Raw genomic sequence first — 57,671 nt, 5'->3', positions numbered from 1 at the left:
GTTTCCAGAGCATTGAATGATAATCCGAGAATCAGCCAGGCAACGAAAGATTTGGTGGTTAAAACTGCAAAGGAAATGAACTATAAGCAGAATAACCTTGCCAAAGCTCTAAAAAGTGGGGAAACCAAAAACGTGGGAATCATCGTTCCCTACATTAATACCAACTTTTTCTCATCGGTTATCCGTGGAATTGAAGAAGAACTTTCTCTTCACGGTTATCACGTGATTATCTGCCAAAGTCATGAAGATGTTTTAACGGAAAAAAAACATTTGAACACTTTATTAAATGCTCAGGTTGACGGAATTTTTATGTCTGTTTCCCGTACCACAGTAGACACGGAACATATTCAACAAATTTTAAATACATCCAATACGCCTATTATATTTTTCGATAGAAAGAAAGATATTCCGGGAATTAGTACCGTTACCATTGATGACTATAAAGGCGGTTATATGGCGACAGAACATCTCATTTCCGAAGGGTATAAAAACATCTGTCACTTTGCCGGAGATTTGAATCTTGAGATTTATCAAAACCGTCTAAGTGGTTATAAACAAGCTTTAATTGATCACAAATTTCAGGTAAAAGAAGAAAATATCATTTCTACCGGAAGTTCGATTGAAGCAGGAATTGATGCCATCAAAACTTTATGGAGCAGACCATCCATTCCGGATGCTATATTTTCTTCCAGTGATTTTGCGGCGTTAGGAGCTTGTCAGGAATTAAAGAAGCGTAAGATCAAAATTCCTCAGGAAGTTGCTGTTATCGGCTTCTCCAATGAACCTTTTACCCAGTTTATGGAACTTCCGATGAGCTCAATGGATCAGACTCCTTTGATTATGGGGAATATGGCTGGACAGGTTTTCCTTGATCATATTAAAGATAATTCTTCCGGAGTTTCTATTGAGAAGAAGGTTGTTCTTGCACCGAAGATTTGTGTAAGGAAGTCTTCAAAAAGGAAGTAATTTTTCTTTTATTAATTTTCTTTTGTCTTAAAACAAAAGAAACAAAAGTTCAAGACTTGGAACTGAAAGGCTAAAAATAATCGATACTCTCTAAAAATTCTAAAACTTGCGCGAGTTCATAATTGTTTCTTCAATTCACAATTGATGTCGCGCTTCAAACAGAAGAATTTTCTTAACGTTCGCATCGCTTATTTTCTTAACGCTTTCATTTCCTATGTCGTTTTTACAGTTTAACTAAACAGCATCTTTGGCGTCTCCCGATTTTGTATAATTGCAACGAATTCTTAGAATATAATAAGATTGGGCAGTGACTTATTTTTTTAAATTTCTTTTGTCTTAAAACAAAAATTCAAGACTTGAAACTGAAAGGCTAAAAATAACCGATACTCTCTAAAAATTCTAAAACTTGCGCGAGTTCATAATTGTTTCTTCAATTCACTATTAATGTCGCGCTTCAAACAGAAGAATTTTCTTAACGTTCGCATCGCTTATTTTCTTAACGCTTTCATTTCCCATGTCGTTTTTACAATTAGCAATACAGATCTTTGCCGTCTCCCGATTTTGTATAATTGCAATGAATTCTTAGAATATAATAAGATTGGGGCAGTGACTTATTTTTTTAAATTTCTTTTGTCTTAAAACAAAAATTCAAGACTTGGAACTGAAAGGCTAAAAATAACCGATACTCTCTAAAAATTCTAAAACTTGCGCGAGTTCATAATTGTTTCTTCAATTCACAATTGATGTCGCGCTTCGAACAGAAGAATTTTCTTAACGTTCGCATCGCTTATTTTCTTAACGCTTTCATTTCCTATGTCGCTTTTACAGTTAACTAAACAGCATCTTTGTCATTCTGACGAAGGAAGAATCTCAGCTTTAATTTTATTTTGCTATTAAATACAAATTCAAACAATAGAAATAAAAAGTTGAAAAATTCCCCTCCTCTGGAGGGGTGGCGAAAATTCGTAAGAATTTTTGACGGGGTGGTTTGTTTTTACAAGTAGATTGAAAAATTCTGTTGTAAGTATTTAACCACCCCGTCTTTTTCCTTTCGGAAAAATCCACCCCTCCAAGGGAGGGGAATTTCTGCGGTGAATAAAATTGGTAACTATTTCAGGCATTTAAAATTTTTATTTTCATTTTATTTTTTTTCCCACCTTAGTGATTCCTCAAAATAAAAACACACGATTTTATATACATAGTATTAACCTTTAAAATCAAAAATGATGGGATTAACAAATTTGAACTCCACCCATTTGAGCAGTGCAAAGATCACTGCTGCACAGGATGCCATCGCGGCATTGGAAACAGCTCTTGCTGAAATCACAATCAACCTTTCACCTGAAGACCGCAGACGTTACGGAAGCATCAATGAGCAAAACAAACTGTTTGTAAACAAAGTCTACGACTACAATCAGAACCAGTCTAACCTGAGTTCTCCCGAAGTAGATTGGGACGAATTCAACAAAGACCACAGCTCCCGAAATAGTATGGAGGGAATGATTAACAGACTTGAAAGCCTGATCACAAGACTGAATAATGCCAAAACGTTACATGATTACGACAATTATCAGTCGGCGTTGGCTGATTATTCATACACCACCTACAAAGCAGGTACAGCATCACCGGGATTTGAAAACAAATACATAGATCTGAAACAGTTTTTTGTGAAAAATTCGACTTCTACAGCTCCAACCGAGGAGACAAAGTAAAACAACGATAACTAACCACCCCTTCAATGATATGGAGGGGTATTTTTATGCTTTTAACTGGTCTTTTAAATATTTTGACAGGTTCTTTAATGATCGGAACACGTTGTTTATTATTCTCAATACGTTTAACATAGCTTCGGACAGCTTATTTAATCATCTTGGGAGGTTCTTTGATGGTCGCTCGGTATGATGTACCGCTTCAGATACGTTCATGAAATCTCCGGAGCGGTTGTTTATCTATTCCTACTTATCTTTTACTTGTCGGGATAGGTTGCATGACTTAGACAGATGGTTACATTACGCCATCGGAGATATCAACAACCTCGCAGGACTTCTGATGAACGTATCCGGATAGGTTGTGCAACGTATCTAAAACAATACAAAACGTATTAGGACTTTTCAGGAACGTATCAAAATAGCTTTAGAACGTGTCGGTTGAGGGTTTGAAATACGTAGAGATGATTTTTATTTTTAATAAAAATTAAAATTTGCTATCGCTGTTTATTTCATTATTTTTAACAAAATTATAGTTTGGATTGGCGCAATGCGTAAAGCCAAATGTTTGCTGCAATTTTATGAAAATCCTTGTAAACAATAAAGAACTTGAATTTAATCAAGAAAGCTCAAAAAATTGGAGCGCAACATATACACTGAATGAATTAACATTGTATTTTTCATTTGATGAAAATATTTTTAATGATTCCTTTGAAAATGAAATTAAAATAGAGTGGAAACTAATTGAAAAATTTGTTAGTCATATATTTGAAAATATTGATTTAATCCAAATTCAAGGTTCGGAATTATTACAAGTATTAAGATCTACAACACTATTTCAAGATGAGCAATCAACAAATAACGGATATTTTGAAGTTGATAGTTTTTATTTAAGAGATTTCGTGAAAAATATTATTAGAAATAATATAAATGATGATAATTATATTAAATACAATTTTATTTATGATGTTGATTTTTTTTATGAACATATTGATACATATTTATCACAAAATCACTATTCATACACTGCAAAATTCAGTAATCATCAAGGTATTTGTATAATTGGAGTATCAAATGATATTTGGAGTTATTATAAAAAAGATGAATAAAACTGCAGCTAACAAGGGTTTTGCAATAGTGGGGCGAAACTGCAAAGCTCAATGGTAGTTCTTCGATTGGATTTTTGTACAAAATTGAACATTTGTGCTTCGATTGCCCCACCATCACAAAGCCCCGAAACGTTAGCTGCAAGGCTAAACAGACCTTACGTCAATTAAGACACGAACTAAAATGAATAATTCAAGACTGTATGTAGACTTTAACGAACTTATCGAAAGTGATTTAGTTCTTCTTTCTCAGCAAGACATTAAACTGGACTATGAGGGAAAGGAAGTTTTACTTTTTCAAGGTAAACACGTCGATATTTACATGGACGATACTGACGAAAATGGTATTAATGACAATTTAGTTGCTAGCGGAACAGTAGAGTTAAACGAAACAGGATTATTTCCAATATGCAAATGGAATTGTAGAATAAATGCAAATGGTATTCAACACGAAAGCGAATTGTCAGATAATGAAAAATAAGTTGAGAAGAATAACTATTGAAGATTTAGTGTACCTGTATTCAGTTACAGATAAATATCATTTAGGAACTGAGACCAATACGCTGACTGTAAAAGTATTTTTAGAAGGACGAAAACAGACACCATTAATAATAGAATTTCTAACGCTTGACCACTACCATATGGGACAAATTTTAAAATCAGGCGTAGAATTGACAAACACAATAAAGAATACAAATGACAAAATTAACATTAATGAACCAAAATATATTAAAGAATTGATTTTGCAAGGACGAAAAAACGGATGGGTAGGAACAAACAAAATGGAAAACCAAAATGGATTGAAATATTTAACGGAGCTAGGCTATGAAACAGACATTTTGTTGCCGAAGAATTAGAGATAAAAATAAGCATCTAAAAAACTTACCTACAAAAGACCATCAATTAACAAAGGTTTTGCAATAGTGGGGGCGAAACTGCAAAGTTCAAAAGTATTTCTTCAGTTGAACTTTTGTGCAAAATTGAAGGTTTGTGCTTCAATTTCCCCGCCATCACAAAGCCACAAAACGTTAGCTATAATTTTACCAATAACCATCTGCTAAAAGGCGACAAATCATTTATTGAACTTAAACGAAATGAAAATTTTAAATAACTGTAACAAATTATTCTACTTAAAATCAGCTAATGTAATTGGTGGACAAAACATTTTTCTCTTTTTTAGACAAGCAGATAAATATAGTTTACGAAATACCATAGAAAATCAATATGATTACATCAATGTATCATTGATTTTATGGATGGAAAACTCTAATGATGCAAACAAAGAATGCTTGAAGATCAAAGAATATTTTTTGGACAAAACAATATCAATAGACACAATAAATGAGAAAGAAATTGAATTTATTGGAGACTATGATTATCGAATTAAAGTAAAAAAATATGATGAGGATTCTATAGACCAATTTACAGAAGATTGGATTGACAGATATTTATTTGCAACAAAGTTTGCTTATGAGCAAATAGCAATAGGTGGAAATTATTACAACCTGCTTAAAGAAATAGTAGATATTACAAAATCTTCTAAAGACCAAATAGCAAAAAATATTATGGACAAAGTGAGTTATTTTGAGCAAGAACATAAAATTAAATTTGAATAAAAACTACCGCTAACAAGGGTTTGTAATAGTTGGGCGAAACAGCAAAGGTCAACATTTGCACTTCGATTGCCGTCACGTCGCCAAACCGTAAACCGTTATCTGAAATTTCACAAAAACTCTCGACAAATGAAATATTTTTTATTTTTATTCACCAGCATTACATCATATTCTCAAGAAAAAGCAGATATTTTCATAAAAAACTTAAAAAATGATTACTTAGAAATCACAATTAAAAACTTTAATTTAAATTCAGAATTTTTCTGGGAAAACGAATTTAAACACAATTATGACTTCTATCTTTATGAAGATTATGAAAAAACAGAAGAATTAAATAAGTTTAATGAAAATAAATTTTATATATTGATCCAATACTATAAGAAAAAACCAAAATTAAATTTCTATTCAATTTCAAATGAAGTTTTTGAATATACCAATGCTTATCAAAATATTGAATCTTTTTCCAATAATACTTTTAAACTTCCATTAGAACAATATACAGCATCTTATAATTATGAAAATTATCATAAAATAGGGACTAGATTTTTCAATTATATTGAATTACAAAAAAATGCAAATTATAATGTTAAAGTTTATTATAAATATAGAGTAAACAATAAGCAAAAAATTCTTATATCCAATTCAATAAATATTGAAACTTGATATCGTTCAAATAAGAACGGCAGCTAACATAGGTTTTGCAAAATACGGAACTGAACGGCTTCGATTGTGTATTTGTGCAAGTTTCAACTTTCGTACTTCAAAACCAAACTAAGAGTAACCGCAACAACAAGCAATTAGAAAACTACAAATAAAACTTTAAAATTAACCACAAATTAACATGGCAAACCAATATTTACTTCACGGAAAATTAACAGCAAAAGCAGGACAAAGAAATGAACTTGCAAATATCTTATTGAAAGCATCTGAATTGGTATCAACTGCAAAAGGCTGTAAATTATATGCTATCAGTAAGGACGAAAATGATACAAATGCTGTTTACGTTACAGAAATTTGGGATAGCAAAGAAGACCACGACAACTCATTAAAAGTTGAAGAAGTAAGAGAATTAATAATGTCTGCAATGCCAATATTAGACGGACAACCAACAAAAGGGCAAGAACTTGAAATTTTAGGAGGAGCCAAAATATAAAAACCTTCCAGCCGCTAAAGATCCAATGATAAAAAGGGATGAGATTCAATTTCTTGAAAAATATAATACCGCACCTTTAAAATTTCACTTTTCAAGAATTTAAAAATCATCTTTTCAATAACAATTTTTTTTAACTTCTATAAATTTAGGCTGAAGCCAATTCTCATACTTCACAGAAAAACGGGCTAAAGCCCGTTTCTGTTGATACCATCATTCTGCTTATTCGTGAAAACATTTGTGTCATTAGTGTTTAAAAAAACTATAAATAAACCAAAAAAAAGAAAATGCTCTCTACACGATGTAGAAAGCATTTTCAACCCTAATATTTAATATAATTAACCCATTACAGAGAGACACCTCGTCTCCATGGAATGAAATCATTCTGATTAAGAACGTCCGCTTTGGTTTTTACTTCACCGCTGGCTACGTTGATGATGAGTTCCAGAAGTTCGTCTGCAGCTTCGGGAATTGTTTTATCTCCGCTAATCACCGTTCCTGCATTAAAATCGATAATATCTGACATTTTTTCAGCCAAAACAGTGTTTGAAGAGATCTTTACTACCGGAGAAATAGGATTTCCCATCGGTGTTCCAAGACCTGTTGTGAAAAGAACTACTGTTGCACCTGAACCGACTAAAGCGGTTGTACATTCGGCATCATTTCCTGGTGTACACAAAAGGTTTAATCCCGGTTTTGTAGCATATTCTGTAAAGTCGAGAACTTCTACAATTGGTGCAGCTCCACCTTTTTTTGCAGCTCCTGCAGATTTCATTGCATCGGTAATTAAACCGTCTTTGATGTTTCCGGGAGATGGATTCATATCAAAACCTGATCCTGCTGCAACCACAGAGGCTTCAAAATCTTTCATCAGTTTCAGGAACTTTACACCGTCTTCATCGTTGATGCAACGGTTGACCAATTCTTGCTCTACTCCACACAATTCAGGAAATTCTGCAAGCATCGTTGTTCCGCCAACTGCTGCCATAATATCAGAAACTTCGCCCAAAACAGGGTTTGCAGAAATTCCCGAAAAACCGTCTGAACCACCACATTCCAAACCGATGTTCAGTTTGGTGATGGAGGCTGGTTTTCTTTCGATATTATTAGCTTGTTTAATGCCTTCGTATGAATCTTTGATAACGCCAGTCAGCATTTCATCGATAGTTCCTGATTTTTGTTGCTCGTAAACGACGATTGGTTTTTTATTATTCGGAGCTAAAGCGTGCAGTTCATCCATAAAAATCTGCACCTGAAGATTTTGACAACCTAAACTGAGAACCGTAGCTCCTGCAACATTCGGGTTGTTGACATATCCTGCGAACAGTCTTCCCAATGCTTCAGCATCCTGACGAATTCCGCCACAACCACCTTGATGTGTGATGAATCTTACATCGATATTTTTAAATATTCTTGTATCATCTTCTTTTTCTTCCTCAACAATATCAGTCGCTCCGCCATTTAATAATGATCTTAATAACAATTGATGTTTGCTGGCTTTGTCATGAAGTAATTCTTTTTCAAAAATATCTTTTAGTGTTTCAATATTTTTGTTTTCACAGAATACCAATGGGAAAAATAACCAAACGTTTTCTGTTCCTACTTGTCCGTCTTCACGGTGATATCCGTTGAAAGTACGGTCTTTCCATTTGTCTACATTGGGTGGATTCCAGCCCAGAGTTTCTGTTTTACCAATCACTTTTGCACTTTGGTGCTTTACGTTTTCGGTGGTAATGACTTCGCCCTGTCTGATTGATTGGTTGGCTTTTCCAACGATTACGCCATACATCAAAATATGGTCGCCATCCTCAAAATCTACGGCAGCGAATTTATGTTTTGCTTTAATATCTTTAAGAATCGTATAATCTGTACCGTCTAGATGCACCGATTCTCCGGCAGGCAAATCCATCAACGCTACAATAACGTTGTCTTTGGGATTTACTTTCAGTACTTTCTTTTGCATGATTTTTAAGAATAAAATTGAATAAAGTTTTTGTACGCAGTTTCCATGTCATTGTGGTCGATTTCGTACAATGCTTTTGCTACTGCAGTTTTCAGACCTTCAACTTGTGTAAGGTCGGTATCCCAGAACAGTTTTTCGCTCAACGAAAGTTCTGAAACTACTTCGTAATCTTCGTTTTTCCAGATTTCCTTGAATCTGTTTATGATTGCTTCTTCGTCATTCAGAGGAAGAGACTTTTCACCAAAACTTCCCTGATAGAATCTGATTAAACTTGCCAGAGAGAACGTTAAGTTCAACGGAAGTTTGTTATTTCTTTCAACATAAGTCAACAAACTCGGAACCACTCTTACTTTAAATTTAGAAACAAAATATAAAGCAATACTCGCCAAATGATGCTTGATGAAAGGATTTCTGAATCTGTCAGACACTTCTTCCGCAAATTCTTTCAACTCAGTTTCATCTAAACCTAAAGTTTGATTCACTTCATTAAAAATAGATTCGCTTAAAAAAGTTCCGATAAACTGGTCGTCGATTGCTTCTTTTACGATTTCTTTTCCTGCTAAAATTGCCGGAGCCAACATCAATGTGTGTCCGCCATTGAGAATTCTTACTTTTCTTAAACGGTACGGTTGAATATCATCTACGACCAAAATCTGTTCATTGATTTTGTTGAAAGGAATTCTCTGTTTTAAATCTTCACCTCCCTGAATCACCCATAAAAGGAATGTTTCAGAAACCACCATCATCGGATCTTCATAATCCAACTGGTCTTCATAAGTTGCCGCATCATCTTTCGGATATCCCGGAACGATTCTGTCTACCAACGTATTGTGGAAATGATTGCTTTGTTCAATCCATTGCGCAAAACCCTCTTCTAAATTCCAAAGTTGGGCATATTTTAAGATAATTCCTTTTAAAACAATTGCATTTTCTTCGATCAGTTCGCAAGGAATAATTCTTAATCCTTTGTCTGCTGCTCCATTGAAATGCTTGTATCTTTCGTGCAGTAAAACCGCTACTTTCGCAGGGAAATTTTTATGCGGACCTTCGTAAGAAGTTTCTGTTTCATCATAAGCGATTCCTGTTTCGGTCGTATTAGAAAATACAAATTCAAGCTCTTCTTCTTTCGCTAATTCTAAAAAACTGTTGTAATCTGCATAAGGATTAATCGACTTTTGAATCGATGAAATCACGCATTTTTCATCGATGATTTCTCCTTTTTTAATTCCTCTTGAAAATAAAGTGTACAAATTCCCCTGTTCTTCAAGCTTGTGAACCGAACCATTTGGTGTAGGCTGAATGTTGACAATTCCTGCATTGAAATCTGCCTCTTTATTTAATTTATCAATTACATAGTCTGTAAATCCGCGCATGAAGTTTCCTCCACCGAATTGAACTATTTTAATAGGAAGTTTTGTATCTATTCCGCTGTTTTGGCGGTTTAATTTTTGTTTTGTCTGATTTTCCATTTTTCTAATTTGAATTAAATGATGTTTTTAATTCTTTTTAATCTCCAAGCTGAATGCTTTTTTAACGCAAAGTCCGCAAAGATTTTTTTAATGCTTGATGTATATTTTTAAGTTCGCAAAGGCGTTTGACTAGGTCGAATCTTCGATTTCACTTAGCTAAGAACTCAAAGTTTTTATTTGAACCATTAAGATTTATTAAGGAGTTAAGGTTATTTAAGAGAAATAAATTTCTTAAGCTTGCACTTCAATTTGCCTGCTGATTCTTAACTTCTTAATTCTACTTAATGATTTAAATTTTATTTCTATTTACTGATCACTTTATACTTAGGAACCAACATTTTCATAACTGTCCATGCGATTAGATAAGCAACTGCACAAACTGAGAAAATAATCATGTATCCTTTATCAATTCCATCTGAAACAACTGCGCCTGATTTTTCTAATTGTTCGAAGAATCCATCAGGTAATCTTTCATTGATATATTGAGGATATTTTTCCAATAAAGGTACTCCATCAACGGTTGACCAAGCTTTATGTGCATGATCGAACAATAATCCTGAAGATTTATTAATGATGAATGAACCGATTCCGCCTGCCATTCCACCAATTCCTGTGATGGTTGCGATGGCTTTTTTCGGGAACATATCGCCGACTGTAGAGAAAATATTTGCCGACCAAGCTTGGTGCGCTGCTCCTGCAACACCGATAATTAATACCGGAATCCAATATGTTGCTGAACCTAAAGGTTGTGCTAAAAGCGCTAACAAAGGGAAAAATGCGAAAATTAACATCGCTTTCATTCTTCCATTATACGCATTCATTCCTTTCTTTTCAACAAAATATTTTGGAAGCCATCCTCCGATAATTGACAGTAAAGTAATCATATACAATACAAATAACGGCAATGCACTTTGTGTAGAATCCATTCCATACACAGAACTTAAATATGCCGGAGTCCAGAATAAAAAGAACCACCAAACACCGTCTGTCATGAATTTCCCGAATGCAAAAGCCCAAGTCTGTCTGTAGCTGAAACATTCTCTGAACGTGAATACTTTTTCCGGAACTGAAGTGTCTTCATTAGGAAGATCATCCTGATCCTGATTGATATAAGTAAGCTCATGTTCGTTAACTCTCTTGTGTAAATGAGGCTTTTTATAAACAAATACCCACAGTCCCATCCAAACAAAACCTAAAGCTCCGATGATGATAAACGCCCATTCCCAACCCATCGATTTTGCAATAAAGGGAATCGTAACCGGTGCTGCCAAAGCTCCCACCGTTGCTCCTGCATTCCAGATACTTGTAGAAAATGCTCTGTCTTTTTTAGGAAAATATTCTGCTGTCGTCTTAATCGCTGCCGGAAAATTCCCTGCTTCACCAATTGCCAAAACGAAACGTGCAAAAATGAATAAAGTAACACTTGTACTGATTACCGCAGAAACGCTTCCTACATTTCCGATGATTTCTTTAGATTCGTAAAAACCTACAAACCAGCTTCCGGTAAGGATTCCTGAAGTTGCAATTCCACAGAATGCATGTAATACTGCACCAATAGACCAAACTCCGATTGCCCAAAGGAAACCTTTTTTGGTATCCATCCAATCGACAAACTTTCCTGCGAAAAGCATTCCTACAGCATAAAATATTGAAAATAATGCCGTGATGTTTCCGTAATCGTTGTTATTCCAATGAAATTCCGGTGCGATAAAATCTTTCCACGTCAATGATAAAACCTGACGATCCAAATAATTAATCGTGGTTGCAAGAAATAACAGCAAACATATTGTCCACCTGTATTGTGTCGGTTTAAGAGATTTAACTGAACTCATATTAGTTTTTAGAATTTAGTTATTATTTTAAAGTTTGGATGATATCCAATACTTTCTTAGTTTCACTTTCTATCGTTGCATAGTCTTTCGCAAGCATCAATTCTTTGCTTACGAGTTTGCTTCCCATTCCTACAGCAGAAACTCCAGCTTTAAACCAGGTTTCGATACTTTCTTTTGTGGTATCTACTCCACCTGTCGGCATAAATTTTAGATTTGGGAACACGTCTTTAATTGCACTCATAAATCCTGCACCTAACGCGTTTCCGGGAAATAATTTAATAAAAGTTACGCCTGCAGTTTCGGCTGCGATAATTTCTGTCGGAGTCATACAACCCGGGCTATACAGCAAAACTTTTGGAATTAAAAATGCTGCAACTTCCGCCACAAAACCTGGACTGATAAAGAAATCTGCACCCGCTTTATAATATTCTTCGGCCTGCTTTACATTCTTAATAGTACCGATTCCCAGAAGCATTTCAGGCATTTCTGCATTACGAACTTCTACCATTTTTGTGAAATTACTCAACGCAGCTTCTCCACGACTCGTATATTCTACCGCACGAATTCCTGCTTTGTAAAGTGATCTCAATATTTCTAAAGTTACCGTTTCATCAGCATTATAATACAAAGGCAAAGCTCCCTGATTAATGATGGTGTTTGTAACTAATTGAATTTTTGTCATTTTGTTTAATTATTTTGTTTGAAAATAATCTTTGATGGCGGTTTATCCATCCTTTAGTATGCTGTATTTGCCAGACTTTCGTTTTTAATGCAAAGGGCGCAAAGATTTTCTTTTTAAAACTTGATGTATATTTTTAAGTTCGCAAAGGCGTTTCACTTAAATAAGATAATAAAGGTTTTTAATTTTAAGCAAGTTGTTATAAACTATCAACTAACAACGATCTATCTCTTAATTCTTCCTCCGGAATTTCCGTTCATTACTTCTTCAATATTTTCTGCGCTGCAATAATTGATATCGCCTAAAATAGTGTGTTTTATAGCACAAGCTGCGTTGGCAAATTTCAATGCTTTTTCGTCATCGAAATTTAATAATCCATAAATTAAACCTGCTGCAAAAGCGTCTCCCGTTCCGATTCTATCAACTACAGGATTTACTTCTAAAAGTTCCGTTTCAAAATAATTTCCATTGACTAAAGCTCTCCCCTGCGTTTGCTGAGAACTTGCTGTAACCCCAATTCTTATTTTGTCGAAAATTTTATGAATAGAAGGACATTGTTTTTTTAATTCTTCACAAGCTTCCATAAACCCTTGTTGGTCTGATGAAAATTGAGTTGCAAGAATTTCATTAATTTCATTGACTCCACCGATGAAAATCGTTGAGTAAGAAACTAATTCTTTTAAAACTTCGTTTCCGTTTTTACCATATTTCCAAAGATTGGAACGGTAAGCAGGATCTGTAGTCACTTCAATTCCCATTTCAAGAGCCGTCAACAAACCTTCTTTCAAAGTTTCGTAAGCACCTTCTGAAATTCCGGGACTGATGCCCGTCCAGTGAAAATATTTACAACCTTCTAAAGCTTTTTTCCAGTCAACCTGTTCTGGTTTGATGTTGGCAAAAGAACCGTTCAACCTGTTGTAAGCAATTCTGCTCGCACGAACCGATGAACCAACTTCAAGAAAATATAATCCCAAAGGATGTTCATTTTTATTAATGAAAGATGTATTGATCCCAAAACTTTTGATGAAAGACAATGCAGATTCTCCCACAAAATCGTCAGAAACATTGCTGATGTGCGTTACTTCGCACCCCATTGTTGCCAATGAAGAAGCTACGTTGAGCTCGGTTCCGCCGAAGAAAAATTCCATTTCGTGGCTCTGTCTCATCGTTTTGTTTCCGGGGGGTGAAAGTCTCATGATGATTTCACCGAAAGTAAGTATTTTGCCCATAAGTTTTAATTAACTTCTTTATTTAACCACAAAAGGCACAAAAGATTTTGATACTTAAGTAATTTGAAGTTTAAATTATTGAAAATAAAAAGAACACGTAAGTTAAAAATCAGAGATTTTTTTAATGTTAATCTTTTAAAATTCTAATTAAATATTGAGCCATTAAGATTTATTTAAGGAGTTTAGAATAGTTAAGACAAGCGTGGCTTTAAATAGTCTGCTTAATAAAATCTAAGATTTCAAGCTTAAAAGAACTTAACTTCTTAATTCTACTTAATGGTTTAAAAAATATTTTTTATTTCTCGCAGATTGAGCAAATTTTGCAGATTTAAAAATGATCTGCGTAATCAGCTCAATCTGCGAGAGATTTAATTTTATTTGAATTTAAAAATCGAAATAATTTTTAGCATTATGATAACAGATATCGGAAATAGTTTTTCCAATCAGTTCCATATCATCCGGCAATTCTCCGTTTTTCATTTCTTCACCGAATAAGTTACAAAGAACTCTTCTGAAATATTCATGTCTTGGGAAAGAAAGAAAACTTCTTGAATCCGTTAACATTCCAACGAAACAGCTAATTAATCCCATGTTTGAAAGGGCATTTATCTGCTTAATCATCCCGTCTTTCTGATCCAAAAACCACCATCCTGAACCGAACTGTACTTTTCCTTTAATACTGCCGTCATTAAAATTTCCGATCATTGTTGCGAAAATCTCGTTGTCGGCAGGATTTAAGTTATATAGAATAGTTTTGGTGAGTTTATCTTTTCCGTCTAAAGTGTTTAATAATTTAGATAAAGTTTCAGCCTGAACGAAATCGCCAATAGAATCCCATCCTGTATCAGGACCCAAAATTCTGTGCATTCTTTCATTATTGTTTCTCAAAGCTCCCAAGTGGAACTGCTGAACCCATCCAAATTTGTGATACGTTTCGCCCAAAAACAACAAAATGGCGGTTTTGAACTGATTTACCTGCTTTTCAGCAATTACTTTTCCTGAAATTTTATCATTAAAAATAGCACTTATTTCTGCATCTGAAGCTTCTTCGAAAGAAATATTGTTCAATCCGTGGTCGCACAATCTGCATCCGTTTTCATGGAAATATTCGATTCTTTTTGTTAAAGCATCGCACAAAGTCTGGTAAGAATTGATTTCAATTCCTGCCGATTCGCCTAATTTAGAAATATAATCTGCGAAATTGTGGTTTTCAATAAGAATAGCTTTATCTGGACGGAAAGCTGTACTTACTTTAATGGAGAAATCGCTTTTCGCCAGATCCTGATGATAATTTAAAATATCAGTCGGATCTTCCGTTGTACAAAGAGATTCTACATTCATCATTTTCAACAAACCTCTTGTCGATTTTTCAGGAGTCTGAAGCTGAGAAGTGATATTTTCATAAATTTCTGAAGCATTGTTTTCATTCAACAATTCATCAATTCCGAAATAACGCTTTAATTCTAAATGCGTCCAGTGATACAAAGGGTTTCTTAAAGTATAAGGAACAGTTTTTGCCCAAGCTTCAAACTTTTCTTTGTCTGAAGCGTCACCTGTGATAAACTTTTCGTTTACCCCCATGGTACGCATCGCTCTCCATTTGTAATGGTCACCTGCAATCCAAACCTTTGAAATATTTTCGAAAACTGTATCTTCTGCAATATCTTTAGGAATTAAATGGTTGTGATAATCAATAATAGGCTGTTTTTCAGCAAAATTGAAGTATAGCTCTTCAGCGTATTTATTTTGTAATAAAAAGTTATCTGTAATAAAAGATTTCATTTCTGTAAAATTCTTGTGTTACTCATTAGCAGGTTTCCCGATGGTCGCCAAAATTCCTCCATCAACGTAAATAATTTGTCCGTTGATAAATTTGCTTGCGTCAGAAGCTAAGAAAATAGCTGTTCCTGCAAGATCTTCCGGATTTCCCCATCTTCCTTCTGGAGTTCTGCTGATGATAAAATCGTTAAACGGATGACCGTCTACTCTGATTGGTTCTGTTTGAGATGTTGCAAAATATCCGGGTCCGATTCCGTTTACCTGAATGTTGTGTTTTGCCCATTCTGTTGCTAAATTTTTGGTAAGCATTTTCAGTCCGCCTTTTGCAGAAGCGTACGCTACTACATTGTCACGACCAAGCTCACTCATCATAGAGCAAATATTAATGATTTTACCAGATTTTCTTTTGATCATATGTTTTCCAACTAATTTGGACATGATGAAAGGGCCGGTAAGATCTACATCGATTACTTTTCTAAAGTCTTCAACATCCATCTCAATTGCGGGAATACGCTTGATGATTCCTGCATTGTTGACCAAGATGTCTATTTTCCCATGAGTAGCTTCCATAAGAGCTACCTTCTGAGCTGCCTCACGTTCGTCTGTTACATCAAAAAGATAGCCTGTAGCGCTATACCCTTTACTGTGGTAATAATCTAAAGCTTCATCTAATTTTGATGGAGTTGTACTTGTGATTGCCAGTTCAGCACCTGCAGCAGCAAGACCTTCGGCCATTGCCATTCCTAATCCGTGAGTTCCGCCTGTAACAACGGCAACTTTACCGGATAAATCGAATAAATTCATGTAGAAAAAATTACTTTAGTTCGTTAGTTTTAACAGCGTCCATATCGCCATAATCCATATTTTCTCCTGCCATTCCCCAGATAAATGTATAGTTGGAAGTACCAACTCCTGAGTGAATAGACCATTCCGGAGACAAGACCGCTTCATTGTTTTTCATAAAAATATGACGCGTCTCATTCGGCTGACCAAGAAAATGACTTACCGCCTGACCTTCTTCCAAATCAAAATAAAAATAAGCTTCCATTCTACGGGTATGCGTGTGAGAAGGCATGGTGTTCCAAACACTTCCTTCGTGTAGCTCGGTCATTCCCATTTGCAGTTGGCAAGTTTCTAATACGCTGTTTACAATCAGTTTATTAATTGTACGTCTGTTTGCGTATTTTGTTTCCCCCAATTCTACAATTTCAGCTTCGTTTTTAGTGATTTTCTTTGTAGGAAAAGTGTGATGCGCCGGAGCTGAGTTGAAATAAAATAAAGTTTGACCCTCATTTCCGTTTTCAAAAACAACATCTTTTGCGCCTTTTCCAATGTATAAAGCTTCTTTGTTTCCAAGCTCAAAAACCTCTCCGTCGACCGTTACCTTTCCGGCAGCGCCCACGTTGATGATTCCCAATTCTCTTCTGTCTAAGAAGTTTTGCGCTTTCAGATCATCGGTTGGCTCCAATTTCAATGCGCTTTTTACAGGCATTACACCACCTACAATCATTCTGTCGTACATAGAATACACTACATTGATCTGATCTTCATTAAATAAATCATTCATCAAAAACTCCCTTCTCAGGTCTTCAGTTGTATATTTTTTTACATCTTCAGGATGATGGGCGTAACGAAATTCTGATTTTGTCATACTCTAGATTTTAAACTTAAATTATGGTTTTTAAAAACCTGTTAAACATTGCGTAATCGATTGCATTAAATTACACTAAAATTCCACAAAAATACTTGTCGATAAATATATAGATTATATGTATTCGGTTAACAAAAAATTAATTTTAATTTATATTTAATTGAAAATCAATTAAATAAATTTTAAATTAATAACAAAAAACTGAAAATAAAGAAGTAAAAGTATCTGATTTTTTTACAGAAATGCAATGTAACGACTGTAAAAAATAAAAATCATGCCAAATATTTTAACACAACTCCACTAAATATATTATATATAAGGATAAGATTAAATTTATACATATTGTTTGTTAATTTAAGTGAAAAATTATCATTTATAAAATACACAAGTTTTTGTGAATGAAAAAGATGATAAAAATCAGATGTAATTATAAAAATTACAGTTTGGATATGCTTTTTGGGAGTTTTTGGAAGCTTGAAACACTCTTATTTGCGCTGATTTCTTATCATTATAATCGTTAAACATCAAATTATTTTCACATTTTCAAACTTTAAAACAAATAATAAAACTAGTCACAAAGAACTGAAAATCAAAACAATAAAGCAATAAACAATCTTAACATTTTATGTTTATTAACAAATTAAACAGTCAAATTAATAGAAAAATAACATTTTTTTCTTTGCGTAATGAAAAATAATATTAGTTTAGGAGCCAAGATATTTTATTAAGAATAATTACGCAATCGATTGCACTCAGAAAAGCGTACATCATTAAAATATTCCTAGAAACAGAATACTTAAAAATCCACAAAAAAATTAGGGAAGTTATTGGCTTCTCAAACCACACATTAAACTATATAAGGATACAATAAATGGATAAAAAGGTACAATCAATAAAGTGGTTATATTTAACTGTTTTCCTGCTTCCCGTCCTTGCTATGGCTCAGGAAAAAGAAACCAAGATTGACGAAGTTGTCTTGGTAGGATATACTAAAGTTTCTAAAAAAGATGTTACTAACTCCGTATCTTCTGTAAAGGCTGAAGCAATCAAAGATATGCCATCAACCAATGCTGCCGAAGCAATTCAGGGAAGAATGGCCGGAGTACAGGTTTCATTAAGTGAAGGCTCACCCGGAGCCGATGTAGACATTGTTATCAGAGGTGGTAATTCTATTACAGGAAGTAATGCTCCCCTTTACATTGTAGATGGAGTTCAAATGGATAATGCACTATCTATTTTATCCCCAAAAGAAATTGAATCTATTGAAGTTTTAAAAGACGCGTCTTCTACCAATATCTACGGAGCCAGAGGAGCCAACGGTGTTGTTATGATCACCACAAAAGGAGGCCGTAAAAGAGCAAAAACATCAATTAATTATAATGGATTTTTAGGGGTAAGGAAAATTCAAAATACGATCGATGTATTAGATCCGTATCAATATGTGCTGTATCAATATGAAGTGTATAATAAAGGTGGAGTTCAGACGGATATTGATGCTTTCAAAGCAAGATATGGAACTTACGACCAGTTAAGCAAATACAAAGACGTACAAAAAAGAGACTGGCAAGACGAGGTTTTTGGAAGAGAAGCATTTAACTTTACTCATAACCTTGCTGTCACCGGAGGGTCTGACAATTCATCTTTCGCATTATCTTTAAATAATGTAGAGGAAGATGGGATTATGATCGGATCTGGTTTTAAAAGAAGCATGCTCAACTTCAAATATGATTATGATATTTCGAAGAAATTAAACTTTACTTTAAATACAAGATACAGCAGACAAACCATCTTTGGAACAGGAACCTCATCTACAGGTTCACAAAGTACCAACCGACTAAGGAATGCAGTAAGGTATCAACCATTTGAAGGAGGATCTAACGTAAACGTTGATGATTTTGATCCTTTATTTGCAAATGAAACCAACCTTGTAAATCCTATTCTTTTAGCAAACAATGAGATTAAAGAAAATGGAAGAAATGATCTATTACTCAATGGAACGCTGGAATACAAAATAAGTAAAGACTTCACTTTCAGGAGTGTTATCGGATATTTGCAGAGGGATGAATATCTTAATCAGTTCTCTGGAACCATAACTTCTGTGGCAAGACAGAATAATGATCAACCTGTGGTTGTTTTAAACAAATCTCAAACGAGAAGAATCACCAATACCAATACTTTAAATTATAGAAAGACATTTGGAAGTCACAAATTAGATCTATTAGTAGGACAGGAAATCGTAAAAACAGATGGAGAATCATTAGGAATGACTATCAAATGGTTTCCAAAATCTATAAGTGCTGAAGAAGCATTTGCTAACATTCAGTCGGCTTCTCCTCCAGGTGGATTGGTACAAGATGCTCCTAAAGCAGGAAGAAACCCTGACCGATTGGCATCATTTTTTGGTAGAGCCAACTATATCTTCAAAAATAAATACATCCTTACTGCTTCCATGAGAGCCGATGGTTCAAGTGTTTTTGGAGCCGGAAATCAATGGGGCTATTTCCCTGCAGCTTCTGCCGCTTGGAAAATTACTGAAGAAAATTTCTTAAAAGAAAGCCAAACCATCAGTGAATTAAAACTTCGTTTAGGATATGGTCTTTCTGGAAATAACAGAATCGGATCTTTCTTATATGATACTTTCTTCACAACGTCATCTGATTATGGATATGCTTTTGGCACCAATGTTACTCCAGGTGCTACAACAGGAAATATCTTAGCAAACAAAAATGTTACTTGGGAAAAATCAGCTTCTAAAAACCTAGGTTTAGATTTTGGCTTATTTAAAGGAAAAGTATACGGTACTTTAGATGTTTATCAAACGGATACCAAAGACTTATTACTTTTAGCTCAAATTCCTAAAGACAGAGGTTACGAATATCAATATCAAAACTCTGGAAGTACAACGAATAAAGGTATTGAATTCTCCATCGGAAGTGCAATCATTAACAAGGAAAATTTCACTTGGAAAATGGATGCGAATATCTCTTCTAACAGAAACACCATTAAAAGTTTAGGAAATAATGCATCTCCAAGTTCTTTTTCTTACCTGTACCCTTCAGGTTGGCAAAACAGCTTGAATGACTTCTTAGTACAAGTTGGTAAGCCAGTAGGTACTTTTTGGGGATATCAAACAGCGGGAAGATATGAAGTTAGTGATTTCGATTATAATCCAGCAACGCAGGTTTATACACTAAAAGCAGGTATTCCTAGCTCTGCTGCCGCTGCAAACGGAGCAAAACTAATACAACCTGGAGATCTTAAACTTCAAGATTTAAACGGTGACGGTATTATTGATAATAAAGATATGACCGATCTAGGAAATGCCCAACCAAAATTCTATGGTGGTTTTAGCCAGAATTTCCGTTACAAGAACTGGGATATGAGCTTAATGTTCAACTTCTCTGTTGGAAATAAAGTGTATAATGCTAACAAAATAGAATATTCAACACAATATTTATACAAAGACAATAACATGCTAGCTGAAGTGGCCGATAGATGGAGATGGTTCGATGATGCAGGTGTAAAAGTAAATGACCCAACAGCTTTAGCTGCATTAAATGCCAATACAACAGGATGGACTCCACCTGCAGGTGCTTATTTCTTACATTCGTATGCTATTGAAGATGGATCTTTCCTAAGACTAAACAACGTAACTTTAGGGTATTCTCTTGGAAAAGAATTTACTAAACAATTAGGACTTTCAAACTTCAGACTGTATTTCACAATGAATAATGTCTTTACCATTACTGGTTATTCAGGATATGATCCAGAAGCTAATACCAGAAGAAATCCTTTAACACCTGGTGTAGATTATGCCGCTTATCCAAGAAGCAGATTTATCTTATCAGGAGTTGACATCACTTTTTAAACCTAATATTATGAAGAAGAATAAATTTTTAACAATACTATTTGCTGTTGCAGGAGTAATATCTTTAAACTCTTGTGATGATTACCTGGATGTAGAAAGCTTATCTAATACAGCCGAAAAACAACAATTTGACTCTGCTCCAGATACTTTTTCCGCTTTGGTAGGTGTTTATAACGCTACTATGGGTGACAATACTTATGGTCAGAGAATGAACTTAATCCTTACTCAATCAGGTGACGATTTAAGAACTTCTGGCGATTATAATGCGAATGACAGAAGAGGAATTAGTTGCTTCGGCGCAATTCCTACGAATACTGAGCTATTAAGACCTTTCTTAGATACTTATGCCGGAATTGAAAGAGCCAATCTTGTCATTAAAAACATCCCGCTTTCACCAGTGATGCAAACTGGTTCAGCAGCAGATAAGACGTTAATGAATAGGTATTTGGGTGAGGCTTTAACATTGAGAGCCCAATTCTACTATGATCTTATAAAAAACTGGGGCGATGTACCTTTCCAAGATGTACCTTCAGCCGATCTTCCTGATTTGTATCTTGCAAAAACAGATAGAGATGTTATTTATGATAAAATTCTTGACGATTTACTTAAAGCAGAAAGTCTTGTCCCTTGGAGATCTGAAGGAGGAACTACTGCACAAAGAATTTCAAAAGGTGCTGTTAAAGGTTTAAGAGCGAGAATAGCTTTAGCAAGAGCAGGATATTCTTTAAGAAGAAATCCTCAACAAATGATGCAGGGTTCTAATCCTCAGAAATATTACCAGATCGCTTATGATGAGTGTAAAGATATTATCAATTCTGCTCAACATCAGCTTAATCCTAGCTATGAAGGATTATTCAGATCATTGCATACCAATTCTCAGGATGCTACGAATGAAGTAATCTATGCTATCGGAGCTTTCGGAGGAAACTCAAGAACAGATAGTAAAATCGGTTACTATAACGGTTTAAGACATGATGATACCGATTGGAAATCTTCAGGTGGAATCAGCGCAATTCCTGTTTATTTTTATGAATTTACAAAATATGATTTAAGAAGAGATGTTAACATCGCCATCTATAGAGTAAATACTACAAAACAGGAAGAGCTTCAAACCTCTATCAACTGGAATGACGGTAAATTCAGAAAATCTTGGACCTCAATTACAGGAACTTCTCAAAACTTAGGAATCGACTGGCCAATGCTTAGATATTCAGATATTTTATTAATGTTTGCTGAAGCAGATAACGAATTACACGGTGGCCCATCTGCAGATGCTGTAAATGCAGTGATGGCAGTAAGACAAAGAGCGTATGCAGGTAATTTAGGTCAGGTAGGAACGATTCCGACTGGTAAAGCAGCTTTCTTTGATTATATCGTGAAAGAAAGACAGCTTGAATTTGGTGGTGAAGGATTAAGAAAATACGATCTTATCCGTTGGAATTTATTAGAAACTAAAATTAATGAAACAAGAGCTAAGCTTACCCAATTTATGAATGGTACGGGAGCTTATGCAAACGTTCCTGAATATATTTTCTACAAAAAGCCAACCTATGTGCCAACAAAAACAGCTCAGCAAAATGTATTAGACATTGATTTCTATACAACTGCAGGAGTTGCAAAAGCAGATATTTTCTACAGTCCAAATCAATCTGTTGCCACACCATCTGGTTATACAAAAGTAAACTGGAGATTAGCAATGACTCAGCCTTACATCAGTGGAGATCCTATCAAGAGCTATGCTTATTATTTCCAGCCTAACAGGAAAGAGCTATTACCTTTAGCATTAGACGTTGTAAACTCTAATTATAATCTTACCCAAGATTATGGTTATTAGTGAAAATATACATTCATATTAATTAATTTTCAGTACAGACTTCCTCCTTTTTCGGGAGAAGGTCTGTACTTTTCTTCAAAGAAAAATTCAGAAAAGATTTTTAAAAGTTGAAATTTCAGCCCATCAACTGACAATTAAAAACGATCAACAACTTATGCAGGTTTTAGGTTTAAAAAATAGTCCGTTCTTCTTTATTTTTTCAATGGTCATGATCAGTCTTCTTTCTTTCAAGGCTAGTGATGAGAAAACCATCATCGTTTCGAAAGACGGAAAAGGAAATTTCACGACCATTCAACAGGCAATTGACGCTGTTGAAGAAGGAAAATCGATAAGAACAAAAATTATTATAAAACCCGGAACGTACAGAGAAAAAGTTACTGTATCTGCAGCAAAAAGCCCGATAATTTTAATCGGTGAAAAAGCAGAAAACACCATTTTAGTTTACGGCGATCATGCTTCAAAACAAAGCGCAGAAGGTAAAAACATCGGAACTACAGGTTCGTCTACCCTATTTATTTTTTCAGATAATTTTTCAGCAAAAAATATCACCTTTCAAAATGACGCAGGACCCGTGGGACAAGCGGTTGCCGTTCTTACCACAGGAGACAAAATGGCGTTTGAAAATTGCAGATTTTTAGGATTTCAGGATACTTTATATACTAAAGGAACTCAGGATAACCCAGATAAAAGTAAAACTTCCCGAAACTATTTTAAAAACTGCTACATCGAAGGAACTACAGACTATATTTTCGGAGCCGGAACTGCAGTTTTTGAAGATTGTACAATATATTCCAAAAAAAATGCATCTTACGTTACCGCTGCCTCTACTCCGGAAGGAGCTGAATTTGGTTACGTATTTATTAACTGTAATTTAACAGGTGATGCATCAGCAAATTCTGTATATTTGGGAAGACCTTGGAGACCTTTTGCTAAAACAGTTTACATCAATTGTGCAATCGATTCCACAATAAAAAAAGAAGGTTGGCATAACTGGGCTAAACCTGATGCTGAAAAGACCACTTTCTATGCAGAATATAATTCAAAAGGAGCCGGAGCAGATCCTTCAAAAAGAGTTTCCTGGTCTCATCAGCTAACGAAAGATCAGGCTAAAAAATATTCAGCAAAAAATATTCTGAAAGGAAAAGACAACTGGAACTTTAATAAAAGTTTTAAATAAATTATTTTTTTCGAGAAAAATTAAAAGTTCTCTTCTTTTAAAGCTGTAATTGATCCCATCGGGATTTGCTGTTAATAGAAAAAATAAATGTAAAAAAACGAAGCTCGGTAAGAGCGACCAGTCAATTTATCATATTTAAAAAATTCAATGAAATAAAATTTTAATTATTTTAAATGAAATTCAGTCTAAAACATAAAATCTTTACCACAGGCATTCTCATAATGCTTGCTTTATCTGTTTCGGCTCAGGAGAAAACTTTGAGTTTCCCTGGTGCAGAAGGTTTCGGAAGATACACAACTGGAGGAAGAGGCGGAAAAGTTTTATTTGTAACAAAATTGACAGACGACGGTTCAGAAGGAACTTTAAGATATGTTTTAGACCAAAAAGGAGCAAGATATATTGTTTTCAAAACAGCAGGAACGATCTACTTGGAATCTCCATTAAAAATAAAAGAAGGCAATGTCACCATTGCCGGACAAACTGCTCCAGGCGACGGAATTACCATTGCCAACTACGAAACTTTTGTTGCGGCAGATAACGTAATTATTCGTTTTTTACGTTTCAGAATGGGAGATCAGAAAAAATTTGAAGGTGATGCATTAGGGGCAAGATTTATAAAAAATTTAATCGTCGATCATTGCTCAATGAGTTGGTCTACCGACGAGACGGTTTCTATTTATGTGAATGAAAATACCACGCTTCAATGGTGCATAATTTCAGAAAGTTTAAGAAATTCTGCCCATCAAAAAGGCGCTCACGGATACGGCGGAATTGCAGGTGGAAAATTCGCTTCTTTTCATCATAACATGTATGCTCATCACGACAGCAGAAATCCCAGATTGGGTGAGTACGCAGGAAGTAAATTTGCATTGACCGATTTAACTGATTTTAGAAATAATGTCATTTACAATTGGGGACACAACAATGTCTACGGCGGTGAAGGAATGAATGTAAATATGGTTAATAATTACTATAAACCAGGTCCCGCATCGATGAACAAAAAAAGAATTGTAGCCATCGATAAAAACGAAAAACCTGAAACCGAAGTTTACAACATTTGGGGTAAATATTATATCAACGGAAATGTCTCTGAAGAAAATCCTGATGTAACAGCAGACAACTGGAATTTAGGAGTTTTTAATCAAATGAAGCCTTCTTACAATTTAACAGATGCTGATAAAAATTCAATAAAAATCAATCAACCTCACGACATTCAGAATAATGTAAAAACACATACCGCAAAAGAAGCGTATGAAAAAATATTGCAGATCGGCGGTGCAAGTTTGGTGAGAGATGCGGTAGATCTACGTGTTTTAAAAGAGGTGAAAAATGGTACTTTCACGTACAACGGTTCGCTTGGAAGTAAAAACGGGATCATCGATTCACAAAATGATGTCGGTGGATTTCCAGATTTAAAACCGGGAAAAGCGCTACTCGATTCAGATAACGACGGAATGCCCGATGAATGGGAAACAAAGCACAATCTCGATCCTAAAAAAGCCAATGCAAACGGAAGAGATTTAGATAAAAATTATGATAATATCGAGGTCTACATAAATGACCTTGTTAAAAAAATAACCGATAAACAGTAGAAAGTCACTGAACTTTTTAAGTAAATGGTTATCTAAAACGAAAGTATTATGTCAATAAAATTAAACATATTCAAAATCATATTAACTGGAGCAGTTTTTGCGACCAATATGTCATTTGCTCAGCAAAATGTAATTGAAAAAATACGCAAAAATCCTAAAGCACCATTTTCGTATGCCGAATTATCTATAAAAGACGGCGGAAAATGGCAGGGAAACGAATACATTGGCGGAACTTTTAAAAACGTAAATGAGTTAACACTTCCTGCAGAGCACACCGACCATTCTTATTACATCAGATACGAAGGAATTGGTTTGGAAAACAATCAAATTGGTTACAGACTGTATTTGGATTGGAGAAATGCCACCGATATTTTTGGTAAAAAAATAAATACTTTAGTGTTACCAGAAGTCGGGCAAGACGGTTTTGAAACGTATCACCACGACGCACCTTGGGGACAGGATATTTTGAAATCAGGTCGCACCATCGGAATCGGTTCTTACGGAAGATATGATGACCAAAATGATTTTGTGGAAACTTTTAAGACCGTAAAAAGCACGACCGCAAAAGTTTTTAATGAAAATGATAGATCTTTCGCAACCATCGACTACAAAGGTTGGAAAACCTGGGGAAAAGCGGTTGATCTCCAATCGAAACTGACCATTTTCAACAAAGACCGTTTTGTGAAAGTTGATTTAAGTTTAGACCAAACTATTTCAGGTTTATGTACCGGAATTGTTGCATTTAAAGACATCCCGATGAAACAGGGAATCAGCAAAAACAAAAAATGGGGCTACATCGCTACTTACGGAATGCAGACTTTAGCCAAAAAAGAAGACAATCTTGGGATGGTGGTATTCTACCCTATCGAAAGTTTTGATAAATATGTGAAAGCAAAATCTACACATATCATCGTTTTCAAGAAGACAAAAAATGTTTCATATTACTTTATGGGAGCCTGGTCGCAAGAGCCGAATGGTTTAAAGACTGAAGAAGAATTCTATAAAGATTTAGATAAAAAATTAGAAATTTTAGATAATAACAATCAACTTTAAAATTGAATGACAATGAGTTTTATTAATCAAAAATTAAAAATATATGCAGTTGCAGTTTTAGGATCGGGAATGTTCTTAGCTTGCGCTCAAACAAAAACAACAGTTGCTTCAAAAGCCTCAAAAGAAACTTCACAGTCAGGAAAAGTAGTTCCTACTAATCTGAAATGGTCAGAAAGAATGATGCTTTCAGAAATGCAGAGATTTCCTGAAGCATGGATGCTCGATTTCAGTAAAAGCCCAAAGTGGACATATCCTTCAGCAATCGTTTTGGATGGAGCCGAGCAACTTTATATTAAAACAGGTAAAAAACAATATTACGATTACATCAGTGATTTTGGTGCAAAACTAATCAAAGAAGACGGTACAATTCTTACCTACGATATCGAAAAATACAATATCGATATGTTGAATAGCGGAAACGTATTGCTTTATCTTTATGAAAAAGAAAAAAAAGAAAAATACCTGAAAGCACTGCAAACCCTTCGTTTACAAATTGACGGACAACCAAGAACGAATGAAGGTTCTTTCTGGCATAAAAAAATATATCCTTATCAGGTTTGGTTAGATGGATTATATATGGGAATGCCTTTCTACACGCATTATACAAAAGATTTCACCAAAGGTGCAGATGCAGCAAAAGCGTATGATGATATTGTTTTCCAGTTTGATTCTGTTCAGAAAAATCTTTTAGATAAAAAAACAGGATTGCTTTATCACGCTTGGGATGAAAGTAAAAAAGAAGCCTGGGCAAACAAAGAAACCGGGCTTTCACCCAATTTTTGGGGAAGAGCAATGGGTTGGTACGGCATGGCAATGGTAGATGTTCTAGATTATTTACCTGAAAACCATCCTGGAAGAGCAAGAATTATTTCTTACATAAAATCTTACTCTGACGCTGTTATTAAATATCAGGATAAAAAATCTGGACTTTGGTATCAAGTTTTAGATAAACCATTAACTAACGGAAATTACGAAGAAGCAACGGCTTCAGCGATGTTTGTTTACACAATGATTAAATCGGTAAACAAAGGATATTTGCCTAAATCTTACAAAACTGCAGCTAAAAAAGGCTATGACGGGATCATCAAAAACCTGATTACAGTTGATGAAAATGGTGTTGTAAATTTAAATAAATGTTGTGCTGTTGCAGGTTTAGGTGGTAAACCTTACAGAGACGGTTCTTATGAATATTATGTAAATGAAGAGATTCGTTCTAATGACGGAAAAGGAACAGGACCATTCATTTTGGCAAGTTTAGAATTTGAAAAATAAAATTTTAAAACATTAAGTGAGAATTAAGAAGTTAAGATTTTTATTAAGCTAATTGCTTAAAGCGAAGCTAAACTTAACTATTCTAAACTCCTTAATAAAAAACTTAATGGTAAAAATTTGCTTACATTTTTAAATGATTAGCCTTTGCTGAGTAAAACGCCTTTGCGACCGAAAAAATACGCAGTAAGCCAATAAAATTTTTTTTGCGCTCTTTGCGTTAAAACAGAATCAAATTTTATGACAATCAAATTTTTAAATATACTTTCAATAACCGCCTTTTCTATTGCATCAACTTACTTGAATGCACAGGAAAAACCATACGTTTCAGAAGTCTGGACTGCCGATCAGGGAAAAACTTATAAAAACCCGATTTTGTATGCAGATTATTCAGATCCTGATGTTACCCGTGTTGGGGATGATTATTATATGACCGCTTCAAGTTTTAACGAAGCTCCGGGATTACCTATTCTTCATTCAAAAGATATGATCAACTGGAAATTGGTCAACTATGCTTTGCCAGATGTTTTACCTGCAAAAAATTTCAGCACACCCAAAAGAGGGGACGGAGTTTGGGCCCCTGCAATCCGTTTTCACAAAGGTGAATTCTACATTTATTGGGGCGATCCCGATTTCGGAATTTATATGGTGAAAACTAAAGATCCGTTGGGAAAGTGGGAAGAGCCTGTTTTGGTAATGGAAGGAAAAGGTTTGATCGATTCTTGCCCTTTCTGGGATGAAGACGGAAATGCTTACTTAGTTCATGGTTGGGCTGGAAGCCGCGCAGGAGTTAAAAGTTTGCTTTCCATCAATAAAATGAATGCTGACGGAACAAAAGTTTTAGATAAAGGCGTTCACGTTTTTGATGGACATGATGCTCATCCAACCGTTGAAGGTCCGAAAATGTACAAAAGAAATGGTTATTACTATATTTTCGCTCCGGCAGGTGGCGTTGCTACAGGTTGGCAATTGGTTTTAAGATCAAAAAACATTTACGGTCCTTACGAAGAAAAAATCGTTCTTGAGCAGGGAAAAACAAAAATCAATGGACCTCATCAAGGAGCGTGGGTAGATACACCTTCAGGTGAAGATTGGTTCTATCATTTTCAGGATGTGGATGCAGGAGGAAGGATCGTGCATCTTCAGCCTATGAAATGGGAAAAAGACTGGCCTGTAATGGGAATCGACAATGACAAAAACGGAATTGGCGAACCGGTTTTAACGTATAAAAAACCTAATGTTGGTAAAACTTATCCAATCGTTACTCCACCGGAAACTGATGAATTTGATGGTGAAAAATTAGGTTTACAATGGCAATGGAGCGCTAACGAAAACATCGTTTGGTCATCAAAACTTCCAGGACAGAAATTTCTGAGATTGTTCTCCATGAAAATGGGTGAAAATGATAAAAACCTTTGGAATGTTCCGAATCTTTTGACTCAAAAATTTCCAGCTCCGAATTTTGTGGCTTCAACTAAAGTTAAATTAACTCCGGAAGATGCTAAAGAAGGAAAAACTGCCGGACTTTTAGTAATGGGAATGGATCATGCATCGATTGTTATTACGAATAAAACTGACGGATATTATGTTCAGTTAAGAAAAGCCGAAAAGGCTGAAAAAGGTGGTGAAGAAAAAGTTTTATTTGAAACAAAATTAAAATCAAACGAAGCTTATTTAAAAGTAAATGTCAACGAACCGAACGGAATTTGCACATTCAGTTACAGTGAAAACGGTAAGAATTTCATAAAAGTTGGCGAGCCATTTCAGGCAAAACCAGGAAAATGGATTGGCGCTAAAGTAGGTTTATATTCTGTAAGCACACAGAAAGCAAACCGTGGTGGCTACGCAGATTTTGAATATTTCAGAGTAACAAAAAATTAATTTAATCTCTCGCAAATTTTGCTGATTTCACAGATAATTTTAAAATGGCTAAAATCTGTTTAATCTGCGAGAACTTAAAATACGAAATCTAACGTTTTTTGAATTCCGTTAGGTTTGATAAAATCATCAACAGAAAATTAAAGAATAAATATAATGAAGAAGTCGTTTAAAATCATCAGTCTTGCTGCAGTAATGCTGTTTTCAGGACAGATTAATGCTCAAAATAAAGATATTTACACAGGAATAGAGTTTAAAATGCCGCAGGTGAAAGAAACTTCTTTTCCAGCAAATACAGTTTCCATTAAAGATTTTGGAGGTGTTGCAGGAGGTAAAGTAAAAAATACAGAAGCTTTCAAAAAAGCAATCGATGCTTTGGTAAAAAAAGGAGGTGGTAAACTTGTCGTTCCAAGAGGAATGTGGTTAACCGGACCAATTGTTTTGCAAAGCAACATTAATCTACATATTGAAGAAGGGGCTTTTGTGGTTTTCAGTAAAGATAAAAACGACTATCCTTTGGTAGATGTAAGTTTTGAAGGTTTGGAAACGATTCGTTGTCAGTCTCCTATTTCTGCAAAAAATGCTAAAAATATTGCGATTACAGGAAAAGGAGTGATCGATGGAAGTGGCGATGCATGGAGAGCCATTAAAAAAAGTAAAATGGCAGAATCTCAATGGAAAGAAATCGTAAAATCTGGTGGAATTCTTTCTGCAGACGGAAAAAACTGGTATCCTTCAGAAAGTTATAAAAAAGGATTCGAAAGCAGCTCAAGCTTTAATGTTCCTGATAAAATTTCAAAATCTGAACTGGAATCTGTAAAAGATTTTCTTCGTCCGGTAATGGTAAGTATCGTTGGTTGTGACCAAGTTTTATTGGATGGACCAACTTTCCAAAACTCTCCGGCTTGGAATCTACACCCATTAATGACATCAAACTTGATTTTAAGAAATCTTACGGTAAGAAATCCTTGGTATTCTCAAAACGGTGACGGTGTAGATTTAGAATCTTGCAAAAATGTTTTGATTTACGACAATACTTTTGATGTAGGTGATGATGCAATCTGCATTAAATCAGGAAAAAATGAAGATGGAAGAAAAAGAGGAATGCCTACTGAAAATGTAATCATTAAAAATAATGTGGTTTATCACGGTCATGGAGGTTTCGTTATCGGAAGCGAAATGTCTGGTGGAGCCAGAAATATTCACGTTTCAGATTGTACATTTATTGGAACTGACATTGGTCTTCGTTTCAAAACAACTCGTGGAAGAGGGGGCGTTGTTGAAAATATTTATGTAAAAAACATTGATATGATCAATATTCCAACTCAGACGATTGGTTTTAACATGTTCTACGAAGGTGCTTCTCCTGTTTTAGAGGACGGACAAAAAGAAGAAGGCAACAAAGCTCCTGAAAAAGTATTTCCGGTAACTGAGGAAACTCCAATTTTCAGAAATATCTATTTCAAAAATATCAATGCGGTAAATTCTGATGAAGCAATTACCATCAATGGTTTGGCTGAAATGAATATTAAAAACATCGTGATTGAAGATTCTCAGTTTGATACTAAAAAAGCATTAACGATTGTAGATGCAGACGGAATTACATTGAAAAACGTAAAGCTTACCTACAGTGAAGGAACCGGAGCCGTTGTTTACAACAGTAAAAATGTAGATTTATCTACCCTTCAGTTACAATCTTCTCAAAAACCAACAATTAAGGTTTTAGGAAGTAAAACTTCTGCGGTAAAACTTCCAAAGGAGATAAAAGGTGAGCAATTAAGTATTTCGAAAGAAGTTGCTAAAAACGCAGTAAAGTAAGTTTCGAGATTCATGTTGCGAGTTTTGTAACTCAGAATTTTAGTTTCGAGATTCGAGAATTTAACCACAAAAAAAATCTTTGATTTTTAAACTTATGTGTTCTTTAATATTTTCAAAATGTTAAGCTTAAAAGTTACTAATATGTTAAAAAACTTTTTTGACTTTTGTGGTTAAACAAAACACCAAATTAATTTTAAAAATGAGTTTTCACAAATTATATTTTCTTTTTGTTTTTTTTGTAGGAGCAAAAGCATTCGGTCAGACAAAGCCGAATGCTACTCCTTACACAAACGAGGCAACATATGAAAAGCTTAAAAAGAAGTATCCGTTTATTACTCCTTTGAACAGACCAGTTCCATCAAATATTATAATTGATAAGGATGTAGAATATGCCAACGTCAATGGATTATCTTTAAAAGCAGATATTTATTATCCGAAAGACCAATCTAAAAAATACCCCGGAATTGCTTTGGTTCATGGTGGCGGTTGGATTTCCGGTTCTAAGGAAAACGAAAAATATATGGCTCAGGAATTGGCATCAAAAGGTTACGTTGCCATTGCAGTTGGTTATCGTTTAAGTGAAGTGGCAAAATATCCTGCAGCAATTGATGATGTTGAAAATGCGATTAAATTTTTAAAGAAAAACAAAAAAAAGTACTCTTTAAATACAAAAAAAATGGCAGTTTTAGGAGAATCTGCAGGTGCACAAATCGCTACTTTAGCAGGTGTAAAAGCTAAAAATAAAATCCAGGCAATCGTTAATGTAGACGGAATTGTTTCTTTCATTCATCCTGAAGCCGAAGAAAGCACTTACGCAGCTTATTGGTTAGATGGCGACAGAAATGTGAATTTAAAAAACTGGACAGAAGCTTCACCTCTAGAGTTTGTTGGTAAAAACACACCTCCTACTCTATTCATCAATTCTTCGCAACCGCGTTTTCATGCAGGAAGAGACGACATGATGAAGATTTTAAAAAGTCATAATATCTTTACCGAGTATCATGAAATAAAAGACACACCGCATTCCTTTTGGTCTGCAGAACCCTGGTTCACAGAAACGTTGAATCTGACGGTAGATTTTTTAGATAAAACGATGAAATAGGTTTAGGTTTAGGTTTAGGTTTAGGTTTAGGTTTAGGTTTAGGCAAAATTAAAACGCAAAGATTTATTATTTATTGAAAATATTTTAGGAGCAAAGAATAATCAATAAATTGATTTTAAGCGAACGTATATTTTCAAGCTTTATCAGCGACTTGTCGCAATCTTTGCTCCTTAAATTTGTAAGATTTAAATTAAACCTTTGCGTTTAAAAAATATAGAATCAGTCATAAAAATTATTTATGAAAAAACTATTTTTAATTCTCTTCATTTCAATAACCAATTTTTTATTGGCAAAAAATGAACCTTATATAACAATCACCGTTGCACAAGACGGAAGCGGGCAATTCACCTCCATTCAAAAAGCCATCACTTCAATCAGAGATTTAGGCCCGGGTGAAGCTTTAGTAAAAATAAAAGCAGGAACGTATCACGAAAAAATCGTCATTCCTTCGTCAAAACATAAAATAACTTTACAAGGCGAAAACAAAGAAAACACCATTATTACCAACGATGATTATTCAGGAAAAATTGATGCTTTGAATGAGAAAATGACAACCTTCAATTCGTACACGTTTTTAATTATGTCAGATGATATTAGAATTTCTGATGTAACGATACAAAATACTTGGTGCAACAAAGGACAAGCTGTTGCTCTTCATGTGGAAGGTGACCGTTTCAGCATTAAAAATTCTAAAATTTTAGGTTGTCAGGATACTGTTTATACGGGAGGAAATCACAGCAGACAATTTTATGAAAACTGTTATATTGAAGGAACAACCGACTTTCTTTTTGGCTCGGCAACTGTAATTTTTAAAAACTGTACGATTAAAAGTTTAGCCAATTCTTACATCACTGCGGCATCAACAGACCAAAGTAAAGAATTTGGATATGTATTTTTCGACTGCACATTAATTGCGAAAGAAGGCATCAATAAAGTATTCTTGGGAAGACCTTGGAGACCGTACGCAAAAACAGTTTTCATCAATACAGAAATGGGAAATCACATCGTTCCCGAAGGCTGGAATCCTTGGAAAGGTGACAAAATGTTTCCAGACAAAGACAAAACCGCTTATTACGCAGAATTTGGAAGCAAAGGTGAAGGCGGAAAAATTGAAAATCGTATAGCGTGGTCTCATCAACTGACAAAAAAAGAAGCTAAAAAATATACCATCAAAAATATTTTCGGAGACTGGAATCCAAATATGAGTAATAAATAATTGGTAATGAATAATTGTTACCACAATAAAATGACATAGGAAAATGAAGCGTTAAGAAAATTAATTTTGTGAACGTTAAAAAAATTCTATTGTTTGAAGCGCGACGAAAGTTTTAAATCAAAGAACTAATACCAAATTCGCGCGAGTTTAGAATTTTAGAGAACAGAATTAATTTTTAGCGGAAGTTTCCAAGTCTTGAACTTTTGGTTCTTTTGTTTCAAGACAAAAGAACTTAAATAAAAAATAATTAAAATGAAAAAAATACTTTTAATCCTAAGCGTTGTAATTTCAACAATAGTTTTCGCTCAGAAAAAACCAACCCTATTTCTGATTGGTGATTCTACAATGGCAAACAAAGACAATCCTGATAAAAACCCTGAACATGGATGGGGACAGGTTTTAGGACAATTTATGACCACCGGAATTGAAATTCAGAATCATGCGATGAATGGAAGAAGTTCAAAAAGTTTCAGAACAGAAGGAAGATGGGATAAAGTTGAAAAACAATTGAAAAAAGGTGATTTTGTAATTATTCAATTTGGGCATAACGACCAGAAAATAAAAGATTCTACAAAGTTTACCAATCCTTATACTCAGTACAGAGCCAATTTGGAAAGGTACGTTAATGAAGCAAGGGCAAAAGGCGCAACACCAATTTTGATGACATCAATTACAAGAAGAAATTTTAATGAAAATGGAGTTTTAATTGATACGCACAAAGAATATCCTTTGGTAGTAAGAATGGTTGCCAATGATATGAAAGTTCCTTTTGTCGATATGCAATTACTGACCGAGCAAATGGAAATTTCAGCCGGTCCTGAAAAATCAAAACTTTTACATTTACACTTTAAGGCGGGCGAAAATGCATATTATGATAAAGATAAAGCAGACGACACCCATTTATCAAAATTGGGTGCAGAAACGGTAGCGAAACTAGCTGTAAAATCTTTGAAAGATTTAAAAACCGGTTTAGAAAAGTATATAAAATAATTAAAACGACATAGGAAAATGGAGCGTTAAGAAAATTTAAATTCAATCCGTTAAAAAATTTCCACTGTTTGAGCGGCAAAATTATCAAAACAAATATTGAATTCGCGTGAGTTTTGGAAATTTTAGGATTTAGTTTAAATTTTTAGCGGAAGTTTCCAAGTCTTGAATTTTTGATTCTTTTGTTTCAAGACAAAAGAATATAGTAAAAAATAAAATTATGAATTTCAAAAAAGAACCATTTTTCGACGGTAATTCCGAATGGGAAGATTTGGGAGGCGGAGTTTCCAGACAATTTGTAGGATACAATTCCCAAGTAATGATGGTCATTGTAAAATTTGAAAAAGATGCAATTGGAGCTTTACACCAGCATTTTCATTCCCAAATTACATATGTTGCTTCTGGAAAATTTGAAGTAACCGTTGATGGTGAAACTAAAATCCTACAACAAGGTGACGGATTTTTTGCCCAACCGAATATTTTTCATGGTGTAAAATGTTTGGAAGCCGGACAATTGATTGATTCTTTCACTCCATTCAGAGAGGACTTTCTGAAAGATTAAATTAAAAATAATCAAACCTCGCAGGTTTTTAAAACCTGTGAGGTTTTTTCTAAATACACTTTAAAGTAAAAAATTAAAGTCATGAAAAAAACCTTTTTTCTCTTCATTATTTTTCTTTTTACTCAAATTCCCGCGCAGGAAAAAATATTATTCTGGCCAAAAGGAGAAATGCCCAATTCGAAGATTTTAGCATCTAAAACCAAGAAGAAAAAAGTTTTAGCAGAACTGAAAGAGTCTGAACTTTTTGCTTTTTTACCTCCAATAAAAGAGAGAAATCGAAAGTCGGTCATCATTATTCCCGGTGGTGGTTATTCAAAACTCACTTATGACGAAGGTGCTTTTCAAATCGCAAAATGGATGAATACTTTGGGAATTTCTGCTTTTGTTTTGAACTACAGATTACCAACTTCTACAGATTTAATTCAAAGAGAAATTGCTCCGCTTCAGGATGCTCAAGCTGCTATAAAATATATTAGAAAAAATGCTGAACAATGGAAGATTTCACCCAATCTTATCGGTGTTATCGGAACTTCTGCAGGTGGACATTTAGCAACTTCGGTAAGTAACATCAGTATAGATTACACCGGATTAAAAGGCGATTTAGCAAATATTTCTACTATTCCTGACTTTGCCGTTTTGTTTTGCCCGGTCATTGATTTAGGAGAATTTGCACACAAAGGAAGCCGAAACAGTTTACTTGGCGAAAATGCTTCAGAGGAAAAAATCATAGAATATTCCATGCAAAATCGTGTGACTGAAAAAACACCGCCAACAATTTTATTTCATAATCAGGATGATACCGCAGTTCCACCAATGAACAGTATTTTATATTACAAAGCCATGACAAAATATAAAGTGAAAGGCTCTTTATTTATTTTTCCTAAAGGTGGTCATCGTTTTTTTGTTACCGATAAAAATACGCTGAGCGAGAATTGGAAAAAATTGTGCGCCGACTGGCTTGCGGACATTGGTAATAAGTAATGGGTGATAAAAAGATTTGGAAGGAACTGATTTGGGCAGCTGTTCCGCCTTCCACTCCCGCTTTTTTGTTCGTCACATCCCAAGCTAAATCCAATGGCTCCTCGCAAAAAGAGCTCCGTTCAAGTCGGGCTGCAGATTTGTCTTCAAAACAAAATTTATCATCAATTAAAAGAGTATCAATCATTCAGATTTAAAAAAATTACCAATGAAAAAATTCATCCTTGTATTCAGCATTTTTCTTGGAATTCAAATTTCAGCTCAACAGAAAATTACGGTTTGGCAAAAAGGTGAAATGCCCAATTCTAAAGGTTTAAAATTAAATAATATTGAAGAAAAAGAAGGGCGAATTACACAAATTCAGGAAGTCGAATTGTTTGCTTTTTTGCCTGCGAAAGAAGAAAGAAAACCAATGGCAATCATCGTAATTCCTGGTGGTGGTTACAGACATTTAACCTATGATTTGGGTGGATATTCTTACGCAAAATGGCTCAATACTTTAGGAATCTCGGCTTTTGTTTTGAATTACCGTTTGCCAACTTCTCCAGATTTAAAGCAAAGAGAACTTGGTCCGTTACAGGATATTCAGGCTGCGATAAAATTAATCAGAAAAAACGCTGCTCAATACGGAATTTCACCCGACCAGATTGGAGTTCTAGGAACTTCTGCAGGCGGCCATCTCGCTGCAATGGTAAGCAATATTTCTACAGATTACACCGAACTGAAAGGTGATTGGTCAACTATTTCAACAGTTCCCAATTTCGCGATTCTGGTTTCTCCTGTGATTGATTTGGGTGAGTTTGCACATAAAGGAAGCCGCGTCAATCTTTTAGGTGAAAATGCTTCGCAGGAAAAAATTGCAGAATATTCCATGCAAAACAGAGTAACAGAAAAAACGCCTCCGACAATTTTATTTCATGCCCAAAATGACAATGCCGTTCCTGTAATCAACAGTATTTTGTATTACGAAGCGATGATTAAAAATAAAGTGAAAGGCGCAATGTTCATATTCCCTAAAGGTGAACACAATATTGGAGTTTCAAATAAAACAGAACTGACGGATAATTGGAAAAAATTGTGTGCAGACTGGCTTAGTGAGATGAGTAATAAGTGATAGATAATAATTAATCGCAAAGCCCTAAGGTAACAAACAAGATATTTTTAAAAATCAAAAATTTTATGCGTTTTAAATAAAAGCTCCTTCCATTTCCGAAATCAGACTTAAAAAAGTTATCCTTTTTCAAAACTCAAATTTATAACTAAAAAAACTATCAAAAATATTTTTCACCACACATTTAATATTAAATTATAATCAATGCGCAATCGGTTGAATTAAATTAATATTCAATAAATAACTTTTATGAATATTTTTTAACCAATAAATTTGGTTTTTAAATAAATATTTATAATTTTACAGCACTAAATAAACAAAACTTTTAACTATGAAAATCAATTTCAAGGCAACTATGTCTATAGTTGCTCTCAGTACAGCTTTTGCATTAATCGGATGTGGACATGACGACATCAAAAGTGAGTTCTCTGAAAACCCCAATGAAAACAGCATTGAAAATCCATTTGCAGCAAAAACTGTTGTTCCTCTTGCAAACTGCCTTGCTCCGGGATGGGCTTCTCAAAACGGCGGAACTACAGGAGGCGGAACTGCTGCTGAAACTACTGTAACGACTTATGCTCAATTAAAATCAGCGATTGAGAATACTGCCGTTAAGGTCATTAAAGTCACAGGAACCATCACCATCACTACCCGATTATCTCTTCAGGATCAAACCGGAAAAACAATCTACGGAACAAGTGGCGCAAAGCTCGTTTCAACCGATCAGACTAAAGATGGTTCTGGAATTATCAATATCAAAAGATGTAACAATATTATCGTTAGAAACCTGATTTTTGAAGGTCCCGGAGCTTACGATACAGATGGTTGGGATAATGCCATTCTGGATGACTGTCGAAATGTTTGGATCGATCACTGCGAGTTTAGAGATGGTGTAGATGGTAATTTCGATATTAAAAACAAATCAGATTATATTACAGTTTCTTATACAAAATTCCATTATTTAAAAACTCCGAAACCAGGTGGTTCTGGTGGAACAGATGATCACAGGTTTTCTAATTTAATTGGTTCTAGCGACGGTGCAACAGCTGATTCAGGAAAACTAAATGTAACGTTTGTACGTTGTTGGTGGGCTCCTGGATGCAGAGAGCGTATGCCAAGAGTGAGATTTGGTAAAATTCATATCCTAAACAGTTATTTTAACAGTTCTGTGAGCAACAAATGTATTGCAGCCGGAGTTCAGGCAAATATTCGTGTAGACGGAAATGTATTTGAAAATGTAAAAGAACCCATCAATCTAATGAGCGGATATACTGCGGTAACCGTTACTTCAAACAATACATTTACGAATGTTACAGGTAATAAAACAGGTAGTGGAACTGCATTTACACCACCATATTCTATTCCTACTTTGTCGCTTTCTTCAGTAAAATCTGATGTTACTGCTAATGCAGGAGCAACTTTATCAGGAAATATCTGTGAGAGTTACTAAGTTCTAAATAGCAACTTTTATTAATGAAAAAATCCTGATGTATTGTACATCAGGATTTTGTTTTATTCAGAAATTTTATTCTTTTTCAGCCATTTCGGAAAATCACTTTCAATCAGTTTTGTTCCAGCTTCGTTGTACCAGCTGTAACCCATTCTGCGTTCTTCGGAAACGTCTTCGTAATTGAATTTTACACTTCCGTCACGATCACCAAAAATTGGTTTATTGGTAGGAATATCATAAAATCTTGCCCAAACTGCCGAACCTTCTTTTTTAGATAAAACACGAACAGCATTTCCACTTTCTCTGGAAACATTGTAAGTATAACCATCGATTTTGCTTTCTTTAAACCATTGTATTGCCGATTTAATTGATTTTTCAATCTCCGGAGTTACAGGCTGTATCATTAGAAATTTCACAATGTTTACTGATTCTCCACTTGCCAATGACATCGGTTCAAAAGCTCTTGCCTTTTCTGGTTTTAAAGAGACTTCATTGTATTGATCTGCCCAAATTGAAAGTTTTCCTTTTTGCAGAACCTGAGTTTTCAAAACACAGTCGATTCCTTTTTGCAAAGCTACTTTCGACTTATTTTTCAACTGAGAATTTACCGCATCAAAACCTTCTTTTCCTTCAGAAATATTATACAAAACAGTTAATACATTAATCATTGCATTATCGTTGTAGGTCACCTGTTTTCTATAGATTGAAGAGTTTGGAAAATACTGTGGAAAACCCCCATTCTGATATTGCATCGACAGCAAATATTCGATTCCTTTCTCTGCTGATTTCAGATAATTCGGATTTTTTGTCGTGCTGTACGCTTTTATTAATCCGTTGATTTCCTTCGATGTTGCATTGTTATCGATTGTTGCAAGATCATTATTTCCTGCTTTAATTATTTTTAAAAGCTGAGCGTCTATTTTTTGAGTATAGTCTACATTTTTTTTGTCACTTCTATGTTTTCCCCAACCTCCGTTTGGGAGCTGATAAACGATCATTTTTTCCGCCAAAGTATCTTTTACCTGCGCCGAAATTCCTGAAAATGCCAAACAAAAAACGGCAACTGAAAGTTTTGATTTAATCATTTTTAAACTTATTTAACGGTAATAATTAATGGATTGGCAACTATTTTAGATTGTTTCTGCAAAATGTTTTCCCAATCTTTTTGAGTTTGAATCTGTCCGCTTTTCTGCCACGCAAAACCTGCATAATACGTCAGTTTTTTCTGAGGTTTTGTGATTACCAAAAGATTACTCTGATCTGGAATTTCAGATTTAAAAGCTATAGACTTTTCTACAATTTTAGGATCTACTACAATTCCTTCGCCAACAAAAGCATCATCTATTTTCTCCCAGTGAAGATAATATCCGTTTTTGTCATTCAACTTAGATTCACCTTCATTTTTATGTAATGTAATTCCAATTGTGTAATTTGGAACTTGTTTTTCTGTTTCAAAAGTAGATTCAAACTTAGAAAAATTAGAACCCAAATCAAGAGAAATCCTTTTGGTTTCTTTCACACCAAACTCGCTCCACGGTGCATATGTCAATTCGAAAATGGTTCTCAACGGACCTTCTGCAATTGTTTTAGAATTTGTAAAGTTTTTTGAAACCTGCAGTTTTTCATCTTTCCAGATTCCGATTCCTCCTGTTCCACGACTGTCTCCGACATGATAAGGATCGTAACCTTCGCCTCTCGTATCTTTGTGATAATACATAGGATCTGTAAGATAACCTTTGTACCATTCGTTGATGACTGATTTTTCGGTTCTTTTAAACCAAATATCAACTCCGCTTGAAAGTGTACTTCCTTTTACTCCTGCTAAAGCTTCAGCCTGACCTTTCGGGCCGTAAACTCTGAATGCAATTTTATCGTTTTCCCAAGTGTAATCGTCAACTCTTTCAGGAACCAATCTTGAATAAGTTGTTAATCTACTTTCAGGAACTGCTGTTTTAGAATCAGCAACTATCGTGTAGGAATTTGTCTTTTTTGCATCTACTTTTGCCTGAAAAAGAACCTCATCGTATTTGCCGTCTCCATCATTATCAATCCACTGAATGGTCAGAGAATTATTTTGAGCATCTTTAATTCTTAAATCTTCCGCTTTATTTTTCCCTAAAAACGTTTTCAGCTGACCAGTTGAAAGAGAAACAATTTCATTTCGAGCGAAATCCTGAGTATTTTTAACCTGAATTAAAGTTTGCGCATTCACAAAATTCACACCAATGCAAACGATTGCACAGCTTAATCCGATTATTCCTTTTTTATACATAAACATGAAATGTTATTTTATCAAAAGTAAATATAAATCACTAAATGCAAATCATTATTCACCTTAAAACTTTCTTAAAAGATAAAAATTGATTTTTAATCTCTCTAATTTTTGTAAATTAGATTTTCTTCAAAAACATGGAAAACAAATTTGAATTTAGCGAAAAGCAAAGATTTACTCAATGGTGGCTTTGGCTACTGCTTTCCGCAGTAATGATCTATACCATTTATAATTTTATTGAAGACCGACAGTATTTTTCTACACTTGAATTAGCAATATCAATCCTTATCCCAATTCTTGTCATCATTTTATTTCTTGTTATTAGGCTGGAAACCAAAATTGATGAACAGGGAATTTCTGTACGCTTTTTTCCGTTTCAAATCACATTCAGATATTATCCCTGGAGGAATATTAAAAAAGCTTATGTCAGAAAATATTCTCCATTAACAGAATATGGAGGTTGGGGAATGCGTCAAGGTCTTTTCGGAAAAGGAAAAGCTTATAATGTAAAAGGAAATCAAGGGCTGCAAATTATTTTAAATGATGAGAAGAAAGTTTTGATTGGAACGCAGAAACAAAATGAACTGAAGCTATATTTAGAAAACTCAAAAAAAGTATAATTCCCAACTCTTTCCAGAATCATTCTCTACCTTTGTTGTATGAAAATCCTTGTTGTAGAAGACGAAAAAGAACTTTTAAAATCAATTCATGATTCTTTGATTCAGGAGCAGTTTCTTATTGAGACCGCAGAAAATTATCATTCGGCGAGCGAAAAAATTGCTTTGTACACTTACGATTGTATTCTGCTCGATATTATGCTTCCGGGCGGAAATGGTCTGCAACTTCTTCAACAGCTTAAAGACATGGGAAAATCGGAAAATGTCATCATTATTTCTGCAAAAGATTCTCTCGATGATAAACTGACAGGATTGGAACTCGGAGCCGATGATTATTTAACCAAACCTTTTCATAATGCCGAGCTCAACGCCAGAATAAAAGCAGTTCTTCGCAGAAAAAATCAGGAAGGAAAAAACAGTATTGAGATAGCCAATATTGAACTTGATCTTACGGAAAGAACTTTTATTGTTGGTGGAGAAAATATTACCCTTAACCGAAAAGAGTTTGATATTCTTCATTTTTTTCTGCTAAATAAAAAACGTTTGGTTACCAAAACAGCTTTGGCAGAACATGTTTGGGGAGATCACATCGATCAGGCAGATAATTTTGATTTTATTTATTATCAGATTAAAAATTTAAGGAAAAAACTACAGCAATCGAACGCCGAAATTGAGATTGAGGCAGTCTACGGAATCGGTTACAAATTAATAGAAAAATGAAGCTTCTCAATAAATCTATTCTTCATCTGATGACCTATCTTTTGCTGATCGTAAGTTTATGGTCAGTGATTTTTTATTTCAATATGCTTGATGAAATCAAAGGAAGTGTAGATGAAGAACTAGAAAATTATAAAAGACAAATCGTTTTTAAAGCAGAAAAAGATTCCACGATTTTACAGCAAAAAACTTTTGATGAAGGTTTTTTTTCCGTTAATAAAATAAGCGAAGAAGAAGCTCTCAGTTTTAAAGACACTTATGAAGACACTGAAATCTACGCACAAGATGCCGATGATGAAGCTCCGGAACTAGAACCTGTAAGAATTTTGACAACCGTTTTTGAACAAAATGGAAACTTTTATCAACTTAAAATCTTCAACAATATGGTTGAGGAAGATGATCTTGTAAAAGAATTGCTTTGGGATGCTGCAGGATTATACGTTCTTTTGATTTTCAGTATTTTGATGATTAATAACATTGTATTACAAAGACTTTGGAAGCCCTTTTATGAACTTCTTGATGAGCTTAAAAATTACCGTTTAGGAATCAGTAAAAGCTTCCCAAATACTGAAACAAAAACCAAAGAATTCAGTGATTTGCAGGATGCCGTTACTACTTTATTGCAATACAGCGAAAAAAGTTACGAACAGCAAAAAGAATTTATTGGAAATGCTTCTCACGAACTTCAGACTCCTTTAGCAATTGCCATCAATAAACTTGAATTGTTGATTGAAAAAGAAAATTTCACAGAAAATCAGGCAGAAAAGATTGCTGAGATTATGGAAATTATTGAAAGATTGGTTCGTCTTAATAAATCGCTTCTTCTGCTTACAAAAATTGAAAACAAACAGTTTTTTGATAATCACGAAATTAAAGTCAATGATATTGTTGAAAAAAACATAGAAGATCTTAGTGATATTGCTGAGTTTAAAGAAGTCGAAATCATTTTTTCTGAAAACAGCGAACTTTTGGTAAAAGCAGATACAGCATTGATTAACATTATCGTTTCTAATTTATTGCGAAATGCCATTTTCCACAATATAAAATCCGGAAAAGTGGAGGTGAAAATTGATGCTAAAAAATTAAGTGTTCTCAATACCGGAACAGATCATTCTTTAAGCCATGAAAAGATATTTACACGTTTTCAGAAATCTGAGCAACACCAATCAGGAAGCGGGTTGGGATTGGCGATTGTAAAAGCCATTGCAGAATTGTATGATTTTTCAGTTTCTTATGATTTTAAAAATGGAATGCATGAATTTTCAGTGAATTTTTAATGCGTTATTTTTTTTAACGCAAAGATTTTCTTGTCTTTCTTAAAATTTAAGGAGCAAAGAATAATCAATAAAATTGATTTTAAGCGTACCTTATTTTCAAGCTTCATAAGCGACTTGTCGTAACCTTTGATCATTAGATTTCACTTTTTATATAAAATCTTTGCGTTTAAATAATCTGCATTATTTTTTAGGTTTAATAAAAACTACTTTTTACTTTTTACTTTTTACTTTTACTTTTACTTTTACTTTTACTTTTAAACAAATTCCCATTTCTTTCCAGATTTCTTCCCAAAATTTTCCCGATTCGTACCGTTGATTTGCTGTATGAAAACAATGAAACTAATTTTAGCAGTAGGAATTTTAAATATTTTAGGATGCTTTTCGGTATTTGCGCAAACCCAAACTAAACCTGTAAAAGTATCTCACGCTGAACCTATTTTTCAGGATTTGGTGAGAGACCTTGGCGCAAGAAAAGGCGAAAAAGAATTTAATTTGGGAGCTGATTTTTCAAGTGGGAAAAATTATAGAGAAAACGGATATTTAGCAGAATATGAATTTGCACCGATGAATCGGTTAGGTTTAGAAGTAGAAACTGATTTCTCTTTTTTTAGTCCGAAAAATAATGCGACCAAAGAACAGATTCCAGGAAACCGATTAGACGGACTCAGACTTTCTGCACAGTACACTTTTTTTGTTTCGGAAAAATCTCAGACATCTTTGGCTTTAGGATATACTCAGGTGATAGAATTTACAGATTTCAAAAATTATGGAAAAGGGAAATTCATTACAGGTTTGGTGTACAGTCCGTTTTTTATAGCGGCTAAAAAATGGGGTTCTCATATTCACACTTTGGTTTACACCTATCCGATGATTCAGCATCAATTGGGAGAAAATGGCACTCCGGTCGATTGGCAAATCAATAGTTCTGTAATGTATTCTTTACCCAATTCAGGTCATTTTATCGGGATGGAAGTCAACAAAGAAATCAGTCACGGAAAAATGTTGGTAACGCTTCGTCCGCAAGTAAAGATTAAGCTTGATTCTCATTTTGCAGTAGGAATTGTTACTGGAATTCCCGTTTCTCATCAAGATGAAAGTATCTCTTCATTTTTTAGATTGGTGTATGAACTTTGATTTTTTGTTCCGTTTTCAAATCATAATTCTATAAAATTCACAAAATCAATCATAAAATTAATCAACAGAAACTGTTGTTCCCAAATGTTTCCAGAATCGTGTCGGAAATTAGCACTATAAAAAATTTACATTATGAAAAATTTAATTTTAACAATCAGCATCTTAGGTTTAAGTATTACCAATATTTCAGCACAGGATATTCGTCAGAGCGAAGTTCCTTCGGTGATTTTAAATCATTTTCAAAAATCTTTTCCAAAAGCAGCCGATATCGACTGGGAAATTAAAGGAAATTATTACGAGGTAGAATTTGAAACCGGATTTTTAGGCGATGACCATAAAATTTTATATTCTAGAGACGGAAAACTGGTAAGACATGAAGAAGAAATCTCAAAAAGTAATCTTCCAAAAACTGTTTTAGCTTCTATTAAAAGGTCATTTAATGGTTACAGAACTGATGACATTAAAAAAATTACTGAAGGCGGAAAAGTAATCTACAACGTAGAATTGAAAAATTATTCTCAGGAATGGAAAGTTGTTTTTGATGCACAGGGAAGAATTTTGCAACAAAAAGAAGATTAAAATGAGGAAGTTTTTGGTCATTTTCATTGTATGTTTTTTTGCTGTAAATATTTCTGCACAAATCAGTCCGCCGGGTTTGGGACATGCTAAAACGGCGAGCTGGTTCGCTGCAGGAATAAAGCAAAAGTTGGGTGAAAATTGGGAATCTATGAGTTATTTCGGAATGGGACGAACGGGTGAAACTTCACTCAATCCTATAGAAAAACCTTCAATTTTAGTTCTCAATCAGGAGTTTTACAAACAACTCAAGAACAACTGGAAATATTCTTTTGCGGTAAGTTTCAGAAATCAAAAAGAGAAAAATTCAGCCGATAATAATATTGTTGATCAACAGGAAATTAGATTATACGGTCGATTATCGCACGTTTTTAAAAGTTCAAAACTTAAAGTAACTCCTACTTTCAGACAGGAGTTTAGAAAATTTTTCGCTCCAAAAAGTTTGGAAGATGCCGAATCTTTTGCTTTAAGAAGTCGATTGCGTCTGCAATTTAGTATTGATCTGAATGAAGATTCTTCAAAGAAATTAATTTTAAGTTCCGAACAATTATTTTCAACAGAAAAAAATGCACTTTCAAAAGAATGGAGTGATTTGAAATATCATGAAAGCCGTTTTTTGGCATATTATTCAGTAACTCCAAAACATTCTGCCGTAACTTTTGATATTGGTTATATGAATAATCTGGTAGGAGGAAATCATCCGTATGATGTAAGCTACTTGGCTTTTGATGTAGTTTTTAATGGAAAAAGAAAGAATTAAATGATTGCATTGGCATTCGACTAATTCGTAATTTTCAACCACACTGAGCCAAACTGTTTTGTGATTATCTGTTTTATTTCTAAATTGCATTATCTCCCGAAAAAGAGAGTGACAATCACAAAAAACATTTATGGAGCAGATTATTCCGTTTGAATTACAGATACAGCACAACCCTTATTTCAATTATACTTTTTGTTTAAACCAATATCCTTTTCTGCAAAGCATTGCTTTCAGAGAAGTGAGTGAAGATTTTGAAAATCTAAACCTTCAGATTACCTCATCTTTGGGTATATTTGAAAAATATGATGTCTATATTGATAAAATAAGGCAGAATTCACTGTACAAAATTTCTCTTTTCAACTTTGTATTTAATAATACTTTGTTGAAAAGACTTACGGAAAAAGATTTAGATCAGATTAAAATTCAGGTTTTTAAAGACGGAGAATCTATTTATGAAAAAAGTTTCAGCATAGAAGTTCTCCCGATGGATTATTTTGGAGGATTGCAATCGTATCCGCAACTTTTGGCTTCTTATGTTCTTTCAAACAATACTTCTTTATACAAAATCAAAGCTGATGCGATTGATATTTTATCGAGAAACAAACTTACGCCTTCGTTTGAAGGCTATCAGCAAAAAAGTAAGGAAAGAGTTTTGCAGATGGTTTCGGCAATTTATAAATCTATCCAAAATCTGGAACTGATTTACAGCGCAATGCCGCCAAGTTTTGAAAAGAACGGACAAAGAATCAGGCTTATAGACACGGTTTTAGAAACAAAGTTTGGAAACTGCATCGATATTTCTCTGCTTTTTGCAGCGTGTCTTGAAGCAATTGATTTAAATCCGTTGATTGTAGTAACGGAAGGTCATGCTTTCGTAGGAGTTTGGTTGGATGATCATCGATTTGATGGAATGGTCAATTTTGATCAGGCTGCAATTTCCAAAAGAATTGCTTCAGGAATTAAAGAAATTGCCTTAATTGAATCTACCAATCTGTGCAAAGGAAGTAACATTTCATTCAAAGATGCAATGAATTCTGCAGAAACTCAATTGATGGATTCTTCAAAATTTCTGCTTTCATTAGACGTCAAAAATGCAAGGTCAGCAGGAATTTCTCCTCTCCCACTTTTGAAAAATGAAAATAATTTGACAGAAGATTTAAAACCTGTTCAAAACTCTGCAAAATTTGATCAGGATTTTGATTTGGGAACACAATATGACGATCTAGAGCTGACCGATTTTTCAAATCTCACCAAACAGAAAGTCTGGGAAAGAAAACTGCTCGATCTTTCGCTTAGAAATAATCTTCTGAATTTGCGGTTTACCAAAAGTATGCTTCAGTTGGTTGATTCTAAAATTAATGTGCTTGAAGACAGTTTAGCCGACGGAAAATCATTTACAATTGTTCCCGACAATAATCAGACTATTCTCAGAAAATATAATCTTTACGGCGAGCCTTTACATCAGTCGCAACCGCTTTTCAAACTGGCGGAAGATGAGTTTAAATACAATCGTCTTTTAACGTATTATCATCAGGATGATCTCGATAATATTCTTACCAATCTTTACAGAAGTGCAAAATTAGCTGAAGAAGAAAACGGAAAAAGCACATTATATTTAGGAATCGGATTATTGAAATGGTTTGAACCGAAAAATAAAGAAGTTCCAAGACTGGCTCCGATTTTATTGATTCCGGTTGAACTGTCGAGAAAATCTGTGAATTCTAAATTTACGCTTCGAAGCCGTGAAGAAGAAACGATGATCAACATTACCTTGCTTGAATATCTAAAACAGGAATTCAAACTCAACATCAACAGTCTCGAAAATCTTCCGATGGATGAATCGGGCGTTGATGTTCCGAAAGTTTTGGCAATCATCAGAAATGCGGTACTTAATCTTGAAGGGTGGGATGTTTTGGAACAATTGGTTTTGGGGATTTTTTCCTTTAATAAATTGATTCTTTGGCAGGACATTTCAAAATATTCGGAAGAAATTCAGAAAAGCTCGATTGTAAAAAGTTTGATTGAAGGCAAACTTACGGGAACTTTGGAAAGCGTAGAAAATGATGCTCAAAGTTTAGAAAATATTTCAGCTTCAGAATTGGTTTTACCAATTTCCACTGACAATTCTCAACTGAATGCCGTGAAAAATGCCAATCTCAATAAAAGTTTTATTCTTCACGGACCTCCAGGAACGGGAAAGTCACAGACAATTACCAACATTATTGCTGATGCTTTGGCGAATGATAAAAAAGTACTTTTTGTTGCAGCGAAAAAAGCGGCTTTGGATGTGGTTCATCACCGATTGGAAAATATAGGTTTGGGCGCATTTTGTCTTGAATTGCATTCCAATAAATCTAAAAAATCGGATGTTTTAAAACAGTTTGAAAGAACGCTTGAAGTTCCGAAATATAAAATCAATGCCGATTATCATGAAGAGGCAAAACGCCTTGACGAACGCAGAAAAGAACTTGGGAAATATGTAAATGAATTGCACAAAAAATTTCCAATTGGTTGGAGTTTATTTGATACCATTGCCTTTTTGGAAACCAATCATGTACAACCTGATGAACGTTTTCATATCAATTTTCCTTTGGAAAGCGCCGATGTTTTCAACTGGAATCAGTGGAAAGACTGGTTGATTCCGTTTGCTTCAATTGTGCAGAAAATCGGACAACCATCTCTTCATGCTTTAAGACCAATTAAAACTTCAAATCATCAGTTTGAAAATAAAAACCTGATACTTTCGGCAATTTCTCAATTTAATGAAAAGAAAAATGCGGCTGAACAAGTAAAAAGCCAGTTCAAATTGGATGAAGTTTCCAATTCTGACAGCATAGAAATTCTTGAATATTTAAAAGAAAATCCGGTAAAAGCTGGTTTGGTCGACCTTGTTTTAAATGAAGGTCAGTTGAATTTATTTAAAAACTGGATGACTCAGCAAACGCAGTTTCAACAAACTGAAAATCAAATCACCTCAAGTTTTAATTCTTCTATTTTAAATGTAGATTTCGCTTCTTTAAAATTGTTGTGGAATCAGGCAAAACACACCTGGTTTATTCCGAAATGGTTTAAACAAAGGAAAGTGAAGCAACAACTGAACGGCTATGCAAAATCAGGAATAGAATCTGATGTGCAGATTGACGGACTTTTTGAAAAGCTTGAAAATTATCAGCAACTTAAAGATCAATTAAACAATCTTCATTACAATGCACTTTCTTCGGTGACGAATCTTTATTTTAATGGCAGTTCGTTTGATATTGCTGCGATTGAAAAAGATTTAAAAACCATTGAAAATGCAAAAAATTTAGCACAAAAAATTTCAATTCCAAATTTCCCGGAATGGTTAAAAGATATTTCATCAAAACAAAATAACAGTCAGCATATTTCTGAAGTTCTGGAAACTTTGAAAGATTTCCACAATGCAGAAACTCAACTTTTGGAATATGTGGATGAAATTCCAAACGATACAGAACTGCAAACTGTTGTACAGAATATTCATCAGCTGGAAGATTGGATTAATTTTAATGTTTTAAAAGAAAAAGCACAAGATTTAAACCTAAACTGGTTCATCAATTTCCTTGAAAAAGGTTGGCTCGATACAGAATCTATTGAGCTTGAATTTGAAAAAATCATCCATCTGAATTTATTTATTAAAACCATTTACGGTTCGGGAACTTTGAATGGTTTTGATGCGAATATTTACGAATCTCAGATTCAGCAATATAAAAATCTTCACAAAGAATTTACGGAACTGACCAAAAATCAGTTAACGATGAAACTCAGCGATAGAATTCCGAATTTTTCTCAGGAAGCTGTTCAGAGTTCAGAAATTGGGATTCTCCAAAAAGCGATTCGAAATAAAGGACGAGGTTTATCGATCAGAAAATTATTTGACCAAATTCCAACCTTAATTCCGAGGTTGAAACCTTGCATGTTGATGAGCCCGATTTCGGTGGCCCAATATTTTGACGTGAATGAAGAGCATTTTGACATTGTGATTTTTGATGAAGCTTCGCAATTACCAACCTCTGAAGCGGTAAGTGCTTTGGCGAGAGCAAAACAGGCGATAATTGTTGGGGATCCGAAACAGATGCCACCGACAAGCTTTTTTGCTTCCCAAAAAGTAGATGAAGAAAATTTTGAACTCGAAGATCTTGAAAGTATTTTGGATGATTGTTTGGCGCTTTCAATACCGTCGAATTATTTATTAAGGCATTACCGAAGCAAGCATGAAAGTTTAATTTCTTTCTCAAACGCTCACTTTTATGATAACAAACTGCTTACTTTCCCATCTCCGGATGATTTAAACAGAAAAGTAACGTTCGAATTTATTGATGGATTTTACGACAAAGGAAAAACAAGAACCAATAAAAATGAAGCTGAAGCGATCATTGAATACATCAGAATTCACCTCGAAAATAAAAATAAAAAATCGATCGGTGTCGTGACTTTCAGCCAAACTCAGCAAAGTCTGATTGAAGATTTACTGCAGAAATTATTTCAGGAAAACCCGCATTTGGAAGAATTTTCTATCAATTCCGAAGAACCAATTTTCATTAAAAATCTTGAAAATGTACAAGGTGACGAAAGAGATATTATTCTGTTTTCGATTGGTTACGGTCCTGATGAAGACGGAAAAGTTTCGATGAATTTTGGTCCGCTCAACCGAGATGGAGGTTGGAGAAGACTGAATGTTGCCGTAACAAGAGCACGCTACGAAATGAAAGTTTTTTCTTCGTTAAAAGGCGACCAAATTGACATGAATAGAACGAGTTCGGAAGGTGTTTTAGGTTTAAAAAACTTCCTGAATTTTTCTGAAAAAGGTTTGGTTTATCAAAATTCGAACCCAACGGTGAATCAGCAGAAACTGATGGTGAATTCGATTGCGAAACATTTGGAGGAAAGTGGTCTGAAAATTAAAACCAACATAGGAACTTCAGAATATAAAATTGACATCGGCGTAATTAATCCTGAAAATGAAAGCGAATATCTGATGGCGATTTTGCTGGATAGTGAAAATTATTTTAATATCAATACGACCAATGACCGAGAATTACTTGTTCCGAATGTTTTGAAAGGTTTAGGTTGGAATGTTTTCAGAATCTGGACTCTGGACTGGATTAAAAATAAAGAAAAAATTGTTGAAAAAATTCAGGCTGAAATTGAAGAAATTAAAACTCAAGTAAAAGAAAAAAAGGAAGAAATCATTGAACTGAAAACTTCTGAAAAAGTCTATCTGAGTGAAGTTTCGGAAACTGAAAAACCTTCGAAAATGATTTCTTATGTTGCAGCAGAATTGAGTCCGGAAATTAATGCGAACTCAGAATCTATTTATCTTTTTGAAAATAAACCCGTTCTTTTAAATCAGATTAAAACAATTATTGATACCGAATCACCGATTAGTCAGAATGCTTTATTCAGGAAGATTCTTAAACTTTGGAATACTTCAAGAGCAGGAGGAAAAATGAATACTTATCTTTTGGAAACTTTAAATTCTATCCCGAATGTACAAACCACAGAAAGTTATCAAAAATTTTATTGGTACGAAAATCTACAACCTCAAAATCTTGATTTCTACCGAGACAATTCAATAGAAAAAAGACTGATTGACGAGATTGCACCTGAAGAAATTTCGGTTGCTATTATGGAATTGATGCATTCAAGTTTGAGTTTAAATAAAGACGAATTGATTCGTGCGGTTTGTAAAGCTTTTGGTTTTGCAAAAGTGGGTTCTCAGATTGATTCTGTAGTGAATTTTTCTGTGGAGGAATTGATTGGAAAAGGTTTGCTGAAGGAAGTTGATGGGAGGATTGTTTTGAGTGAATAAATAAAAATATGATGCAAAAAGAATTAGTCTTAGAGGCAATAATTTTATTTGATAAGACCGCAAAAGAATTGATTAAAAGTTTAGCAGAAAAATATAATCTTGATTTAAACTCTGCGACACCATTTTCAAAATTATTATTAAGAAGTAATAGTTTGTGGCGAGGAAATTTAAATGAAGAATGGACATATTGGTTTCATGGAGCACATTGTGATTTTGAAAATATTAATTCAAAACAATATGTTCATACAAATATTATCCGCGGAATCTATGGAGTTATTGACTATTATTATCTGTACAAATTTGTACAAACTACAGAATCTTTAAAACATGTGTTAGAAATAGTCAATAAGGAAGATACATTTTATGCAACCATCAATAAATTGCTTGACGACGATATGTTAATAAACCTTGAAGAATTCCCATTCAAAATGTTAGTGTTAAATGATAAACCTGTTTAAGTACTAATCTTTATAAAGAAACTAGATCATGAAAAAAATAATAGTTTTGATTTTCGTTTTCTTCTCAGTATTTATTTTTTTTCAGGAAACTCATTTTATAGATATTGAAGAATCAAAATGTTTTGACAAACAAGATATTTCAAATGCTGAAATGCGAAAATGTAGTATAAAAGCAAGAGATTCCTGGGATAAAGAGCTGAATAAATATTACAATCTTCTCGCATCCAAACTTCCAAAAGACGCTTTTGAAATCCTGAAAGCTTCTCAAAAAGAATGGGTTATTTATCGAGACAAAGAATTTAAATTCATTACTAAATTTTATTTTGAAGTAAAAGAAGGAACAATGTGGTATAATATTGCTGAAAATAAGAAAAAGGAAATCGTGAAAAACAGAGCTTTGGAATTACAAATGTATTTTGAAAATTTAGAGTATTAAATTAATAAACCACTAAAAAATACAAAAACAAATGTCATCTGTAATAAAAATGAAGAAGATTATAAGTATTATTTTATTGTTTTTTAACATCGTACAACTTTGCGCACAAGTCCCCGATTTAGAAAAAGCAAAACGCAAATATTTCCAGGCCAATGTAATCAGCTATAAAACCACCGCTTATTATCCTAATCCTGAAACGGATGCAACTTCTGTTTTCAGTGTTTTATACACAGTTTATAAACCTCAAAATAAAGATTTCGAATTCTACAGCAAAAACGAAACTTCGGAGGAATTCTACAAAAACAATTTTTATTATGAAGTCAATCACGCCGAAAAAACCATTTACGAATACGAAAATAAAGACAATCAGAACGCAGCAATTTCGTCATCCCGTTTAAGGCAGTTTGGTCCTACCACTTTGCTCAAAATGAAATGGAGCTATATTGATGACACTCAAATCGACGGGAAAATTCACAGTCATTATTCAAACATAGAAAGCATTAATAATTACGAAGGAAAAGAAATAAAGGTCGAATTTCATATTTATATTTCAGGAAATTTTACAATCAGCAAGTTTGAAAGAAAAAGTTTTGTTGATGGAAAATTGGGACAAACTGTAACCTATTTATTTAGTAATTATATTTTCTATGATAAAACAACCAATTTTAAAGTTCTTCTTCCTCAAAACTATGCTTTAAAATATTACGAAAGACAAGACTCTTTAAAGCCTTTAGCAAAAAACACTGTAGTTCAGCCTTTTGAAGCAATTGATATTAACGGTCAACAATTTTCTTTCAATCCAAAAAAAGAAAAGCAAACTCTTCTACTCTTTTCTTCGACCAATTGTGGTTATTCAAAAATGATTTCAGATTATGTTTTGAGTTCAGGTTTTAAATTAAATACTCAAACGGAATTGATCAATATTTTTGGTTCAGATTCTAAAGCAAATGTCAAGAAATATTTCGTCAACAAAGAAGTGAAATTTCCTGTAATTTCCGACCGAAAAGATATTGAAAAACAGTTTGGAATTTATGGTTATCCCATTCTTTATTTAATTAATGAAAACGGAATTATTATCGAAACATTGTATGGTTCATCACAAGTTTTACCATTTTTGAAAAGTTTAAGTATTAAATGAATTAAATTGTCTGTCTAAAATTTCTTTAATTATGAACAATATCTACGAGCCAAAATTTGTAAAACAGTTATTCAATCAGATGTCTGGTTCGTACGAAAGAATGAACTACATTACTTCGTTTGGCTTTTCAATTCGTTGGAGAAAGCAGTTTCTCAACAAATTGGGAAAATCTGAGCACAATTTAAAAGTAATTGATCTGCTTTCTGGATTAGGTGAAAACTGGACTTACCTAAAGCAAAATTTCCCTAATTCCACTTTTTCAGCATTAGATTTTTCTGAAGAAATGATTTTGCAATCAGAAAGTAAAGGAAATAAGGTTTTCAAAGACCAGCTGAACTTGCTTTGTGAAGATATTTTACAGAGTAATTTAGAATCAAATTCTTTTGATATCATTTCCTGTGCTTATGGTTTGAAAACGTTTAATAAAGAGCAATTGGAAATCTTAGCAAAAGAAGTTTCCAGAATTCTTAAACCGAATGGTAAATTTAGTTTCGTGGAAGTTTCGAAGCCTAAAAACAAGCTTTTATATTATCCTTATAAATTGTATTTAAGTAAAATGATTCCAGTTTTGGGTAAATTATTTTTAGGAAATCCTAGTGATTATAAAATGCTTTGGATCTATACCGAAAATTTTGAAAACTGCGCCGGTGTAAAGGAAATATTCAGCAAATATAATTTGAATGTAAACTCAGAAAATTATTTCTACGGTTGTGCAACAGGAATTTATGGTACAAAATTATAATTCCAGAAATTTAATAATCACAAACACGAGAAAAGTAGATGTATTTTTCTTACCTTAGTTTTACAAATAATCATCGATGAAATCATTTCTATATCTTATTTTTTTGTTTGCCTCTCACTTCGTTTTTGCTCAAAACGAACAACTCAAGCAAGATTCAACAAATATTCAGAATAATTTTTCTAAAAATATGATTGTGAATATTGATAAAAAAAACTCATCAGATAAAAAATCAAATACTGAAAAACCTAAAATAGCCCAAAACATAAGCATCGACCAGGAAATCAATACGGTATTAAATTATAGAGTTAACCGAATTTGGCGAGAAGATTTGTACTGTCTGGTTTGTATGAAAAATTATAATTCGGAGCGGGCTGCATAAATTGTTAAATTATATTTAAATAATCTGAAGATCTGATTTAAAAACAAAAAGCACTTCCAATATGAAAGTGCTTTATGATTTAATAAAATTTATTTCAAATACGTTTCGTACAAATCTGATCTTCTATCTTTCAGAATCTGAACTGAACCATTGTAATGAAGATCTTTCAGTAAATTTAAATCTACATCTACAATCAGCGTCATTTCTGTATTTGGAGTCGCCTCTCCTTTTACCGCATTCGAAGGAAATGCAAAATCTGAAGGCGTGAAAACTGCAGCCTGACCAAACTGAATATCCATATTATTTACGCCGGGTAAATTTCCAACGCAGCCTGCAATTGCGACATAACATTCGTTTTCAATCGCTCTTGCAGCAGCGCAATGACGAACTCTCATATATGCATTCTGAGTATCGGTAAGATAAGGAACAAACAAAATTTTCATTCCCTGATCGGCTAAAATTCTTGGTAATTCAGGAAATTCTACATCATAGCAAATGACCAAACCAATTTTTCCACAGTCGGTATCAAAAGCTTTGATCTCATTTCCGCCTTTCATTCCATAATATTTCCTTTCGTTCGGTGTAATATGAATTTTTCTGTATTCGTCAATTCTACCGTCACGGTGAAGGAGATAACTTACATTGTACAGATCATTGTTTTCAAAAATCGGCATACTTCCGGAAATAATATTCACGTTATAACTTATTGCCAACTCTGAAATCTTTGCTTTAATTTCTTCCGTAATTTTTGCCAGCTCTATCATACTGTCACGTTCAGAAAGATTATTGAACGGAGCCAGCAAAGGCGTATTAAATAGTTCCGGGAAAAGCACAAAATCTGATTTGTAATCTCCCATCACGTTCACAAAAAACTCAACCTGTTCATAAAATGCATGAATGTCTTTGAATTGCCTCATTTGCCACTGTACCAATCCCAAACGAATAACACTATCCTGCATTGTGTTTGGTTTTTTGCTGTAGTAAATATTATTCCATTGAAGCAAAACTGCGTTTTCATGGGAAGCTTCGTCTTCCGGAAGATATTTTTTAAGGACTTTTATCGGTAAAAAATTATTAGAAAGCTGGAAAGAAAGAACAGGATCATAGATCTCTTTGTCTCTTACTCTTCTAATATATTCTCTAGGCGAGATCTCGTTGCTATACTTATGATAATGCGGAATTCTTCCACCCAAAATAATGGATTTAAGGTTTAACAATTCACAAAGTTCTTTTCGGGCATCATATAATCTTCTTCCCAATCTTAATTTTCGATATTCAGGATCAACAAAAATTTCGATCCCGTATAATACATTTCCGGTTGAAATATGGGTATTGAAAGAATAATTACCTGTAATATCACTATAAGTATGATCATCGCCGAACTCATCATAATTGACAATAATCGACAATGCAACAGCCGCAATTTTCCCATCTACGGTAATGCAGATTTGTCCGGCTTCAAAAATTTTATTCAGCTTTGCTATGCTTTTTTTTGACCAGACATATTCTGACATTTGAGGATACGCTCTGCGCATGGTTTCTACCAGCTCTTCATAATCATCTACTTTCAGGGTGCGTGTTTCTATCTGCATAAATGTGTATTTTTCTTAAAGTTACGCAAAAACTCTGCAAACCTTCTGCCATCCTCTCAAAAAGTTGAACTAAAGAATATTTTAAAAGAAAATTATTTGTGTTTAAATAAAACCTAAGAATGGCACTTGTTTTAAGATTTAGAAAACTCCCGTTAACTATATTATAAGCTTTCTAAAGAGCTATTACCGGCTATCCGCTTTTACTCTTCACGCCGTTGCTTTCCACCTCTAAATCCCTCTTCTCTCCTACTCATGTTGCGGGGTAATCGCTGCTATCCGGGCTAGAATCGTAGTCATTCGATATTAGTTTTTGGCCTAATTGAGACAAATAAATTTATTCAGCTTTAGTTTCTCTTTATCTATTACAATTCTAGAATTAATACGTATCGCTCATGCGGAGCTCTGAGAGATGTGATTATGATTATTCTCTTCTACAAAGGTTCGCTCCGGAGGAGCGAACCTTAACCAATTAGCAATAGGCAAAACTACTTATTATTTATTATTTATTATTCATTACCTATTGTTTATTAGTGATCAATGATCATTTATCAATTATCATTGATCTATATTGTTGATTTTCTGAGTTTATAACAAAAAAAAGTCTCATAGAAATAAATCTATGAGACTTTAAAAAAAACTGGCGGCGACCTACTCTCCCGCTTTCGCAGTACCATCGGCGCTAGAGGGCTTAACTTCTGTGTTCGGAAT

The 57,671-nt window shown here is 34.1% G+C and carries 46 protein-coding genes and 1 rRNA gene (1 of these 47 running past the window's edge); 35 read left to right on the top strand and 12 right to left on the bottom strand.

Going from position 1 to position 57,671, the window contains the following annotated elements; translation table 11 throughout:
• From BUR17_RS19745 to BUR17_RS19710, 8 genes are all read left to right on the top strand, one after another.
• Positions 1-966: the 3' portion of a LacI family DNA-binding transcriptional regulator gene (locus BUR17_RS19745; RefSeq protein WP_074232212.1), read on the top strand. Its footprint begins 63 nt before the window's first position; 966 of the gene's 1,029 nt are visible here — the last part of the coding sequence; the start codon falls outside the window, past its left edge; it ends in the stop codon at positions 964-966.
• A 1,226-nt stretch (positions 967-2,192) separates the two neighbouring features.
• Positions 2,193-2,678, top strand: a complete 486-nt coding sequence (locus tag BUR17_RS19740) for a hypothetical protein (RefSeq protein ID WP_074232298.1) — start codon at positions 2,193-2,195, stop codon at positions 2,676-2,678.
• Between the two features lie 575 nt (positions 2,679-3,253).
• A complete protein-coding gene (locus BUR17_RS19735; protein ID WP_074232211.1) occupies positions 3,254-3,781 on the top strand; it encodes a hypothetical protein in 528 nt (175 codons plus the stop codon).
• Positions 3,782-3,962: 181 nt separating this feature from the next.
• Entirely contained in the window at positions 3,963-4,259 is a 297-nt protein-coding gene (locus tag BUR17_RS19730) for a hypothetical protein (RefSeq protein WP_074232210.1), read from the top strand.
• Complete coding sequence (locus BUR17_RS19725) at positions 4,249-4,635, top strand: hypothetical protein (protein WP_074232209.1); 387 nt, start codon at positions 4,249-4,251, stop codon at positions 4,633-4,635. Before BUR17_RS19730 ends, BUR17_RS19725 begins: the two co-directional genes overlap by 11 nt.
• A 237-nt stretch (positions 4,636-4,872) precedes the next feature.
• A complete protein-coding gene (locus BUR17_RS19720) occupies positions 4,873-5,394 on the top strand; it encodes a hypothetical protein (protein ID WP_074232208.1) in 522 nt (173 codons plus the stop codon).
• A gap of 126 nt (positions 5,395-5,520) precedes the next feature.
• A complete protein-coding gene (locus BUR17_RS19715; protein ID WP_074232207.1) occupies positions 5,521-6,054 on the top strand; it encodes a hypothetical protein in 534 nt (177 codons plus the stop codon).
• A gap of 178 nt (positions 6,055-6,232) precedes the next feature.
• The gene (locus BUR17_RS19710; protein WP_074232206.1) at positions 6,233-6,544 is read left to right on the top strand and encodes a putative quinol monooxygenase; all 312 of its coding nucleotides are present in this window, start codon (positions 6,233-6,235) and stop codon (positions 6,542-6,544) included.
• Positions 6,545-6,887: 343 nt separating this feature from the next.
• Here BUR17_RS19710 and BUR17_RS19705 read toward each other — a convergent pair whose 3' ends face one another.
• The 8 genes from BUR17_RS19705 to kduI form a co-directional block, all read right to left on the bottom strand.
• On the bottom strand, positions 6,888-8,504 hold the full coding sequence (locus BUR17_RS19705) for a UxaA family hydrolase (protein ID WP_074232205.1): 1,617 nt from the start codon (positions 8,502-8,504) through the stop codon (positions 6,888-6,890).
• Positions 8,505-8,509: 5 nt separating this feature from the next.
• Positions 8,510-9,973, bottom strand: coding sequence for a tagaturonate reductase (locus BUR17_RS19700; protein WP_074232204.1), 1,464 nt, complete (start codon positions 9,971-9,973; stop codon positions 8,510-8,512).
• 302 nt (positions 9,974-10,275) lie between these two features.
• The gene (locus tag BUR17_RS19695; protein WP_074232203.1) at positions 10,276-11,805 is read right to left on the bottom strand and encodes an MFS transporter; all 1,530 of its coding nucleotides are present in this window, start codon (positions 11,803-11,805) and stop codon (positions 10,276-10,278) included.
• Positions 11,806-11,827: 22 nt separating this feature from the next.
• A complete protein-coding gene (locus BUR17_RS19690) occupies positions 11,828-12,487 on the bottom strand; it encodes a beta/alpha barrel domain-containing protein (RefSeq protein ID WP_074232202.1) in 660 nt (219 codons plus the stop codon).
• Positions 12,488-12,708: 221 nt separating this feature from the next.
• Positions 12,709-13,713, bottom strand: coding sequence for a sugar kinase (locus BUR17_RS19685; RefSeq protein WP_074232201.1), 1,005 nt, complete (start codon positions 13,711-13,713; stop codon positions 12,709-12,711).
• Between the two features lie 384 nt (positions 13,714-14,097).
• Complete coding sequence (uxaC, locus tag BUR17_RS19680) at positions 14,098-15,495, bottom strand: glucuronate isomerase (protein ID WP_074232200.1); 1,398 nt, start codon at positions 15,493-15,495, stop codon at positions 14,098-14,100.
• An 18-nt stretch (positions 15,496-15,513) separates the two neighbouring features.
• Positions 15,514-16,296 (bottom strand): gluconate 5-dehydrogenase, encoded by a 783-nt coding sequence (locus BUR17_RS19675; RefSeq protein ID WP_074232199.1) that lies wholly within the window; start codon positions 16,294-16,296, stop codon positions 15,514-15,516.
• A gap of 10 nt (positions 16,297-16,306) precedes the next feature.
• The gene (gene kduI / locus BUR17_RS19670) at positions 16,307-17,143 is read right to left on the bottom strand and encodes a 5-dehydro-4-deoxy-D-glucuronate isomerase (protein ID WP_074232198.1); all 837 of its coding nucleotides are present in this window, start codon (positions 17,141-17,143) and stop codon (positions 16,307-16,309) included.
• A gap of 871 nt (positions 17,144-18,014) precedes the next feature.
• Between kduI and BUR17_RS19665 the strand changes: the two genes are divergently transcribed.
• From BUR17_RS19665 to BUR17_RS19590, 15 genes are all read left to right on the top strand, one after another.
• Positions 18,015-21,011 carry a SusC/RagA family TonB-linked outer membrane protein gene (locus tag BUR17_RS19665; RefSeq protein ID WP_074232197.1) on the top strand — a complete coding sequence of 999 codons (2,997 nt, stop codon included), beginning with the start codon at positions 18,015-18,017 and terminating at the stop codon, positions 21,009-21,011.
• 10 nt (positions 21,012-21,021) lie between these two features.
• On the top strand, positions 21,022-22,845 hold the full coding sequence (locus BUR17_RS19660; protein ID WP_074232297.1) for a RagB/SusD family nutrient uptake outer membrane protein: 1,824 nt from the start codon (positions 21,022-21,024) through the stop codon (positions 22,843-22,845).
• Between the two features lie 154 nt (positions 22,846-22,999).
• The gene (locus BUR17_RS19655) at positions 23,000-24,022 is read left to right on the top strand and encodes a pectinesterase family protein (protein WP_084550823.1); all 1,023 of its coding nucleotides are present in this window, start codon (positions 23,000-23,002) and stop codon (positions 24,020-24,022) included.
• A 173-nt stretch (positions 24,023-24,195) separates the two neighbouring features.
• Positions 24,196-25,614, top strand: coding sequence for a pectate lyase family protein (locus tag BUR17_RS19650; protein WP_074232196.1), 1,419 nt, complete (start codon positions 24,196-24,198; stop codon positions 25,612-25,614).
• A 48-nt stretch (positions 25,615-25,662) separates the two neighbouring features.
• Positions 25,663-26,667, top strand: a complete 1,005-nt coding sequence (locus BUR17_RS19645; protein WP_228418876.1) for a DUF4861 family protein — start codon at positions 25,663-25,665, stop codon at positions 26,665-26,667.
• 12 nt (positions 26,668-26,679) lie between these two features.
• Complete coding sequence (locus BUR17_RS19640; RefSeq protein ID WP_074232294.1) at positions 26,680-27,939, top strand: glycoside hydrolase family 88/105 protein; 1,260 nt, start codon at positions 26,680-26,682, stop codon at positions 27,937-27,939.
• Between the two features lie 237 nt (positions 27,940-28,176).
• Positions 28,177-29,817, top strand: coding sequence for a glycoside hydrolase family 43 protein (locus tag BUR17_RS19635; RefSeq protein ID WP_074232195.1), 1,641 nt, complete (start codon positions 28,177-28,179; stop codon positions 29,815-29,817).
• Positions 29,818-29,970: 153 nt separating this feature from the next.
• Complete coding sequence (locus BUR17_RS19630; RefSeq protein WP_074232194.1) at positions 29,971-31,632, top strand: glycoside hydrolase family 28 protein; 1,662 nt, start codon at positions 29,971-29,973, stop codon at positions 31,630-31,632.
• A 199-nt stretch (positions 31,633-31,831) separates the two neighbouring features.
• The gene (locus BUR17_RS19625) at positions 31,832-32,734 is read left to right on the top strand and encodes an alpha/beta hydrolase (RefSeq protein WP_074232193.1); all 903 of its coding nucleotides are present in this window, start codon (positions 31,832-31,834) and stop codon (positions 32,732-32,734) included.
• 238 nt (positions 32,735-32,972) lie between these two features.
• The gene (locus BUR17_RS19620; protein ID WP_074232192.1) at positions 32,973-33,950 is read left to right on the top strand and encodes a pectinesterase family protein; all 978 of its coding nucleotides are present in this window, start codon (positions 32,973-32,975) and stop codon (positions 33,948-33,950) included.
• A gap of 252 nt (positions 33,951-34,202) precedes the next feature.
• On the top strand, positions 34,203-34,940 hold the full coding sequence (locus tag BUR17_RS19615; protein WP_074232191.1) for a rhamnogalacturonan acetylesterase: 738 nt from the start codon (positions 34,203-34,205) through the stop codon (positions 34,938-34,940).
• A gap of 217 nt (positions 34,941-35,157) precedes the next feature.
• Positions 35,158-35,499 carry a cupin domain-containing protein gene (locus BUR17_RS19610; protein ID WP_074232190.1) on the top strand — a complete coding sequence of 114 codons (342 nt, stop codon included), beginning with the start codon at positions 35,158-35,160 and terminating at the stop codon, positions 35,497-35,499.
• Between the two features lie 81 nt (positions 35,500-35,580).
• On the top strand, positions 35,581-36,480 hold the full coding sequence (locus BUR17_RS19605; protein WP_074232189.1) for an alpha/beta hydrolase: 900 nt from the start codon (positions 35,581-35,583) through the stop codon (positions 36,478-36,480).
• 205 nt (positions 36,481-36,685) lie between these two features.
• Entirely contained in the window at positions 36,686-37,591 is a 906-nt protein-coding gene (locus tag BUR17_RS19595) for an alpha/beta hydrolase (protein WP_074232187.1), read from the top strand.
• Positions 37,592-37,919: 328 nt separating this feature from the next.
• On the top strand, positions 37,920-39,038 hold the full coding sequence (locus BUR17_RS19590) for a pectate lyase family protein (protein ID WP_074232186.1): 1,119 nt from the start codon (positions 37,920-37,922) through the stop codon (positions 39,036-39,038).
• Positions 39,039-39,100: 62 nt separating this feature from the next.
• Here BUR17_RS19590 and pelA read toward each other — a convergent pair whose 3' ends face one another.
• Positions 39,101-40,123: a pectate lyase gene (gene pelA, locus BUR17_RS19585; RefSeq protein WP_074232185.1), complete on the bottom strand. Its 1,023-nt coding sequence runs from the start codon at positions 40,121-40,123 to the stop codon at positions 39,101-39,103.
• Positions 40,124-40,131: 8 nt separating this feature from the next.
• Complete coding sequence (locus tag BUR17_RS19580; protein ID WP_074232184.1) at positions 40,132-41,310, bottom strand: DUF4861 family protein; 1,179 nt, start codon at positions 41,308-41,310, stop codon at positions 40,132-40,134.
• A gap of 137 nt (positions 41,311-41,447) precedes the next feature.
• Here BUR17_RS19580 and BUR17_RS19575 point away from each other — a divergent pair, with 137 nt between their 5' ends.
• The 12 genes from BUR17_RS19575 (at position 41,448) to BUR17_RS19520 (ending at position 55,371) form a co-directional block, all read left to right on the top strand.
• Positions 41,448-41,930: a hypothetical protein gene (locus tag BUR17_RS19575; RefSeq protein ID WP_074232183.1), complete on the top strand. Its 483-nt coding sequence runs from the start codon at positions 41,448-41,450 to the stop codon at positions 41,928-41,930.
• Between the two features lie 39 nt (positions 41,931-41,969).
• On the top strand, positions 41,970-42,647 hold the full coding sequence (locus BUR17_RS19570) for a response regulator transcription factor (protein WP_074232182.1): 678 nt from the start codon (positions 41,970-41,972) through the stop codon (positions 42,645-42,647).
• Complete coding sequence (locus tag BUR17_RS19565) at positions 42,644-43,921, top strand: sensor histidine kinase (protein WP_074232181.1); 1,278 nt, start codon at positions 42,644-42,646, stop codon at positions 43,919-43,921. The genes BUR17_RS19570 and BUR17_RS19565 overlap by 4 nt, the downstream gene beginning before the upstream one ends.
• A 333-nt stretch (positions 43,922-44,254) precedes the next feature.
• Positions 44,255-45,055: an HAEPLYID family protein gene (locus tag BUR17_RS19560; protein WP_143747629.1), complete on the top strand. Its 801-nt coding sequence runs from the start codon at positions 44,255-44,257 to the stop codon at positions 45,053-45,055.
• A gap of 132 nt (positions 45,056-45,187) precedes the next feature.
• Positions 45,188-45,634 (top strand): PepSY-like domain-containing protein, encoded by a 447-nt coding sequence (locus BUR17_RS19555; RefSeq protein ID WP_074232179.1) that lies wholly within the window; start codon positions 45,188-45,190, stop codon positions 45,632-45,634.
• Position 45,635: 1 nt separating this feature from the next.
• On the top strand, positions 45,636-46,391 hold the full coding sequence (locus BUR17_RS19550; protein ID WP_074232178.1) for a DUF2490 domain-containing protein: 756 nt from the start codon (positions 45,636-45,638) through the stop codon (positions 46,389-46,391).
• A 130-nt stretch (positions 46,392-46,521) separates the two neighbouring features.
• Positions 46,522-52,218 (top strand): DUF3320 domain-containing protein, encoded by a 5,697-nt coding sequence (locus BUR17_RS19545; protein WP_074232177.1) that lies wholly within the window; start codon positions 46,522-46,524, stop codon positions 52,216-52,218.
• Between the two features lie 8 nt (positions 52,219-52,226).
• Positions 52,227-52,676: a DUF6896 domain-containing protein gene (locus BUR17_RS19540; protein ID WP_143747628.1), complete on the top strand. Its 450-nt coding sequence runs from the start codon at positions 52,227-52,229 to the stop codon at positions 52,674-52,676.
• 28 nt (positions 52,677-52,704) lie between these two features.
• A complete protein-coding gene (locus BUR17_RS19535) occupies positions 52,705-53,112 on the top strand; it encodes a lysozyme inhibitor LprI family protein (protein WP_074232175.1) in 408 nt (135 codons plus the stop codon).
• A gap of 49 nt (positions 53,113-53,161) precedes the next feature.
• The gene (locus BUR17_RS19530; RefSeq protein WP_074232174.1) at positions 53,162-54,250 is read left to right on the top strand and encodes a TlpA family protein disulfide reductase; all 1,089 of its coding nucleotides are present in this window, start codon (positions 53,162-53,164) and stop codon (positions 54,248-54,250) included.
• Positions 54,251-54,281: 31 nt separating this feature from the next.
• Positions 54,282-54,992, top strand: a complete 711-nt coding sequence (locus tag BUR17_RS19525) for a class I SAM-dependent methyltransferase (RefSeq protein WP_074232173.1) — start codon at positions 54,282-54,284, stop codon at positions 54,990-54,992.
• Positions 54,993-55,068: 76 nt separating this feature from the next.
• A complete protein-coding gene (locus BUR17_RS19520; RefSeq protein ID WP_074232172.1) occupies positions 55,069-55,371 on the top strand; it encodes a hypothetical protein in 303 nt (100 codons plus the stop codon).
• Positions 55,372-55,460: 89 nt separating this feature from the next.
• Here the strand turns inward: BUR17_RS19520 and BUR17_RS19515 are convergent, their stop codons facing one another.
• Positions 55,461-56,963: a bifunctional GNAT family N-acetyltransferase/carbon-nitrogen hydrolase family protein gene (locus BUR17_RS19515; protein ID WP_074232171.1), complete on the bottom strand. Its 1,503-nt coding sequence runs from the start codon at positions 56,961-56,963 to the stop codon at positions 55,461-55,463.
• A 635-nt stretch (positions 56,964-57,598) separates the two neighbouring features.
• Positions 57,599-57,671 (bottom strand): 5S ribosomal RNA (rrf, locus tag BUR17_RS21310); the annotation flags it as partial.

The sequence above is a fragment of the Chryseobacterium scophthalmum genome, assembly GCF_900143185.1.
GTDB classification, from domain to species: Bacteria; Bacteroidota; Bacteroidia; order Flavobacteriales; family Weeksellaceae; genus Chryseobacterium; species Chryseobacterium scophthalmum.
Note: the sequence above shows the minus strand (reverse complement) of the source record. Positions and strands in the feature narration are given on the sequence as shown.

What these genes read in the sequence shown, in the direction of transcription:
- BUR17_RS19740 (WP_074232298.1), top strand. Translation starts at nt 2,193, where the DNA reads ATGGGATTAACAAATTTGAACTCCACCCATTTGAGCAGTGCAAAGATC.
- BUR17_RS19735 (WP_074232211.1), top strand. Translation starts at nt 3,254, where the DNA reads ATGAAAATCCTTGTAAACAATAAAGAACTTGAATTTAATCAAGAAAGC.
- BUR17_RS19730 (WP_074232210.1), top strand. Translation starts at nt 3,963, where the DNA reads ATGAATAATTCAAGACTGTATGTAGACTTTAACGAACTTATCGAAAGT.
- BUR17_RS19725 (WP_074232209.1), top strand. Translation starts at nt 4,249, where the DNA reads ATGAAAAATAAGTTGAGAAGAATAACTATTGAAGATTTAGTGTACCTG.
- BUR17_RS19720 (WP_074232208.1), top strand. Translation starts at nt 4,873, where the DNA reads ATGAAAATTTTAAATAACTGTAACAAATTATTCTACTTAAAATCAGCT.
- BUR17_RS19715 (WP_074232207.1), top strand. Translation starts at nt 5,521, where the DNA reads ATGAAATATTTTTTATTTTTATTCACCAGCATTACATCATATTCTCAA.
- BUR17_RS19710 (WP_074232206.1), top strand. Translation starts at nt 6,233, where the DNA reads ATGGCAAACCAATATTTACTTCACGGAAAATTAACAGCAAAAGCAGGA.
- BUR17_RS19705 (WP_074232205.1), bottom strand. Translation starts at nt 8,504, where the DNA reads ATGCAAAAGAAAGTACTGAAAGTAAATCCCAAAGACAACGTTATTGTA.
- BUR17_RS19700 (WP_074232204.1), bottom strand. Translation starts at nt 9,973, where the DNA reads ATGGAAAATCAGACAAAACAAAAATTAAACCGCCAAAACAGCGGAATA.
- BUR17_RS19695 (WP_074232203.1), bottom strand. Translation starts at nt 11,805, where the DNA reads ATGAGTTCAGTTAAATCTCTTAAACCGACACAATACAGGTGGACAATA.
- BUR17_RS19690 (WP_074232202.1), bottom strand. Translation starts at nt 12,487, where the DNA reads ATGACAAAAATTCAATTAGTTACAAACACCATCATTAATCAGGGAGCT.
- BUR17_RS19685 (WP_074232201.1), bottom strand. Translation starts at nt 13,713, where the DNA reads ATGGGCAAAATACTTACTTTCGGTGAAATCATCATGAGACTTTCACCC.
- uxaC (WP_074232200.1), bottom strand. Translation starts at nt 15,495, where the DNA reads ATGAAATCTTTTATTACAGATAACTTTTTATTACAAAATAAATACGCT.
- BUR17_RS19675 (WP_074232199.1), bottom strand. Translation starts at nt 16,296, where the DNA reads ATGAATTTATTCGATTTATCCGGTAAAGTTGCCGTTGTTACAGGCGGA.
- kduI (WP_074232198.1), bottom strand. Translation starts at nt 17,143, where the DNA reads ATGACAAAATCAGAATTTCGTTACGCCCATCATCCTGAAGATGTAAAA.
- BUR17_RS19665 (WP_074232197.1), top strand. Translation starts at nt 18,015, where the DNA reads ATGGATAAAAAGGTACAATCAATAAAGTGGTTATATTTAACTGTTTTC.
- BUR17_RS19660 (WP_074232297.1), top strand. Translation starts at nt 21,022, where the DNA reads ATGAAGAAGAATAAATTTTTAACAATACTATTTGCTGTTGCAGGAGTA.
- BUR17_RS19655 (WP_084550823.1), top strand. Translation starts at nt 23,000, where the DNA reads ATGCAGGTTTTAGGTTTAAAAAATAGTCCGTTCTTCTTTATTTTTTCA.
- BUR17_RS19650 (WP_074232196.1), top strand. Translation starts at nt 24,196, where the DNA reads ATGAAATTCAGTCTAAAACATAAAATCTTTACCACAGGCATTCTCATA.
- BUR17_RS19645 (WP_228418876.1), top strand. Translation starts at nt 25,663, where the DNA reads ATGTCAATAAAATTAAACATATTCAAAATCATATTAACTGGAGCAGTT.
- BUR17_RS19640 (WP_074232294.1), top strand. Translation starts at nt 26,680, where the DNA reads ATGAGTTTTATTAATCAAAAATTAAAAATATATGCAGTTGCAGTTTTA.
- BUR17_RS19635 (WP_074232195.1), top strand. Translation starts at nt 28,177, where the DNA reads ATGACAATCAAATTTTTAAATATACTTTCAATAACCGCCTTTTCTATT.
- BUR17_RS19630 (WP_074232194.1), top strand. Translation starts at nt 29,971, where the DNA reads ATGAAGAAGTCGTTTAAAATCATCAGTCTTGCTGCAGTAATGCTGTTT.
- BUR17_RS19625 (WP_074232193.1), top strand. Translation starts at nt 31,832, where the DNA reads ATGAGTTTTCACAAATTATATTTTCTTTTTGTTTTTTTTGTAGGAGCA.
- BUR17_RS19620 (WP_074232192.1), top strand. Translation starts at nt 32,973, where the DNA reads ATGAAAAAACTATTTTTAATTCTCTTCATTTCAATAACCAATTTTTTA.
- BUR17_RS19615 (WP_074232191.1), top strand. Translation starts at nt 34,203, where the DNA reads ATGAAAAAAATACTTTTAATCCTAAGCGTTGTAATTTCAACAATAGTT.
- BUR17_RS19610 (WP_074232190.1), top strand. Translation starts at nt 35,158, where the DNA reads ATGAATTTCAAAAAAGAACCATTTTTCGACGGTAATTCCGAATGGGAA.
- BUR17_RS19605 (WP_074232189.1), top strand. Translation starts at nt 35,581, where the DNA reads ATGAAAAAAACCTTTTTTCTCTTCATTATTTTTCTTTTTACTCAAATT.
- BUR17_RS19595 (WP_074232187.1), top strand. Translation starts at nt 36,686, where the DNA reads ATGAAAAAATTCATCCTTGTATTCAGCATTTTTCTTGGAATTCAAATT.
- BUR17_RS19590 (WP_074232186.1), top strand. Translation starts at nt 37,920, where the DNA reads ATGAAAATCAATTTCAAGGCAACTATGTCTATAGTTGCTCTCAGTACA.
- pelA (WP_074232185.1), bottom strand. Translation starts at nt 40,123, where the DNA reads ATGATTAAATCAAAACTTTCAGTTGCCGTTTTTTGTTTGGCATTTTCA.
- BUR17_RS19580 (WP_074232184.1), bottom strand. Translation starts at nt 41,310, where the DNA reads ATGTATAAAAAAGGAATAATCGGATTAAGCTGTGCAATCGTTTGCATT.
- BUR17_RS19575 (WP_074232183.1), top strand. Translation starts at nt 41,448, where the DNA reads ATGGAAAACAAATTTGAATTTAGCGAAAAGCAAAGATTTACTCAATGG.
- BUR17_RS19570 (WP_074232182.1), top strand. Translation starts at nt 41,970, where the DNA reads ATGAAAATCCTTGTTGTAGAAGACGAAAAAGAACTTTTAAAATCAATT.
- BUR17_RS19565 (WP_074232181.1), top strand. Translation starts at nt 42,644, where the DNA reads ATGAAGCTTCTCAATAAATCTATTCTTCATCTGATGACCTATCTTTTG.
- BUR17_RS19560 (WP_143747629.1), top strand. Translation starts at nt 44,255, where the DNA reads ATGAAACTAATTTTAGCAGTAGGAATTTTAAATATTTTAGGATGCTTT.
- BUR17_RS19555 (WP_074232179.1), top strand. Translation starts at nt 45,188, where the DNA reads ATGAAAAATTTAATTTTAACAATCAGCATCTTAGGTTTAAGTATTACC.
- BUR17_RS19550 (WP_074232178.1), top strand. Translation starts at nt 45,636, where the DNA reads ATGAGGAAGTTTTTGGTCATTTTCATTGTATGTTTTTTTGCTGTAAAT.
- BUR17_RS19545 (WP_074232177.1), top strand. Translation starts at nt 46,522, where the DNA reads ATGGAGCAGATTATTCCGTTTGAATTACAGATACAGCACAACCCTTAT.
- BUR17_RS19540 (WP_143747628.1), top strand. Translation starts at nt 52,227, where the DNA reads ATGATGCAAAAAGAATTAGTCTTAGAGGCAATAATTTTATTTGATAAG.
- BUR17_RS19535 (WP_074232175.1), top strand. Translation starts at nt 52,705, where the DNA reads ATGAAAAAAATAATAGTTTTGATTTTCGTTTTCTTCTCAGTATTTATT.
- BUR17_RS19530 (WP_074232174.1), top strand. Translation starts at nt 53,162, where the DNA reads ATGAAGAAGATTATAAGTATTATTTTATTGTTTTTTAACATCGTACAA.
- BUR17_RS19525 (WP_074232173.1), top strand. Translation starts at nt 54,282, where the DNA reads ATGAACAATATCTACGAGCCAAAATTTGTAAAACAGTTATTCAATCAG.
- BUR17_RS19520 (WP_074232172.1), top strand. Translation starts at nt 55,069, where the DNA reads ATGAAATCATTTCTATATCTTATTTTTTTGTTTGCCTCTCACTTCGTT.
- BUR17_RS19515 (WP_074232171.1), bottom strand. Translation starts at nt 56,963, where the DNA reads ATGCAGATAGAAACACGCACCCTGAAAGTAGATGATTATGAAGAGCTG.